59 protein-coding genes, 4 pseudogenes and 1 riboswitch (1 of these 64 running past the window's edge) are annotated in these 55319 nt (G+C 58.7%); of the genes and pseudogenes, 35 read left to right on the top strand and 28 right to left on the bottom strand.

From position 1 onward, the window contains the following. The 3 genes in view from ABJH13_RS09750 to ABJH13_RS09740 are tightly spaced (each overlapping or abutting the next) and all read left to right on the top strand, a layout consistent with a single transcriptional unit that may run on beyond the window. A protein-coding gene (locus ABJH13_RS09750; RefSeq protein ID WP_348406020.1) for a PaaI family thioesterase crosses the window boundary here: on the top strand, window positions 1-324 show its 3' portion. 99 nt of this gene lie to the left of the window's left edge; 324 of the gene's 423 nt are visible here — the last part of the coding sequence; its start codon lies beyond the left edge, outside the window; it ends in the stop codon at window positions 322-324. Further along, window positions 321-836, top strand: a complete 516-nt coding sequence (locus tag ABJH13_RS09745) for a PaaI family thioesterase (RefSeq protein WP_348406019.1) — start codon at window positions 321-323, stop codon at window positions 834-836. The genes ABJH13_RS09750 and ABJH13_RS09745 overlap by 4 nt, the downstream gene beginning before the upstream one ends. Further along, window positions 829-2151: an MATE family efflux transporter gene (locus ABJH13_RS09740; RefSeq protein ID WP_348406018.1), complete on the top strand. Its 1323-nt coding sequence runs from the start codon at window positions 829-831 to the stop codon at window positions 2149-2151. The genes ABJH13_RS09745 and ABJH13_RS09740 overlap by 8 nt, the downstream gene beginning before the upstream one ends. On the opposite strand, the pseudogene ABJH13_RS09735 reads toward ABJH13_RS09740, so the two are convergent. Both ABJH13_RS09735 and ABJH13_RS09730 read right to left on the bottom strand, forming a co-directional pair. Beyond that, window positions 2148-3190: pseudogene (locus tag ABJH13_RS09735) on the bottom strand (quinone-dependent dihydroorotate dehydrogenase). The gene ABJH13_RS09740 and the pseudogene ABJH13_RS09735 sit on opposite strands and share 4 nt — an antisense overlap. Further along, window positions 3187-3537: a DUF952 domain-containing protein gene (locus ABJH13_RS09730; protein ID WP_348406098.1), complete on the bottom strand. Its 351-nt coding sequence runs from the start codon at window positions 3535-3537 to the stop codon at window positions 3187-3189. Before ABJH13_RS09730 ends, ABJH13_RS09735 begins: the two are co-directional and overlap by 4 nt. Window positions 3538-3732: 195 nt before the next feature. Between ABJH13_RS09730 and ABJH13_RS09725 the strand changes: the two genes are divergently transcribed. Then, the gene (locus ABJH13_RS09725; protein ID WP_348406017.1) at window positions 3733-5289 is read left to right on the top strand and encodes a bifunctional metallophosphatase/5'-nucleotidase; all 1557 of its coding nucleotides are present in this window, start codon (window positions 3733-3735) and stop codon (window positions 5287-5289) included. Window positions 5290-5544: 255 nt separating this feature from the next. On the opposite strand, the gene ABJH13_RS09720 is transcribed toward ABJH13_RS09725, so the two are convergent. Further along, entirely contained in the window at window positions 5545-6456 is a 912-nt protein-coding gene (locus tag ABJH13_RS09720) for a LysR substrate-binding domain-containing protein (protein ID WP_348406016.1), read from the bottom strand. Window positions 6457-6567: 111 nt separating this feature from the next. Between ABJH13_RS09720 and ABJH13_RS09715 the strand changes: the two genes are divergently transcribed. From ABJH13_RS09715 to ABJH13_RS09705, 3 genes are all read left to right on the top strand, one after another. Then, window positions 6568-7791 (top strand): acyl-CoA dehydrogenase, encoded by a 1224-nt coding sequence (locus tag ABJH13_RS09715; protein WP_348406015.1) that lies wholly within the window; start codon window positions 6568-6570, stop codon window positions 7789-7791. A gap of 134 nt (window positions 7792-7925) precedes the next feature. Further along, window positions 7926-8687, top strand: a complete 762-nt coding sequence (locus ABJH13_RS09710) for an SDR family oxidoreductase (RefSeq protein WP_348406014.1) — start codon at window positions 7926-7928, stop codon at window positions 8685-8687. A 182-nt stretch (window positions 8688-8869) separates the two neighbouring features. Beyond that, on the top strand, window positions 8870-9880 hold the full coding sequence (locus tag ABJH13_RS09705; protein WP_348406013.1) for a hypothetical protein: 1011 nt from the start codon (window positions 8870-8872) through the stop codon (window positions 9878-9880). A 280-nt stretch (window positions 9881-10160) separates the two neighbouring features. Here the strand turns inward: ABJH13_RS09705 and ABJH13_RS09700 are convergent, their stop codons facing one another. The 5 genes from ABJH13_RS09700 to ABJH13_RS09680 all read right to left on the bottom strand — a co-directional run bounded on the left by ABJH13_RS09700 (window position 10161) and on the right by ABJH13_RS09680 (window position 13661). After that, window positions 10161-10457, bottom strand: a complete 297-nt coding sequence (locus tag ABJH13_RS09700; protein ID WP_348406012.1) for a hypothetical protein — start codon at window positions 10455-10457, stop codon at window positions 10161-10163. 99 nt (window positions 10458-10556) lie between these two features. After that, window positions 10557-11369: a cyclase family protein gene (locus ABJH13_RS09695; RefSeq protein WP_348406011.1), complete on the bottom strand. Its 813-nt coding sequence runs from the start codon at window positions 11367-11369 to the stop codon at window positions 10557-10559. Between the two features lie 20 nt (window positions 11370-11389). Continuing rightward, window positions 11390-11797, bottom strand: a complete 408-nt coding sequence (locus ABJH13_RS09690) for a carboxymuconolactone decarboxylase family protein (RefSeq protein WP_348406010.1) — start codon at window positions 11795-11797, stop codon at window positions 11390-11392. Further along, window positions 11797-12669 carry a branched-chain amino acid aminotransferase gene (locus ABJH13_RS09685; RefSeq protein ID WP_348406009.1) on the bottom strand — a complete coding sequence of 291 codons (873 nt, stop codon included), beginning with the start codon at window positions 12667-12669 and terminating at the stop codon, window positions 11797-11799. Before ABJH13_RS09685 ends, ABJH13_RS09690 begins: the two co-directional genes overlap by 1 nt. Before the next feature lie 17 nt (window positions 12670-12686). Further along, window positions 12687-13661 (bottom strand): quinone oxidoreductase, encoded by a 975-nt coding sequence (locus ABJH13_RS09680; RefSeq protein ID WP_348406008.1) that lies wholly within the window; start codon window positions 13659-13661, stop codon window positions 12687-12689. Between the two features lie 259 nt (window positions 13662-13920). Between ABJH13_RS09680 and ABJH13_RS09675 the strand changes: the two genes are divergently transcribed. Next, the gene (locus ABJH13_RS09675) at window positions 13921-14394 is read left to right on the top strand and encodes a CIA30 family protein (protein ID WP_348406007.1); all 474 of its coding nucleotides are present in this window, start codon (window positions 13921-13923) and stop codon (window positions 14392-14394) included. A 76-nt stretch (window positions 14395-14470) separates the two neighbouring features. On the opposite strand, the pseudogene ABJH13_RS09670 reads toward ABJH13_RS09675, so the two are convergent. The 7 genes and pseudogenes from ABJH13_RS09670 to ABJH13_RS09640 all read right to left on the bottom strand — a co-directional run. Beyond that, a pseudogene (locus tag ABJH13_RS09670) lies at window positions 14471-14707 on the bottom strand (alcohol dehydrogenase catalytic domain-containing protein); the annotation flags it as partial. Window positions 14708-14724: 17 nt separating this feature from the next. Beyond that, on the bottom strand, window positions 14725-15942 hold the full coding sequence (locus ABJH13_RS09665; RefSeq protein ID WP_348406006.1) for a TCR/Tet family MFS transporter: 1218 nt from the start codon (window positions 15940-15942) through the stop codon (window positions 14725-14727). A gap of 3 nt (window positions 15943-15945) precedes the next feature. Further along, window positions 15946-17271: a lyase family protein gene (locus tag ABJH13_RS09660; RefSeq protein ID WP_348406005.1), complete on the bottom strand. Its 1326-nt coding sequence runs from the start codon at window positions 17269-17271 to the stop codon at window positions 15946-15948. Window positions 17272-17284: 13 nt separating this feature from the next. After that, the gene (gene pcaD, locus ABJH13_RS09655) at window positions 17285-18073 is read right to left on the bottom strand and encodes a 3-oxoadipate enol-lactonase (RefSeq protein ID WP_348406004.1); all 789 of its coding nucleotides are present in this window, start codon (window positions 18071-18073) and stop codon (window positions 17285-17287) included. Next, entirely contained in the window at window positions 18070-19053 is a 984-nt protein-coding gene (locus ABJH13_RS09650) for a threonine/serine dehydratase (RefSeq protein ID WP_348406003.1), read from the bottom strand. Before ABJH13_RS09650 ends, pcaD begins: the two co-directional genes overlap by 4 nt. A 6-nt stretch (window positions 19054-19059) precedes the next feature. After that, the gene (locus ABJH13_RS09645) at window positions 19060-19887 is read right to left on the bottom strand and encodes an alpha/beta hydrolase (protein WP_348406002.1); all 828 of its coding nucleotides are present in this window, start codon (window positions 19885-19887) and stop codon (window positions 19060-19062) included. Continuing rightward, window positions 19884-20573 (bottom strand): haloacid dehalogenase type II, encoded by a 690-nt coding sequence (locus ABJH13_RS09640; RefSeq protein ID WP_348406001.1) that lies wholly within the window; start codon window positions 20571-20573, stop codon window positions 19884-19886. The genes ABJH13_RS09645 and ABJH13_RS09640 overlap by 4 nt, the downstream gene beginning before the upstream one ends. Window positions 20574-20756: 183 nt before the next feature. Between ABJH13_RS09640 and ABJH13_RS09635 the strand changes: the two genes are divergently transcribed. Next, the gene (locus ABJH13_RS09635) at window positions 20757-21185 is read left to right on the top strand and encodes a peptidylprolyl isomerase (protein WP_348406000.1); all 429 of its coding nucleotides are present in this window, start codon (window positions 20757-20759) and stop codon (window positions 21183-21185) included. A gap of 2 nt (window positions 21186-21187) precedes the next feature. Here the strand turns inward: ABJH13_RS09635 and ABJH13_RS09630 are convergent, their stop codons facing one another. From ABJH13_RS09630 to fabA, 4 genes are all read right to left on the bottom strand, one after another. Further along, complete coding sequence (locus tag ABJH13_RS09630; protein WP_348405999.1) at window positions 21188-21433, bottom strand: hypothetical protein; 246 nt, start codon at window positions 21431-21433, stop codon at window positions 21188-21190. Window positions 21434-21589: 156 nt separating this feature from the next. After that, on the bottom strand, window positions 21590-22381 hold the full coding sequence (locus ABJH13_RS09625) for an enoyl-ACP reductase (protein ID WP_348405998.1): 792 nt from the start codon (window positions 22379-22381) through the stop codon (window positions 21590-21592). A gap of 8 nt (window positions 22382-22389) precedes the next feature. Next, window positions 22390-23619, bottom strand: coding sequence for a beta-ketoacyl-ACP synthase I (fabB, locus tag ABJH13_RS09620; protein WP_348405997.1), 1230 nt, complete (start codon window positions 23617-23619; stop codon window positions 22390-22392). A gap of 39 nt (window positions 23620-23658) precedes the next feature. Continuing rightward, window positions 23659-24168: a bifunctional 3-hydroxydecanoyl-ACP dehydratase/trans-2-decenoyl-ACP isomerase gene (fabA, locus tag ABJH13_RS09615; protein ID WP_348405996.1), complete on the bottom strand. Its 510-nt coding sequence runs from the start codon at window positions 24166-24168 to the stop codon at window positions 23659-23661. A 206-nt stretch (window positions 24169-24374) separates the two neighbouring features. On the opposite strand from fabA, the gene irr reads away from it, so the two are divergent. After that, window positions 24375-24794: a Fur family transcriptional regulator Irr gene (gene irr, locus ABJH13_RS09610; protein WP_348405995.1), complete on the top strand. Its 420-nt coding sequence runs from the start codon at window positions 24375-24377 to the stop codon at window positions 24792-24794. Window positions 24795-24840: 46 nt separating this feature from the next. Here irr and ABJH13_RS09605 read toward each other — a convergent pair whose 3' ends face one another. Next, the gene (locus tag ABJH13_RS09605; RefSeq protein ID WP_348405994.1) at window positions 24841-25704 is read right to left on the bottom strand and encodes a hypothetical protein; all 864 of its coding nucleotides are present in this window, start codon (window positions 25702-25704) and stop codon (window positions 24841-24843) included. A 111-nt stretch (window positions 25705-25815) separates the two neighbouring features. Here ABJH13_RS09605 and miaB point away from each other — a divergent pair, with 111 nt between their 5' ends. The 9 genes from miaB (at window position 25816) to metK (ending at window position 34347) form a co-directional block, all read left to right on the top strand. Then, window positions 25816-27147 carry a tRNA (N6-isopentenyl adenosine(37)-C2)-methylthiotransferase MiaB gene (gene miaB, locus ABJH13_RS09600; protein ID WP_348405993.1) on the top strand — a complete coding sequence of 444 codons (1332 nt, stop codon included), beginning with the start codon at window positions 25816-25818 and terminating at the stop codon, window positions 27145-27147. 169 nt (window positions 27148-27316) lie between these two features. After that, on the top strand, window positions 27317-27889 hold the full coding sequence (locus tag ABJH13_RS09595; RefSeq protein ID WP_348405992.1) for an OmpA family protein: 573 nt from the start codon (window positions 27317-27319) through the stop codon (window positions 27887-27889). 13 nt (window positions 27890-27902) lie between these two features. Next, complete coding sequence (locus ABJH13_RS09590) at window positions 27903-28211, top strand: hypothetical protein (RefSeq protein ID WP_348405991.1); 309 nt, start codon at window positions 27903-27905, stop codon at window positions 28209-28211. A 62-nt stretch (window positions 28212-28273) separates the two neighbouring features. Beyond that, on the top strand, window positions 28274-28891 hold the full coding sequence (locus tag ABJH13_RS09585; RefSeq protein ID WP_348405990.1) for a LysE family translocator: 618 nt from the start codon (window positions 28274-28276) through the stop codon (window positions 28889-28891). A gap of 213 nt (window positions 28892-29104) precedes the next feature. Further along, window positions 29105-30121: a PhoH family protein gene (locus ABJH13_RS09580; RefSeq protein WP_348406097.1), complete on the top strand. Its 1017-nt coding sequence runs from the start codon at window positions 29105-29107 to the stop codon at window positions 30119-30121. After that, on the top strand, window positions 30121-30615 hold the full coding sequence (ybeY, locus tag ABJH13_RS09575; protein WP_348405989.1) for an rRNA maturation RNase YbeY: 495 nt from the start codon (window positions 30121-30123) through the stop codon (window positions 30613-30615). Before ABJH13_RS09580 ends, ybeY begins: the two co-directional genes overlap by 1 nt. Before the next feature lie 37 nt (window positions 30616-30652). Next, window positions 30653-31549 carry a hemolysin family protein gene (locus tag ABJH13_RS09570; RefSeq protein ID WP_348406096.1) on the top strand — a complete coding sequence of 299 codons (897 nt, stop codon included), beginning with the start codon at window positions 30653-30655 and terminating at the stop codon, window positions 31547-31549. Beyond that, complete coding sequence (lnt, locus tag ABJH13_RS09565; RefSeq protein WP_348405988.1) at window positions 31549-33081, top strand: apolipoprotein N-acyltransferase; 1533 nt, start codon at window positions 31549-31551, stop codon at window positions 33079-33081. Before ABJH13_RS09570 ends, lnt begins: the two co-directional genes overlap by 1 nt. 30 nt (window positions 33082-33111) lie before the next feature. Then, window positions 33112-33161, top strand: a riboswitch (SAM-SAH riboswitch). Window positions 33162-33165: 4 nt separating this feature from the next. Further along, window positions 33166-34347 carry a methionine adenosyltransferase gene (gene metK, locus ABJH13_RS09560; RefSeq protein WP_348405987.1) on the top strand — a complete coding sequence of 394 codons (1182 nt, stop codon included), beginning with the start codon at window positions 33166-33168 and terminating at the stop codon, window positions 34345-34347. A gap of 26 nt (window positions 34348-34373) precedes the next feature. Here the strand turns inward: metK and ABJH13_RS09555 are convergent, their stop codons facing one another. Then, window positions 34374-35243 carry a response regulator gene (locus ABJH13_RS09555; protein WP_348405986.1) on the bottom strand — a complete coding sequence of 290 codons (870 nt, stop codon included), beginning with the start codon at window positions 35241-35243 and terminating at the stop codon, window positions 34374-34376. Between the two features lie 116 nt (window positions 35244-35359). Here ABJH13_RS09555 and trmB point away from each other — a divergent pair, with 116 nt between their 5' ends. The 11 genes from trmB to trpB all read left to right on the top strand — a co-directional run bounded on the left by trmB (window position 35360) and on the right by trpB (window position 45273). Then, window positions 35360-36061 (top strand): tRNA (guanosine(46)-N7)-methyltransferase TrmB, encoded by a 702-nt coding sequence (gene trmB, locus ABJH13_RS09550; protein WP_348405985.1) that lies wholly within the window; start codon window positions 35360-35362, stop codon window positions 36059-36061. Window positions 36062-36137: 76 nt separating this feature from the next. Further along, the gene (gene aroA, locus ABJH13_RS09545) at window positions 36138-37490 is read left to right on the top strand and encodes a 3-phosphoshikimate 1-carboxyvinyltransferase (RefSeq protein WP_348405984.1); all 1353 of its coding nucleotides are present in this window, start codon (window positions 36138-36140) and stop codon (window positions 37488-37490) included. Next, the gene (locus tag ABJH13_RS09540) at window positions 37487-38101 is read left to right on the top strand and encodes a d(CMP) kinase (protein ID WP_348405983.1); all 615 of its coding nucleotides are present in this window, start codon (window positions 37487-37489) and stop codon (window positions 38099-38101) included. Before aroA ends, ABJH13_RS09540 begins: the two co-directional genes overlap by 4 nt. A gap of 111 nt (window positions 38102-38212) precedes the next feature. Beyond that, the gene (locus ABJH13_RS09535) at window positions 38213-38743 is read left to right on the top strand and encodes a hypothetical protein (protein WP_348405982.1); all 531 of its coding nucleotides are present in this window, start codon (window positions 38213-38215) and stop codon (window positions 38741-38743) included. 298 nt (window positions 38744-39041) lie between these two features. Beyond that, entirely contained in the window at window positions 39042-40718 is a 1677-nt protein-coding gene (gene rpsA / locus ABJH13_RS09530) for a 30S ribosomal protein S1 (RefSeq protein ID WP_348405981.1), read from the top strand. Between the two features lie 950 nt (window positions 40719-41668). After that, window positions 41669-41953: an integration host factor subunit beta gene (gene ihfB / locus ABJH13_RS09525; RefSeq protein ID WP_348405980.1), complete on the top strand. Its 285-nt coding sequence runs from the start codon at window positions 41669-41671 to the stop codon at window positions 41951-41953. Then, a complete protein-coding gene (locus ABJH13_RS09520) occupies window positions 41953-42303 on the top strand; it encodes a LapA family protein (RefSeq protein ID WP_348405979.1) in 351 nt (116 codons plus the stop codon). Before ihfB ends, ABJH13_RS09520 begins: the two co-directional genes overlap by 1 nt. Before the next feature lie 30 nt (window positions 42304-42333). Beyond that, window positions 42334-42876 carry an NUDIX hydrolase gene (locus tag ABJH13_RS09515; protein ID WP_348405978.1) on the top strand — a complete coding sequence of 181 codons (543 nt, stop codon included), beginning with the start codon at window positions 42334-42336 and terminating at the stop codon, window positions 42874-42876. Window positions 42877-42935: 59 nt separating this feature from the next. Next, window positions 42936-43580 carry a phosphoribosylanthranilate isomerase gene (locus ABJH13_RS09510; protein ID WP_348405977.1) on the top strand — a complete coding sequence of 215 codons (645 nt, stop codon included), beginning with the start codon at window positions 42936-42938 and terminating at the stop codon, window positions 43578-43580. Next, entirely contained in the window at window positions 43577-44026 is a 450-nt protein-coding gene (locus ABJH13_RS09505) for a GNAT family N-acetyltransferase (RefSeq protein WP_348405976.1), read from the top strand. The genes ABJH13_RS09510 and ABJH13_RS09505 overlap by 4 nt, the downstream gene beginning before the upstream one ends. A gap of 14 nt (window positions 44027-44040) precedes the next feature. Further along, window positions 44041-45273, top strand: coding sequence for a tryptophan synthase subunit beta (gene trpB, locus ABJH13_RS09500; RefSeq protein WP_348405975.1), 1233 nt, complete (start codon window positions 44041-44043; stop codon window positions 45271-45273). Window positions 45274-45355: 82 nt separating this feature from the next. On the opposite strand, the gene ABJH13_RS09495 is transcribed toward trpB, so the two are convergent. The 5 genes from ABJH13_RS09495 to ABJH13_RS09475 all read right to left on the bottom strand — a co-directional run bounded on the left by ABJH13_RS09495 (window position 45356) and on the right by ABJH13_RS09475 (window position 49552). Next, complete coding sequence (locus ABJH13_RS09495) at window positions 45356-45730, bottom strand: DUF2237 domain-containing protein (protein WP_348405974.1); 375 nt, start codon at window positions 45728-45730, stop codon at window positions 45356-45358. Between the two features lie 28 nt (window positions 45731-45758). Further along, window positions 45759-46799 (bottom strand): DUF2332 family protein, encoded by a 1041-nt coding sequence (locus tag ABJH13_RS09490; protein WP_348405973.1) that lies wholly within the window; start codon window positions 46797-46799, stop codon window positions 45759-45761. Further along, entirely contained in the window at window positions 46796-47485 is a 690-nt protein-coding gene (gene pth / locus ABJH13_RS09485; protein WP_348405972.1) for an aminoacyl-tRNA hydrolase, read from the bottom strand. The genes ABJH13_RS09490 and pth overlap by 4 nt, the downstream gene beginning before the upstream one ends. Before the next feature lie 104 nt (window positions 47486-47589). Next, window positions 47590-48225: a 50S ribosomal protein L25/general stress protein Ctc gene (locus ABJH13_RS09480; protein ID WP_348405971.1), complete on the bottom strand. Its 636-nt coding sequence runs from the start codon at window positions 48223-48225 to the stop codon at window positions 47590-47592. A 160-nt stretch (window positions 48226-48385) separates the two neighbouring features. Further along, window positions 48386-49552, bottom strand: coding sequence for an alpha-hydroxy acid oxidase (locus tag ABJH13_RS09475; protein WP_348405970.1), 1167 nt, complete (start codon window positions 49550-49552; stop codon window positions 48386-48388). A 252-nt stretch (window positions 49553-49804) separates the two neighbouring features. Here ABJH13_RS09475 and ABJH13_RS09470 point away from each other — a divergent pair, with 252 nt between their 5' ends. After that, window positions 49805-50140: a hypothetical protein gene (locus ABJH13_RS09470; RefSeq protein ID WP_348405969.1), complete on the top strand. Its 336-nt coding sequence runs from the start codon at window positions 49805-49807 to the stop codon at window positions 50138-50140. 141 nt (window positions 50141-50281) lie between these two features. On the opposite strand, the gene ABJH13_RS09465 is transcribed toward ABJH13_RS09470, so the two are convergent. After that, a complete protein-coding gene (locus tag ABJH13_RS09465; protein WP_348405968.1) occupies window positions 50282-50473 on the bottom strand; it encodes a hypothetical protein in 192 nt (63 codons plus the stop codon). Between the two features lie 80 nt (window positions 50474-50553). Between ABJH13_RS09465 and ABJH13_RS09460 the strand changes: the two genes are divergently transcribed. Next, window positions 50554-50883 carry a response regulator gene (locus tag ABJH13_RS09460; RefSeq protein WP_348405967.1) on the top strand — a complete coding sequence of 110 codons (330 nt, stop codon included), beginning with the start codon at window positions 50554-50556 and terminating at the stop codon, window positions 50881-50883. A 439-nt stretch (window positions 50884-51322) separates the two neighbouring features. Here the strand turns inward: ABJH13_RS09460 and trpA are convergent, their stop codons facing one another. Beyond that, on the bottom strand, window positions 51323-52114 hold the full coding sequence (trpA, locus tag ABJH13_RS09455; RefSeq protein ID WP_348405966.1) for a tryptophan synthase subunit alpha: 792 nt from the start codon (window positions 52112-52114) through the stop codon (window positions 51323-51325). A 230-nt stretch (window positions 52115-52344) separates the two neighbouring features. Between trpA and ychF the strand changes: the two genes are divergently transcribed. The 3 genes and pseudogenes from ychF (at window position 52345) to ABJH13_RS09440 (ending at window position 55267) form a co-directional block, all read left to right on the top strand. Further along, on the top strand, window positions 52345-53442 hold the full coding sequence (gene ychF, locus ABJH13_RS09450; RefSeq protein WP_348405965.1) for a redox-regulated ATPase YchF: 1098 nt from the start codon (window positions 52345-52347) through the stop codon (window positions 53440-53442). 288 nt (window positions 53443-53730) lie between these two features. Beyond that, window positions 53731-53850: pseudogene (locus tag ABJH13_RS09445) on the top strand (IS3 family transposase); the annotation flags it as partial. 213 nt (window positions 53851-54063) lie between these two features. After that, window positions 54064-55267: pseudogene (locus ABJH13_RS09440) on the top strand (IS256 family transposase). The last annotated feature ends 52 nt before the right edge of the window (window positions 55268-55319 follow it).

Genomic DNA, 55319 nt, shown 5'->3' with positions numbered 1-55319 from the left:
GTGATCGAAATGCCCTATGATCAAAAACTCGTAGGCGACCCCGAAACAGGGGTGCTGCACGGGGGCGCGGTGTCGGCGTTGATGGATACATGTTGTGGTGCGGCGGTGATGAGCCACCCGGCCAATGCAGGCGGGACGGCCACCATCGATTTGCGCATCGATTACATGCGCGCGGCGGCACCGGGTCAGGCGATCACCGCGCGCGCCGAATGCTACCACGTCACGCGCACGGTTGCCTTTGTGCGGGCCACGGCCTGTGACGAAGACACGGGCAACCCGGTGGCTGCGGCCACAGGGGCATTCACCGTGGAGGGCACCCGATGAAAGCGCCGCGCCGCCCACCCGAACCGGTTCAGGTCATCAAACAACGCCGCGATGCTACCCTGCGCGCGTTGGTGCAGGGCGTGCCCTATATTCAATATCTTGGTATCCAATTCGAACGCAAAGGCGATGAACTGACCGGCGTTTTGCCGTTTGACCAAAAACTGATCGGCAACCCGATGTTGCCGGCCATTCACGGGGGCGTCACGGCGGCATTTCTTGAGGTCACGGCGATCATCACGCTAAGCTGGACATACCTGTGGGAAGACGTTGAATCAGGGGCCATCGATACCGCGTCTCTGGCCAAAGGTGGTCTGCCGCGCCTTCCTAAAACAATAGATATTTCAACGGATTACCTGCGTTCTGGCTTGCCGCGCGACGCCTATGCACGGGCGCGGATAAATCGGTCGGGGCGGCGCTATGCGTCGGTGCATGTTGAGGCATGGCAAGACAACCGCAGCCGTTTGTTTGCGCAGGCCACCGGACATTTTCTGATGCCACAACCGCGTGACTGATCCGCAGCCCGCGCCCATCAGCCATCGGCGGGTGTTAAAGATCGCGCTGCCCATTGTGTTGTCCAACGCAACGGTGCCGATTTTGGGCGCCGTAGACGTGGGCGTGGTCGGCCAAATGGGCGCGGCGGCCCCAATCGGGGCGGTGGCGCTTGGGGCGGTCATCCTGTCCACGGTCTATTGGATTTTCGGCTTTTTGCGCATGGGCACCGTTGGTCTTGTGGGGCAGGCCGCAGGGGCGGGCGATCATGCCGAAGTGTCGGCGTGGCTGACCCGCGCGTTGCTGGTGGCGGGTGCGGCGGGGGTGGCGCTGATTGTGTTGCAGCCGTTGATCTTTTGGGGTGCGCTATGGTTGGCAAGCGCCAGCCCAGAGGTGACGGATCTGGCTTGGACCTACCTGAGCATCCGCATCTGGACGGCCCCTGCCGCAATCGCGGTTTATGCGCTGACGGGCTGGCTGGTCGCGATGGAACGCACGGCGGGCGTGTTTTGGGTGCAGCTGGTGATGAACGGCGTGAACATCCTGCTTGATCTGCTGTTTGTACTGGTCTTTGACTGGGGCGTGGCGGGCGTGGCTGTGGCCACTGTGATCGCAGAAATAACCGGCGCGGGGCTGGGGCTGTGGTTTTGCCGTGGGGCCTTTGCCTGCCCCGATTGGCGCGATTGGCCGCGTGTGTTTGACCATGCCAAACTGATCCGCATGGCGTTGCTGAACACAGATATCCTGTTGCGTTCGGCGATGTTGATGGTGATCTTTTCGTCATTTGTGTTCATAGGGGCGCGGTTTGGCGATGTGACCCTGGCCGCCAACGAAGTGTTGATCCAATTCATGTACATCACGGCCTATGCGATGGATGGGTTTGCCTTTGCCGCTGAAACCCTGATTGCGCGCGCCTATGGCCGTGGAGATCGCGCCTATGTGCGCCGTGCGGCACTGGTGACATCGATCTGGGGCATGGTGATTTGTCTCACGACGGCGGTGGCCTTTGCACTGGCGGGGGGGATGATCATCGATCTTATGGCCAAGAACGTAGAGGTGCAGCAAGCCGCGCGCGCGTTTTTACCCTATATGGTGGTGGCCCCGCTTGTGGGGTGGGCGGCGTGGATGCTGGACGGTATCTTTATCGGCGCAACCCGCAGCCAAGACATGCGCAACATGATGGCGCTGAGCTTTGTGATTTATTGGGTGGCGATTGCGATTTTGGTGCCCGTTTTGGGCAATCACGGGCTGTGGTTGGCTTTGCTGGTGTCGTTTGTAGCGCGGGGCGTGACGCTGGGCCTGCGGTACCCCGCGTTAGAGGCCGCCGCTTCGCGCTAAAGCCACGCGTCGCGCCCGGTGCCCACGGCCTCGGATACGCTGGCAAACCCGTCACGCGCCAGCAAATCATCAAGGCCGCGTACGATGTCTGTCACCAACGATAGCCCCCCGTATACCAGCGCGGTGTAAAGCTGCACGGCGGATGCCCCTGCGCGGATTTTGGCATAGGCCTGCTCGGCGGAGCCCACCCCCCCACACCAATCAGCGGAATATCCGTTTGCGTGGACAGCTGTGCCAACACCCGCGTCGCGCGTTCAAACAAGGGCTGCCCCGAAAGACCACCCGCCTGGGCTGCATGGGGACTGCGCAGACCCTCACGCGACACCGTTGTGTTGGTCGCGATGATGGCGTCTACGCCCGTGTCACGTGCAACAACCGCGAGATCTGCGATTTCTGATGCAGATAAATCAGGCGCGATTTTAAGAAACACCGGCGTGTTCCCACGCACCTGCATGACCCCGTCCAACAGCGCCGCCAGCGCCGCAGGCCCTTGCAGATCGCGCAGCTTTTCGGTGTTGGGCGACGACACATTGACCGTTGCAAAGCTAACGTCACCGCCAAGGTGGGCCATGACGGTTGCAAAATCCGCGGCGCGGTCGTCGCTGGTTTTATTGGCGCCAAGGTTGATGCCCACGGGGATATTACTGCGCGCGGCACGCAGCCGCGCCCCGATGGCGTGCATGCCGTCGTTGTTGAACCCAAACCGGTTGATCGCGGCGGCGTCTTCGGTCAGACGGAACAGCCGTGGCTTGGGGTTGCCCGGTTGCGGCAGGGGGGTTGCGGCCCCGGCCTCGACAAACCCGATACCGCACTGCGACAAGGCCGCTGTGCTCTCGGCGTTTTTGTCGAACCCGGCGGCGATCCCGATGGGGTTTGGCACGGCCATGCCCGCAATGTCGGTCTTGAGCCGGTCAGATGTCACCGGCCCCGGTGCGACTGCCAGCCCGCTCCGCAGGGCCCGCAGCGCCATGGCGTGCGCGGTTTCGGGGTCAAACCGGCGCAGCGCCGCAAGGCCGATCCGTTCTACCGTGCGGTTCATGCGCTGGCCTCATCCCACCCGGCGGGAAATTCATGGGCCCCGTTGTTGAAGGGCAGGGGCTGCGCCCACACCACGTCTTTTATCGACAGCTCACGGTAAAGATGCGGGAACAAGGCCCCCCCGCGCGACACTTCCCATGTGAGGTCATCGCCCAGCCGGTCCGTATCAACGGCGAGCAACATCAGGTCGGTTTCACCGGCGAAATGCTTGGCGGCGGTTTCTGCGGCTTGGGCGGCGGTGGAAAAATGCACATAGCCGTCTGCGACATCAATCGGCGCGCCTTGCGTGGTGCCTTGGGCGCGCAGGGCGGCCCATTCGTCAGAGCGGAAAATCTTGAATATCATCATGGGCGCGGTGATGCCCGGTTGCGCGTGTCGGGTCAAGTTCAACAGGACGGGCAAGGCCCCGCGCAGCATGACGCCGGATTGGGCCCCCGCGCGCGCTGACGTCAGGGCAGGTACGGTTTGCGCCACGCAACCTTTGACAGCGCCGGGGACGCACGTCACCATATGGCCCATATAACCTAAAATGGGGGACAGACCATGAACCGATTCCTGACAGCGACCGCAGCGCTGGCCCTGACCAGTGGCGTGGCCGCGGCAGACTATAACCTGACCATTCTGCACACCAATGATTTCCACGCGCGATTTGAACCGATCAGCAAATACGACAGCGGCTGTTCTGTTGAGGACGACGTGGCGGGCGAATGTTTCGGCGGGTCGGCACGGTTGGTCACGGCCATCGAAGAGGCACGCGGGCGGGCGGGCAATTCCATTTTGGTGGATGGGGGCGATCAGTTCCAAGGCACGTTATTCTACACCTACTACAAGGGCGCATTGGCCGCCGAGATGATGAACAAGATGGGCTATGACGCCATGACCGTGGGCAACCACGAGTTTGACGACGGCCCCGAGGTGCTGCGCGGTTTCATGGATGCGGTGACGTTTCCTGTGTTGATGTCGAACGCGGATGTATCTGGCGAACCGTTGTTGGCCGACACATTGGCGAAATCCACAGTGATCGAACGCGACGGTGAAAAGCTGGGGCTGATCGGGCTGACGCCACAAAACACCGATGAACTTGCGTCGCCGGGCGACAACATCACGTTTTCTGATCCGGTTGCGGCGGTACAGGGCGAAGTGGACCGTCTGAGCGCCGAAGGTGTGAACAAGATCATCGTCCTGAGCCACTCTGGGTACCGCACAGACCAACGTGTGGCGGCCGAAACGACGGGTGTTGATGTGATTGTGGGCGGGCATTCCAATTCGCTGCTGTCCAACACGTCGGACCGTGCCGAGGGGCCGTACCCTACGATGGTCGGCGACACGGCGATTGTGCAGGCCTACGCCTATGGCAAGTTTCTGGGTGAATTGAACCTGACGTTCGACGACGCCGGCGATATCGTCGAGGCCAAGGGCGAACCCTTGCTGATTGATGCGACCGTGACCGCCGACGCGGCGACTGCCGAACGTATCGCACTGGCGGCCAAACCGCTGGAAGAAATCCGCAGCCGTGTGGTGGCCGAAACGGCGGCTGAAATCGTTGGTGTGCGCGAAGATTGCCGGGCACGCGAATGCGCGATGGGCAACCTGATCGCAGATGCGATGTTGGCGCGGGTCAAGGATCAGGGCGTGCAGATCGCGGTTCAGAACGGCGGCGGCATTCGCGCCAGTATCGACGCGGGGCAGGTCACCATGGGCGAAGTTCTCACGGTGCTGCCGTTCCAGAACACGCTTAGCACCTTTGAGGTGACAGGGGCCACGATGGTTGCGGCGCTTGAAAATGGTGTGAGCCAACACGAAGACGGCGCGGGTCGTTTCTTGCAGGTGGCGGGTATCAGCTTTGCGGTTGATGTCGCGCAACCGGCGGGTAGCCGGATCAGCGATGTGATGGTAGGCGGTGCGCCGATCGACCCTACCAAGCTGTATTCCGTGGTGTCGAACAACTACGTCCGCAATGGCGGTGACGGGTTTGACATGTTCAAAGATGCGAAAAACGCATATGACTTTGGCCCAGATCTGGCGGATGTCACGGCCGAATTTTTGGCGGGGGATGGCCCTTACACACCCTATACTGATGGCCGCATTACGCTGAAGTAATCTGGTTTGTAGAGCTACAGGAAACGCGCGCGGCGATGTCGTGCGCGTTTTGCGTTTCTGGGGCAAAGCCGGGAAGGGCTACCTTGAAAGTGATCAGTCCGGGCGTAACACGACACCATTTAAAAATGAGCAAAGCGATGCTCAGACAAAAACCTCGGACCGATCTCTCTCAACCGGTAGATGGGGTTTATTTAAATTTGAATTAAGGCAGAAACAGGTCACCTTTGCGCCCAAAACGGTGCATTTTGCCGTGTGTCAGACGTGATCATCCCCGGCGTGGGCCGCGGTGCGTTGCAAGGCCAACCAATCGCGAAACGCCTCTAGTGCTGGGGGGCAGGGGCGGTCTGCGGGCCAGACAAGGTAATAGCTGCCGATGCTTTGCGCGCTTTGTGTTGCGGCCAATACCAACTGTCCGTTGGCCAGATAGGGATCGGCAAAAAACGTAGGCAAAAGCGCGATGCCCAACCCATGGATCGCCGCCTGCGCCATGGTGGAAAACTGGTCAAACATCATGCCCGGTGGGGGGTCGCTGTCTTGACCAACCGCGCGCAACCACCGCGCCCACCCTCGGGGGCGGGTGTCCAAATGCAGCAGGTCAAATTGCAAAATCTCCTGCGGATCAGTGAGCGGTGTGGCGATCAGGCTGGGCGCACAAACCGGCACCACAGTTTCTGGCAACAGCGGCAGATACCCCACGCCGGGCCAATCTTCGCGCCCGAAATGAATGGCGGCATCAAACTGGGACCCGCGAAAATCAAACGGGGCGAGGCGGGTCGACAAGTTCACCGTCACTTCGGGGTGGGTCCGCGCAAAATCACGCAGGCGCGGCGCCAACCAATGCATGCCAAAGGCCGGCAAGATGGCCAAGTTTAGCGCGCCTATTTCGGGGCCCGTCTGGGCCGCAACGCCCGCCTGCGCCAACCGTTGCAAGGTGGTGCGCACCGTTCTGACATAGCGTTCACCTTGCGGGGTGACGACCAACCCGCGCCCTTTGCGGGCCAGCAACGCAACGCCCAATTGGTCTTCGAGCAGCTTGAGCTGACGGCTCACGGCGCTTTGCGTCAGTGACAATTCAGCGGCCGCTTGGGTGGCGCTGCCCAACCGGGCGACGGCCTCAAAGGCCAGCAAGGCAGGGATCGAGGGCAGGTACCGACGTGGCAAAGACATATGATTTATTTTCATGAATCCTAGGATAAAGCATCGTTAGTGTTTTGGCGGTGAGTTTGCAATAATAGCTCAACGCCCTACGAGGCCGCGGTTGATATCAAAGGATCACACATGAACGTTGAAGCGCCTGTTTTAAAAGCCAAGGATGCGCCTGATTTGGCAGGGTTCACCTGGGCCGACCCTTTCCGTTTGTCCGATCAGTTGCACGAAGACGAACGCCTGATCCGCGATAGCGCGCAGGCCTTTGCTGCCGAAAAACTACAACCACGGATCATCGACGCCTTCGAGAACGAAACAACCGAGCCCGAGATTTTTCGCGAAATGGGGGATATGGGCCTGTTGGGCATCACGTGCCCCGAAGAATACGGCGGCTTGGGCGGATCTTACGTGTCTTACGGGCTTGTCGCGCGAGAAATCGAACGCGTCGACAGCGGGTACCGGTCGATGATGTCGGTACAGTCGAGCCTCGTGATCTATCCGATTTACGCCTATGGTTCAGAGGCGCAGCGGCAAAAATATCTACCAAAACTGTGCTCTGGCGAATGGATCGGGTGTTTTGGCCTGACGGAACCCGATGCCGGGTCTGACCCTGCGGGCATGAAAACCCGCGCCGAGAAAACCGCGACCGGGTATAAGATCACCGGTTCAAAGATGTGGATATCGAACGCACCCATTGCGGATGTATTCGTAGTTTGGGCCAAGTCCGAAGCGCATGGTGGCAAGATCCGTGGGTTCATTCTGGACAAGGGCATGACCGGCCTGACGGCCCCCAAAGTGGGCAATAAACTTTCGCTGCGGGCGTCGATTACCGGCGAGATTGTCATGGATGGGGTCGAGGTCGGAGAAGAGGCGTTGTTGCCGCATGTTCAGGGGCTTAAGGGGCCATTTGGCTGCCTGAACCGCGCGCGATATGGGATCAGCTGGGGCGTCATGGGGGCCGCGGAATTCTGTTGGCATGCAGCGCTGCAATACGGGCTGGACCGGCACCAATTTGGCAAACCCTTGGCCGGCACGCAGTTGTTTCAGAAAAAGCTGGCCGACATGCAGACCGAAATCGCGCTAGGCCTACAGGCGTCATTGCAGGTGGGGCGCCTGATGGATGCGGCCAGCGCGGCGCCCGAGATGATATCTATCGTCAAGCGCAACAATTGCGGCAAGGCGTTGGACATCGCACGGCATGCGCGTGATATGCATGGCGGCAACGGAATTTCCGGCGAATTTCAGGTGATCCGTCACATGATGAACCTGGAGACCGTGAACACCTACGAGGGCACCCATGATGTGCATGCATTGATCTTGGGGCGTGCACAGACGGGCATTCAGGCGTTTTTCTAGGACGGTGATGCGTCCTGTACCACGACATAACGGCGCGTGGGGCATGACTGAACACAAAGGGTTGAGATGATGTTAAAGCTGCGGCGACTTAGCACTACACGGGCGGATTTTGGCCCCCAAACAGGGGCAATGTTTTGACTGATTTGCCCCGCACCCCGGCGTTTGATCTGACCGGAAAACATGCGTTGGTCACGGGGGCGTCTTCGGGGATAGGGTTGGGCTGTGCAGTGGCGCTGGCCGAGGCGGGGGCCCATGTGACCTGCGCCGCACGGCGCCCCGGCCCGTTGCAGCAGTGCGTCGCATCCATGACATCTGCGGGGTTTGCGGCGCAGGCATTGCCGTTGGATCAGACCGATTTGCACGCCTTAGAAAACACCTTTTCGCAGCCGTTTGATATTGTCGTCAATTCCGCCGGGTCCGCTCGCCATTCGCCCACGGTGGACACCACACCAGATGACTATGATGCGGTGATGAACATCAACCTGCGCAGCGCCTATTTCCTGTCTACTTTTGCGGCTAAGGCGTTGCAAAATAATGGTAAGCCGGGGTCAATTATTCACATTTCCAGCCAGATGGGGCAGGTGGGTGGCGTTGACCGCGCCGTCTATTGTGCGTCGAAACACGGGCTGGAAGGCATGGTCAAAGCGATGGCCATCGAATGGGGCAAATCAGGCATTCGGATCAACACGATTTGCCCGACATTCATCCGGACACCGCTGAGCAAAGTGACCTTTGACAACCCCGAGCGGTTGGCGTGGATAATGGATAAAATCAAATTGCCGCGTGTGGGCGAGGTCGAAGACATCATGGGGGCGGCGTTGTTTTTGGCGTCAGACGCATCGGCGATGGTCACGGGCACATCGATGCTGATTGATGGCGGCTGGACGGCGGGCTGATCAATTTTGATGCGGTGCTTTTCTGGTTCAATCGCGCAAAACATGGGGGACATTCTTAAGAGTCACGCCGGTATAGTCAGGGTCGATGAAATATCGAGCACGAATCTGACATGTTCACCGTGGTATTGGCGCGGTGCCGCATGATGGCAGATTTGCGGCACACACGACCCGGCAGGTGAAACATGGTACGGATAATTGCGGCGCTTTTGGTGATGATCTGGCCGCTGATGGCCTCGGCGCAGCAGGTCTGGATATCTGGCAGCTACGACAACGGCGATTTTTTCTTGGGCACCGCAAGGTTACCTGATGGGTCGGTCGCTTTGTCCTGCGGAGAGCGTTCCCCATTGCGGCCAGATTGGTTGGGGCCGCAAGATGCGCACGCCACGGTCACCGCCCCAGGAACGATCGTGATGCGCTTTTCGAAACAGGTACTTGGCCCCCCACGGGATGAACTGGCCAACGAGACCCGCGAGATCAAGATCGTTGCAAACGGCGTGGAATATCAACTGCCCGCGGTGCGTTTTGATTATTTTGACGATGGCTGGAGCGTTGCACTACCAGCAAATGACCCATTCTTCGCAGGGGTGATCGCGGGGTATGGGTTTCAGGTTGATAGCCTTTTGGGCCACGTCAATGTGCCGACTGTTGGCTTGGCGGGTGCACTGCCGCAGGTGATCGCTTTTTGTGAGGCTAAATTCGGCGACATCGGCTTGCACTGGTCAGATAATCCGTCCGGTGTCGTTGTGTCGCCGCCGCCAACCGGCGCCGCCGTTCAACCGACGCAGCCTGCGCCTCAAAACGACGCGATGGTTGATGTTGCCTATGCCCATGTCGCGCAGGTTTGCGGGCAGACGCCCGCGTCTCTTGGGCCAGATCATCTGATGATCGGCAATATTGACGGTGATGGGCGCACTGACGTGGTGATTTGGTGGGGGGCTATCGATTGTGGTCCGCCGCGACGCAGGCCTGCGTGCGGTGCGGCGCAATGCCGGGTGGATACGTTCCTGACGGCGGCGTGGCGCGGCATGCCGCAGCAGTTTAATGCAGCGTCTGTCAGTGTTGCGCGCGGATCTGATGGGCTTGACCTTGTTCAGACAACGGGCCGTCGCGCAGCGTGCCAAACGCCTTCGGCTCCGGCGGAATGCCGGGTGTTCCACGGCTGGCAAAACAGTCGATTTCAACGATTGAATTGAACGGTGCGGGGGATCCGGATTCTCAGGCGTAGCGCCAGAAAATGGGTGAACGTCGTCTTTGGGCGCGTGGCACGCGGGGCCCGGCCAACTCACCGACATTCCTTTGGCGTTTTGTCGAAGGTGACGATGAAACCTCTAGGGGAAAGTGCACTCGCCTGAGGCAGCGCGAGGTTATTGTGATGGCGCGCAGGGTAAACCATCGTGGGACCCGTTCGGATGTCACGTGTTGCGCCGTTTCAAAGGGTGGGGTGGCCCAAACGGGGGTCGTGCAGGCGTTTGGTCATACACAGGGGAAATTAGGCAGTGTTTTCAACGGGGTTTGTAAAAACGCCTGCCGCCCATCTACATGGTATGCCTGTGCCAGCTTTGGGGTGATTTCGACCAGATAAAACCGATGTGTCTCGCCGGCTCGAAATCCGGTGTAGCGGGTCCAGTAGGTGTCGCCCTCCAGTCCAAACTGGCCATGATCCACCGTCCCATCTGAAAACTCTGCGCGGCATGTGCCATTTGGATGGTAGGCGACCCATGCGACGCGGGCACGTGTGACCGGATCAAACGCGTATAGGTCTTGTCCCACTAAAAACCCCTTGAGGGCGGCTCGATTTAGTCGCGTCATAGCATCCCTGTGGTGGGTTGGGGGCACAAAACCATAGTGTTTCGTGCCCCTTAGTCCGTTTTAGACCAGCGCAAAAATACGCGCGGGCCCGCCTGACCCACCGCGCATTTTGGGGGCGCCGACCACTAAGGTCGCACCTGCGGCGGGCACCTTGTCGAGGTTGGCAAGGCATTCAATGCCGAACCGCCCCTGTGGCAACCACGCGTAATGCGTTGCGAAATCGGGCGAAATCCCATGATCAAGCGATAGCGTATCTGAGGCAATAGACCCCGCACCAGTCTCAAGCAGCATCTGCGTGGCTTCAACGTGGAACCCTGGATAATGCTGCGCTTTGCCGTCGAAATTGCGGAACCCAGCGGTATCCACTTTGGACGACCAACCCGAATGCATCGCAACGCACGCCCCATCTGGGATGTCACCATGTGCGGCGATCCAGGTCTTTAGGTCGTCGGGGGTCAATTGGGCGTCAGCATCGTCTGCGGCGCGCGCGGCGATATCGATCACACACAGCGGCGCGATCAGAGAGGACAGGGGCAATTCATCCACTGATGCACCGTCAGCTGAAAAATGCAAAGGCGCGTCAATATGCGTACCCGTATGTTCATTCACGGTATATTGGGACAGGTTGAACGCATGCTCGGCGTAGTTAAACAGCTGTTCGCGCGAGAACTGGCTTTCGCCGAAATATGTGGGGAAATTTTCGTCTATCGTGTGGGTCATATCTTGAACACCACCGTGCCCCGCAGCCATCGCCGTTGTGCCCGCCGCCGATGACGCGACCGCAGCCGCAGCCCCCAACGCGCCGGTTTTAAAGAAACTGCGCCGCGACAGCATCTTGTCTTTGACGGCGTTCATTACACAGATGTCACACATGTGGTGTCTCCTTGGGTTGTTTATTTGACGTCGAATTCCGGATCAACGGGCACTTGCAACGCTGTCACCAGATGGTTGGTCGAGGCCGCGAGGGCCACGATTTGCATCAATTCGCCGTGCTCTTGGTTGGTCATGCCTTTGGCTTTGGCCGCGGCCGTATGAGAGTGCACGCAATAGCTGCATCCGTTGGCAACAGAGACGGCGATATAGATCATTTCGCGGGTCTTGGGGTCAATTTCGCCGGGCACAGCCATCACTGATTTGACGGTCTCCCATGTGCGTTTCAGCCCCGGCGGGTCGGCGGCCAAGGCGCGCCAGATGTTATTGACAAAATCTGACCCACGGGTGGCGCGGATGTCGTCAAACACCACTTTGACCTGCGGGTTGGCGTCGACTTCTGCGTCCGTCATCAGATGTGTCGTGGCCATCAGGCACCCCCCCGGCCGACATCAGAATGGGCCCAATCCCAATACAATGCACGGGCTTTTTGGGTGATGGGGCCTGCGGGGATCGCGCGGCCTTCGAACGCGATGACGGGCATCACCTTAGAGACATTGCCGCTCGAAAAGATCTCGTCTGCTTGGTGAAAATCCTCAAGCGTGAGCGTCGTTTCATGCACGGTGACGCCTGCCGCGCGCAACAGGGTGATGACCCGCTGGCGGGTGATCCCATTCAAAAACGTACCGTTGGGGACAGGCGTAAACACCTCGCCGCCGCGCACCATGAACACGTTAGAGGTGGCCAATTCGGCGACATTTCCGTTGGCGTCACAGACCAGCGCATTGTGGAACCCACGCGATTGGGCCTCGCGGACCATGCGCGCGTTGTTGGCGTAAAGGCAGGCGGCCTTGGCGTTGACGGGCATCACCTCGAGCGTGGGGCGGCGGAACTTTGTGGTGGTCGCGGTAAACCCCGTGGGTGCGACCATTGGCATTTCTTCGAGGCACAGCGCAAAATCGGTACTGTCGGGGTCGGGCGGTAGGATGCCCGCATCGCAGTCTTCGGCCCAATACATCGGGCGAATGTAGACATCGGTGCCGGGTTCAAATTTGGCCAAACCGTCCATCGTTAGCCCCGCGATATCTTCGCCGGTGAACATTGGTTTCAAATCCAGCGCCTTGGCCGATGCGTTGACCCGCGCTGAGTGCAGATCGAGGTCGGGCGTGACCCCTTCAAACAGGCGCGCCCCATCAAAGACCGCGGACCCCAGCCACGTGGCGTGCGAATGTGCACCCAAAACGCGGGTGTCGCCAAGGTGCCAATCGCCACGCCAATAGGTCCAAATGGTTTTTTCGCGCATGGGCGATGTCTCCTGTGTCATGGAATAAGGACCAACGATCCGCCGCCGGTCATGTTCTCGAGGGTGGCGTGGGCCTGTGCGGCGTCTTTCAGGGCAACAGGGCTGTGCGCGCCGGTATTCAAAACCCCCGATTGGAAATTGTCCATAACCCGTTTGCCGATGGTTTGATATTGGTTGGGGTCGCGCAGGTAGTGAAACAAAATCGGGCGAGAGACGGTTAAAGATTTGGCGGCGAGGGTGCTCATCAAAACCGGGTCAACCGGGCCAGACGATTGGCCGAAATTCACCAGATGCCCGCAAGGGGCCAACGCTTCAAGGGACCCTGCGAAGGTATCGGCGCCCACTGAATCGTAGACCACATCAACACCCGCCCCCTTGGTGATCTCTGCGACAGAGGTTGCGAAATCAACCTCACGATACAGTACCGTATGGTTACACCCGCTGGCCTGCGCGATCTGCGCTTTTTGTGCCGACCCAACCGTGCCAATTACCGTGGCGCCAAGGGTCGCGGCCATTTGGCACAGCATCCGCCCCACGCCACCCGCGGCTGCGTGCACCAAAACCGTCATGCCCGCGCGCAGGGTGCACACCTGCGTTGTCAGCATATCCACCGTCATTGCCCGCAACAGATTTGACGCGGCGGTTTCATCGGTGACATCCACGGGGATCTGGATCGCCAGATGGGCGGGCAGGGTGCGGTGCGACGCATAGGCGCCATACCCGCCGGTAACATAGGCCACGCGGTCGCCCACCGCCAACCCGGTGACATCTGCGCCGATAGCGTCGACCACTCCGGCGGCTTCACACCCCGGAATACCCGGCAATGTCAGCGTTTTATACAGGCCCGACCGCACATAAACGTCGTGATAGTTCACCCCGATCGCCGTCTGGCGGATCTGAATTTCGTCAGCGGCCGGTGGGTCTAACGTGATGGGTTCTAAAACGAGGCGATCTGCCGCGCCGTACTCACGGATAACGATTGCTTTGGCCAAAATAGCGCTTCCTTATGTGTGCCACGGGCTGGGTCGTGTCTTGATGGCGGCGGGGTGTGCGTCATCTTGCCCGGTCTGAGGGGCCGGTTTATGGGCCCGTGGTAAATTCTACACGTGATCTGGTAAGCCGCAAGATGGTGGGGATACAAACACCCCACCGCGAAGATTTACATGGTTGAAATGCGCAGCAGCCCTTGTGTCTTTGGGACGCCTGCTATGTTGCATTTTGGATCGATGACAAACGCGAAGGACACCCAATATGATGACGGACACCTACAAAGAGCTCACCCCCCTGTGGGATTACGTCGCCGATGACGTGATGGGCGGTGTGTCTACGGGGCAGGCCCGTTGCATGCACGTCGCGGGGCGCCGAGCCACCCGGCTGACGGGCGTGGTGTCGACGGACAACAACGGTGGATTTATCCAGATCGCATCGGATCTGCGCGTGGATGCCAGCGGCTGGACGGGGATCGAAATCGACGTGGCAGGCAACGGCGAAACCTATGACTTGCGGGTGCGTACCGATCAGATAACCCGGCCTTGGCAATCGTTTCGGTGTAGTTTCATCGCCGCCGCAGGGTGGCACAGTGTGGCCTTGCCGTTTGCCGGGTTCACCGCCCATAAGACCGACGCGCAGTTTGATCCCGCGCAACTGCGGCGCGTTGGGGTGCTGGCCATCGGGCGGGTGTTTCACGCGGATGTGGCTGTGGGCGGGTTGCGGTTGTATTGCTAGGGGGCATGAGGTTATCGACGTCGATGCCAACACGGGGATTTCGCTGGTCTCGGCTCGTTCCACGGCTTGTCATATGAAGGTTACTGCGGGCGCAATTGCCACATCCACCGCAGGCGCGGATCAGTGTCACGATGACATGATCGCCCACAGCCACCCCAGAAACACCCGCCTTTGTGGCGGTATCAACAGCTGCGGCGTGGTGCCCGTAGACCGCCGGTCGTGATCCGCCCCATGCGCCATCTGCAAATGAAATATCCGAATGCCAGATCGCGACGGCATATAACGCTACGTGGATCTCGCCGGTTTCAGGGGCGCAGCAGGATGTCGCTGTTATGTCTTTTCCGGCGGGACGATGTGTCGGGACGGGGCCATGATGAACACAGCCAACCCCACCGTGATCAAACCTGCGGACACTGCGAAGGGCGCGCCGGGCCAATATGCTTGCGCTGTGTCATCGGTGAAGGCTGCGAATGTGCGGGTCATCACCATGGGCGACAAGATCATAGCCAAGGCCGATACCGAGGTCAGCGCGCCTTGCAATTCGCCCTGCGCTTGGGGGGCGACAGCCTTGGACATAATGGACTGGAGGGCGGGTGTGATCACCGCCGCCAATGCGGCCAAGGGTGTCAAGATCAATGCCAACGTGCCGCTGGTCACAAACGCCAGCGCCAAAAAGGCCGCCACATCAAAGAGATGTCCATAAATGACCGTGCCGCGTTCGCCCAGCACGCGTAGTACCCACCGGATGAGCCCGCCCTGCACGATGACCATCATTGTTCCAAAAAGCGCAAGGCTCAGGCCGATGGTCGATGGGTCCCACCCAAACCGCGCTTTGCCGAAATACGACCAGATGGCGGGGTAGACCATGAAGGCCACTTGATAGAGGAAAAATACGATCAGCAATGGCCCAACGCCCGGCAACCGCCCCAGTTGGCGAAAGCTGCCAAATGGGTTGGCGCGAGCCCATTGAAACGGGCGGCGCAGATCCTCCGTCACGGTTTCTTTCAGGACAAAATACCCAAATACCGCGTTGAGTGCGGCAAGGGCGGCGGCGGCATAAAAGGGCGCGCGGGTGCCATATTCGCCCAGCACCCCACCGAGCAGCGGCCCCAAAACGAAACCTGCGCCAAAGGCGGCGCCAATCAGGCCGAAATTCGCCGCGCGGTCTTTTGGTGCGGAAATATCCGCCATATAGGCGTTTGCGGTTGATTGGGTCGCGGCGGTGATCCCGCCTACGATCCGACCCAGTAGCAGCACACCGATACTGCCCGCGACCGCCATCACCAGATAGTCGAGCGCCATAACCCCTAACGATACCAACAATATAGGCCGCCTGCCGAACCGGTCAGATAACCCGCCGATCACCGGCCCAAAGACGAATTGCATCACCGCGAATGTGGTTGATAAGACGCCGCCCCATAGCGCTGCGGTGCTCAGGTCCGCGCCTTGGATGTGTTGTAGGAGGTCGGGCATGACGGGCACGATCAGGCCAATGCCCATAGCGTCTAACATGACGGTGATCAGGATGAAGACGACCGCCGGGCGCATGGATCAAAGAGCCCTGATGCGGGTGGCAAAAGCGCGTGCATCGGTCGGGGCGTGGCCCAATTGGGCCTGCGGGTCAAACAGATCTGGCGGCAGGTCCGCGTATTGCGTGCGGGCGAGGGTGGCCAGATGTTGATGGGTCTCAAGGGCGGTTTGGCACAGGGTTTTGGTCGCGGCCTGCGCCTCGTGGCGGGGCATCTGTGCGACCAGCGCAAAGCTAAGCGCTTCGGCGTGGGTCAGGCCCAATCCAGCGGTTAGATTGGCTGACATACGGGTGGGTACGGGACGCATGCCTTCGGTCACGTTCCGGGCGTGTTGCAGGGCCGCAGCCCCAGCCAACATGATTTGCGGAAGCACCATCCATTCGGCAAACCACGCGGCGCCGTCACGTTGGTGTTGATGCACCGCTGCACTGTGCAATGTCGCGCCAAGCCCCGTCATCTGGTGCGCCAGCGCGCGCAACACCGACGGGCCCACAGGGTTTTGTTTTTGCGGCATGGTTGAGGACGCGCCCGCCGCGCCTAGCGTGATTTCACCGCAATCGGTCGCAGTCAGCGCCACGAGACTGTCGCCCATAGCGGCCAAGGCCGCCGTCACCTGCGCGATCCAATCTGCGATGCGCAGGATCGGGCTGCGATCTGTGTGCCAACTGCGCTGTGGGTCGTGCAGGCCGACCCCCTGCGCAAGGTTGGCGCGCAGGGCAGGGGCATCGGGGCCCAATGCGGCGCTGGTGCCTGCCGCGCCAGACAGCGACACCCAAAGGCTGCCGGTTCGTAAGGCTGGCAACGCGTCGAGCGCATCTGCCAAGGGCGCGCCCCATGCGGCCACGGCCGCGCCCCAACTTGTGGGGGTCGCGTGTTGGCCATAGGTGCGCGCGGGCATCGGCAGATCGGCGTGGCGGTCGGCGTGATCGGCCAGTTGTGCCACCACGTGACGCAGGTCGGTTTCGGCCAGTATCAACGCCTGACGCAGGCGCAACATCAGGCCGGTGTCGATGATATCTTGTGATGTGGCGCCCCAATGCACGTATTGGGCGTGCTCCGGGGCGTTCATTTCGGCGCGAAAGGCTGCCACCAACCCCGGCACCGACACGCCATTTTCGCCCGTTGATTTGGCCAGCGCGCCGGGGTCGATCTGAATTTCGAGCGTCGCCCGGTGGATCGCGGCTGCGCTGATTTCGGGGATAAGACCCATCTGGCCCTGCGCCTTGGCCAGCGCCCCTTCGACCAGCAGCATCGCGCGCAGGCTGGCACTGTCAGAAAACAACCGCCCCGTCTCTCCGGTTGGGAACAATTGGGCAAAAAGCGGGCTGTCAAAAACGCTGGCGGCCATGGATCAACGCCCCCTATACATGGCCGATATCGGTCAAAAACCGGGTCAGCAGGGCGGCATATTCGTCGGGTTGATCCACGCAAGGCAGGTGCCCGCCCTTGCGGATCACATGGCACTGGCTACCGGGGATCAGATTAACGGTTTCGCGCACCAAATCGGGCGGGGTCGCCCCATCATTGGCGCCTGCGATCCCCATGGTGGGCAGGCGCAGACTGGCGGTGGCGGTATAGAAATCGGTGCCCGAGATCGCCGCAGAGCACCCCATATACCCATCGGGATTTTGTTGGATCAGCATGTTGCGCCACAGATCCACATCTGGGGTGGCGCGGAAATCTTTGGAAAACCAACGTTCCATGACCGCGTCTGCCATGCTTTGAATACCGTTTTGGCGCACCTGGTCTATCCGGTCAGCCCACGCGCTTGCGGTGCCAATTTTGGCGGCTGTATTCGACAAAACCATCGCGCGGACCATGTCCAACCTTTTGACGGCCAAGCCCTGCGCGATCATGCCGCCAATGGACAGGCCAACAAACACGCAATCACGCACCGCAAGGTGATCTAGCAGGCGCTCGGTGTCTTTGACCAGCGCGCCCATCGTGTAGGGCGCGGGCGGGCAGCTGGACAATCCGTGGCCGCGTTTGTCAAACCGGATGACGCGCAGGCCTTTGGGCAATAACGGTAAAATTGAATCCCACAGCCGCAGGTCAGTGCCTAGTGAATTGGCAAAAACCACTGGGAGGCCATCGTCAGGACCATCCACGCGGTAGTGCATGCGGATGTCACCAAGGTCGAGCATTTTCATGCGGCGGTCTCCTGTTGGGCGAGGGCCTGTTGAAACACCGATGCGTCCACATTGCCGCCCGATATAACCACGATCACGTCGTCGCCGGGGATGGTGTCGCCGTGAAACAGGGCGGCGGCCAAGGCCACGGCCCCCCCCGGTTCGGCCACCACCTTGAGACGGTTGAACGCCAGTGCCATCGCGCGCAAGGCTTGGGGTTCGGTTACGGCGAACCCCGGCCCGGCCAGCCGTTTGAGGATGGGAAAGGTGAGGTTGCCGGGTTGCGGCGTAATGATCGCATCGCACAGGCTGCCGGAAATACGCGTGTTGCGTTCTATCTGGCCAGATCGCAGCGACCGGGCGACATCGTCAAAGTCTTTGGGTTCTGCCGTACGCATGCGCATGTTGGGGGCGTCAGCCTCTAACGCCAGTGCGATGCCCGACGACAACCCGCCCCCGCCGCAACACACGATCACATCGGCTTGGGTGGCGCCAACGGCTGCGGCCTGCGCGGCGATTTCCAGACCGGTCGTGCCTTGCCCTGCGATCACCTGTGGATCGTCGAAAGGTTTCACCAAGGTCATCCCACGGTCGGCCACCATTTGGTCGCCAAGCGCGTCGCGATCTTGGCCTGCGGCGCGGTCGTACAAGACCACCTCGGCGCCCAAACGGCGGGTGTTGTCGATTTTCACGGCAGGGGCGTCTTGTGGCATGATGATCACGGCCTTGGTGCCATGGGTGCGCGCGGCCAAGGCCACGCCTTGCGCGTGGTTGCCGCTGGAAAACGCCACAACGCCCTTTGCGCGTTCCGCATCTGACAGGGCCGATATCGCCGACCACGCCCCGCGAAATTTAAAGCTGCCAGTGTGTTGCAGGCATTCGGCCTTGACCCAGACCCGGCGCCCGGCGATTTCGTCAAGGAAAGGCGACGACAGCAGTGGGGTTTGGCGGGCGTGATCTTGCAACCGGGTTGCGGCGGCGCGTATCATTTCAATGTTCATAGTGGTTTACGACCCTAATGCGTTTATCCAAGTTTGCAGCGCGGCGATGGATTCGGGCTCATCCAAAAACGGAATATGCCCGCGCCCATGCACCGTGACGCTGATCATATCGGGGCGGCGGCGTTCCATTTCGCGGAGCGTATCGCGGCTGAGCAGATCAGAATTTTCGCCCCGGATACAGGCCAACGGCAACCCTTCCAAGGCATCAAAGTAGGGCCATAAATCAGGGGCGCCTTGCGCCCCCGCAAATTCAACCGCGCGGCGCAGTTTGGGATCATAGGTGATGCTGAGCCCCTTGGGCGTTTCTTCAAAGTGCTTTTCGGCCTCTTCCATCCAGCGCGAAAATGGCACATCGCGAAACCCATCGTTGGCGCGCTCTAGCCCACGGGCGGCATTCACGATGGTTTTGGCACTTGGGGCGTGGCCCAGATATTCCATGATCGCCGTGAGCCCCTTGGGGTTAAGCGCTGGCCCAATGTCATTTAACGCAACCCCAAGCAGACGATCTTTGGCCGTCATGGCCAGACCCATCGCGTTCAACCCGCCCCGCGAGGTGCCCAAAATCGCGACCTTGTCGAGTTCTAACCGGTCGATCAATTCGATCACATCGCGGCATTCGACAGGCAAAGAATAGTTCTTCCAGTGGTAATCCCAATCCGATTTTCCGCGCCCGCGGTAGTCCATCTTGATCAGCTTCACGTGGGGTAGGTAGGGGGTCACATAGTCGAAATCGCTGGTCGTGCGCGTCAATCCGGGCAAGCATAAGATAGGCACGCCGTCCCCTTCGACGGTATAGTGCAGCTTGAGATTATCGGAGCTCTCAAAGAAGTTCATATCTGATCCGACAATTCGGCTACCCCCTTGAGATCAGGCAGTATATGCGCGGGTTTCCAAGGCAACCTATCCACTGGTTCACCGGCGCGATTGACCCAAGCGGTGGTGAAACCATAGCCTGTGGCACAGGCCGCGTCCCACCCGTTTGAGGACACAAACAACACGTTTTCCTTGGCACAGCCAAACCGTTTGCCAACCAGATCATACACCCGTGCATCGGGTTTAAAAACGCCAACGGTTTCGACCGACAGCGTGTCATCCAGCAAGGCTTCTATGCCCGCGGAGGCCGCAGCGCCCTGTAACATATCGGGGGATCCGTTGGACAAGATCGCCGTCGCCCGGCCTGCGGTTTTAAGGGCGCGCAGCATATCGGGCACCTCTGGGTAGCTTTGCAATTCCCAATACAGCGCCAATAAGCGTTCGCGCAACGCAGCGTCGCCTGCCAGCCCGGTCTTTTCCAGCGCCCAGTCGAGGCCATCTTGGGTCACATCCCAAAAATCGCAATGTGCATCGGTGACTGCGCGCAACCAAGTGTATTGCAACTGCTTTTGGCGCCAGTGTTCGGCCAATGCAGGCCACGTGCCTTGCAATTGCGAAAAATCGGGTTCGGCGGCGGCTTGTCGTGCGGCTGCCGCCACATCAAACAGCGTACCATACGCATCAAAGACACATGTCGTGATTGCCATCAGAGCACCTCGTTGGAAAGCTATGGCGGCAGAGTGTCACGAGGCAAGCCGGGCGGAAAGACCCAATCGCAGTTTTTCGGCTTTACTCGTGGGCGCTGTGCGGGCAGGTTCAGGAAAACACACGAGAACCTGCGCAGATACGCGGCCTCATACATTCTTTTCGGCACATCATTCGGAGCATTTATGACCCAAGCTAAATCGGGCGACACCGTCAGCATTCACTACACCGGGACGCTGCTGGACGGCACCAAGTTTGACAGCTCTGAGGGGCGGGACCCGTTGGAATTTGAAGTGGGGTCAGGCCACATTATTCCCGGTCTGGACACCGCGATACCGGGGATGGCCGTGGGCGACAAAAAGACCGTCACAGTGCCGTGCACCGAGGCCTACGGCCCGATCAACCCGCAGATGCGCCAAGCCGTCCCGCGCGAAGGGATCCCCGATGACATCCCGTTGGATATCGGCACGTCGCTGAACGTGGAAACACCCGAAGGGCAGGCGATGCAGGTCATGATTGTTGCGGTGGACGATGCGACCGTCACGATTGATGCCAACCATGCGCTTGCAGGGCAGGATCTGGTTTTCGACATCGAGATCATGTCTATTAAATAGGGTTAGTTTTCTGCAGCAGGCCGGTTGGTCAGGGACCGCGTGGCGGGCAGCCCGGCCAGCCGCGCGTTGATATCCGAGGCCGTCTGCAAGGTGGCGTCTGTGATGGCGCGTACTTCGTCTTTGGGCAACTCACCGCGCCCGACGGCCGCCAACATCGGTTTCACCCCATCGAGGCGAGATTGCAGTTGGGGCTGTGCCACTGGGTCAGACCATAAAGCCACTGAAAACACCGCGGCCGTCACTGGCATCAATACCCATGCACATCCGCGCGCGCGGGCCGCACGGCGCGCACAGCGGACCTGCCGCAGGGTTGGTGTATCAATATAAGACAACATACTGCGATGGTATGCGCCGAATATGGCCTTAGTTTGGCACGGGCGTGGCGCCGCGTGGGCGGTTGCCAATCAGAGGTTTTCGGCCTGAGGCATGCCCAGAACATGATACCCACCGTCAACGCGCAGCACTTCACCGGTGGTGCAGGCCCCGGCATCCGACGCCAGATATACAGCCGTGCCGCCGACGGCCTCCAGCGTTGCATTGGCACGCAGGGGGGCGTTTTGGTCGGTGAATTTATACGTCTTGCGGGCGCCACCAATGGCCGCCCCAGCCAGCGTTTTCATTGGCCCCGGTGAGATCGCGTTCACCCGAATACCGTCGGGGCCCAGGTCGTTGGCCAAATACCGTGTGGCGCTTTCTAGGGCCGCTTTGGCCACGCCCATGACGTTGTAGTTGGGCACAACCGTGTTGCTGCCTTGATAGGTCAAGGTCATGATCGTGCCGCCGTTGTCGGACATCAAAGGGTAGGCGCGGCGGGCGACTTCGATCAAGGAATAGGCGCTGATATCCATGGTTTTCTTGAAGTTTTCACGCGAGGTGTTCAGAAAACGACCCGTCAATTCGGATTTGTCGGAAAACGCGATGGCATGCACCACGAAATCCACCTGCGGCCAGCGCGCGCCCAGTTGATCAAACGCGGCGTCCAGTGACGCGTCGTCGGTTACATCCACGTCCACCATGAAATCTGACCCAACCGAAGCGGCCAGCGGTTTCAAACGGGTGCCAAAGGCGTCGCCCTGGTAGGTGAACGCCAATTCTGCCCCGGCTGCTGCCATGGCTTTGGCGATGCCCCAAGCGATAGAGCGCTCGTTGGCGACGCCCATGATCAACCCGCGTTTTCCGGCTAGTGCACCCGACATAATATTCCTTACCCTTGATATTTCGACAGGATCATTGATCCGTTGGTGCCGCCGAACCCAAATGAATTGGTCATAACGGAATCCAACCCGGCGTTTTCTACCAGGGTCGTCGCGATTTCTGATGCCTCAAACACCGGGTCCAACGTGTCCACGTTGATCGACGGCGCGATAAAGTCGTGCTTGAGCATCAATAGACAATAAATTGCCTCCTGTGCACCTGCGGCCCCCTGACTGTGCCCGGTCATTGATTTGGTCGAACTGACGGGCGGCTGGGTGCGGCCCTCAAAGGCATGGCGCACGGCTTCGATTTCGGGTTTGTCGCCTGCGGGCGTCGAGGTGCCGTGGGCGTTGATATAGCTGACGTTGCGGCCTTGGGGGAGGGTATCCAGGGCCAGCTGCATCGCCCGCCCGCCGCCTTCGCCCGAGGGGGCGACCATGTCGTGTCCGTCGGATGTGGCCGCGTACCCCGTGACTTCGGCGTAGATGTTGGCACCGCGTGCCAGCGCGTGTTCGAGGTCTTCCAAGACCACGATGCCGCCGCCGCCCGAAATCACAAACCCGTCGCGGTTTTCGTCAAACGCCCGCGAGGCTTTTTCCGGGGTGTCGTTGTATTTGGACGACATTGCGCCCATCGCGTCAAACAGGCACGACAGCGTCCAGTCGAGCTCTTCGCCGCCCCCTGCGAACATCACATCCTGTTTGCCAAGCATGATTTGTTCGGCCGCATTGCCGATGCAGTGCAAAGACGTCGAACAGGCCGAGGTGATCGAATAGTTGATGCCCTTGATCTTGAACGCGGTAGACAGGTTGGCACTGACGGTGGACGACATGCATTTGGGCACCGCAAAGGGGCCAATACGTTTGGTGGCGCCGGTTTTCTTGACCACCTCATGGGCGGTCAACATCGCGCTGGTCGATGGGCCACCAGACCCTGCGACCAACCCGGTGCGTGGGTGCGAAATGATATCGTCGCCCAGGCCTGCGTCTTTGATGGCCTGCTGCATGGCGATATGGGCATAGGCGGCACCGGGCCCCATGAACCGCAAGGTGCGTTTGTCTACATGGTCGGCCACGTTCAGCTTCAGCGTGCCGGCAACGCGGCTGCGAAACCCGTGTTCGGCCATTTCGGGGCAGGCGACAACGCCGCTGGTCCCGGATTTCAGTGAGGCGAGAACCTCTTCGGCGGTGTTCCCGATGGATGAGACGATCCCCAGCCCTGTCACGACGACGCGACGCATGGCGCTCTCCTTTTTGTTCTTTAGATTGATCTTTGTAGATCAGTTTTCTGACAGCGCGACCTTCATATCAGTGACTTGATAGATGGTTTCCCCGTCGGCTTCTACCCGGCCATTGGCGACACCCATTGTCAAGCGGCGGGTTTGGATGGCTTTTGTGAAATCGACGTAATACGTTAGCATCTTGCGCTCGGGCCGCACCATGCCCGTCAGCTTGACCTCGCCCACACCCAGCGCGTAACCGCGCCCTTGCCAGCCGCGCCAGCCCAGATTGAAGCCCGTCAGTTGCCACAGACCATCAAGCCCCAAACACCCGGGCATGATGGGGTTACCAGGGAAATGGCAGTCGAAAAACCAAAGATCAGGCGTGATATCAAATTCGGCGACGACATGACCCTTGCCATTGCTACCGCCATCGCCCGAAATATCGGTGATCCGGTCCATCATCAGCATGGGTGGTTCGGGCAATTGCGCGTTGCCGGGCCCAAAAAGCTCGCCGCGGGCGCATTTCAGCAGGTCGTCTTTGTCAAACTGTGTCGGGTATTGGGCCATGCTGGCGCGTCTCCTGCTCCGTTCGCTTCTTGTCAATCTCCTCTAGCATCGTGATCGCCGCCTTCGCAAGGGCGTGACGTGGCCGGTGAGAAACATCCCGCGTTTGGGCATGCGACAATAACAACGGATCTAATTTATGGGAATACAATTGAAAATCTCACCCGTTGTCCTTTATATAAGTGAGGAACTTGTAATGCAGGCGCACTATGACAACGGCAGAACAAACAATCGGATCGAACTGGCTGGCGACGGCGGGGCTGCGACCCACGCGGCAACGTGTGGCCTTGGCGGCGCTGTTGATTGGGGACGGGCAAGACCGCCATGTCACCGCAGAGAGCCTGTTTGACGCGGCGAAAAACCAAGGCGAGGGTGTCTCGTTGGCGACGGTGTATAACACGTTGCGCGCGTTTTGTGATGCCGGATTGATGCAAGAAGTCACGGTTGACGGGTCCAAAAGCTATTTTGACACTAACGTGCATGACCACCCGCATTTCTTTTGGGAAGACGAAGCCAAGGTGACAGACGCGCCCTCTGATCAACTGGTGATCGCGCAATTGCCGGACGCCCCCGAGGGCGCAGAAATCGCATCTGTCGATGTGATTATCCGCCTGCGCCGCAAGCCATAACTGCCTGCTAGGTTGCGTTAGGGCCAGCCTGTGCCTTTGTGCGGCGTCAAAACCATTGACCAGGTTCCATCAATCCCAGATCCAAAAGCTGCTGGGAATGCCATTCAAACGGGGTTGAGTTGGTCCATTTGAACGTCTGAATGTCCTGACGACTGCCGGGATTGCGCCGCAGCGCCTTGGCCGCGCGAAACGAGCAAACCGCAGCGGTGAGGTTGTTGTGCCACGGGCAGGCGTAGGTGTTGTATTCAGGGTCCGAGAACGTGTCATCGTCGCGCAGCACCAGCCCCGGTTTGCCCCGAAACAGCGCGATGCGGTCGATCTTGCGGCGCGCGGCGGGGACATGGTCTTCGAACCGCCAGCGCAGGCCACCGTAAAAATCAAGCTGGCGTTCTTTGGGTTGCCAATTTGTATCGGCCCGTTTGCGCGCCAACGCGTAGTACCCCGACCGGTCCAGATGCGCCTGATCCAGCGACACCGCGCTGGGATGCGCCTGCAAGTCATCGGCATAAAGATCGATAACATAGGTCAACATCGCGTCGCGCCGTTCTTCGGCGTGAAAGGCCAACAAGTCGCCGACCGTGCGGGTTTCGCAAAACGGAAAAAAGAGATATTCGGCGTTGTAACAATAATATAGCCACGTGCCCGGCATCGCGGTGGCGATGGCATTGACCGCACTGGGGACGGTGTCGTAGGCGGTGTCAAACCGGATCCGCTGCACCGTATGTTCAAGGTCTTCGGGCAGCGCGATCTGGTCGGGCATAAAGGCCAGCACGGTTTTGAACCCGATACGCAGGTGGTGCCGCAGGGTGGTCACGACTTCAACGTCATCCTCGACAAAGATCATGGCAACGGGCCCTGCGCGCCGTTTGTGGTTGGCTTTCAGGTAGTCATCAAGGGTCTGTGCTTGCATTGTGGCTCCGGGTGGGTGTTGCGGTAACCTCAGTGAAATCGCGGTTCATTGCAAGCGGCGGCTGTGACTGTTAAGCAGCGCGCCAACCCTGATTTAATGCGGACACCCACCATGACTGCGCCCAAAAAGCTATTCGTCAAGACCTACGGCTGCCAGATGAACGTCTATGACAGCGAACGCATGGCCGAAGCCCTTGGCGGGCAGGGCTATGAGCAGATCGACACCGCCGAGGGGGCGGATATGATTCTGCTCAACACGTGCCACATCCGCGAAAAAGCGGCAGAAAAGGTGTATTCGGAACTTGGCCGCCTGAAGACGCTAAAAATCGACAATCCTGATCTGAAAATCGGTGTGGCGGGATGTGTTGCGCAGGCCGAGGGCGAAGAGATCATGCGCCGCCAGCCTGCGGTCGATCTGGTTGTGGGGCCGCAATCCTATCACCGCTTGCCCCAGATGGAGGCCAAGGTGCGGCAGGGCGAAAAGGCGCTGGATACGGATTTTCCCGAAGAGGATAAATTTGCGCTGCTCAAGACCCGGCCCAAGGCGCGGCGCGCACCATCGGCGTTTTTGACGGTGCAGGAAGGGTGCGATAAATTTTGCGCCTTTTGCGTGGTGCCCTACACGCGCGGGGCCGAATCTAGCCGCCCCGTGGCGCGCGTGTTGGATGAGGCGCGCAATTTGGTCGAACGGGGCGTGCGCGAGGTCACGCTTTTGGGCCAGAACGTCAACGCCTATCACGGCGCCGGCCCGGACGGCGCGGACACCTCGCTGGCGCAATTGATCTGGGCGCTGAACGATATCGACGGGCTAGAACGGATCCGGTTTACCACCTCGCACCCCAACGACATGACGGATGATCTGATCGAGGCCCACGGCACATGCGACAAGTTGATGCCCTATCTGCATTTGCCGGTGCAGTCGGGGTCTGATGCTATTTTGAAACGGATGAACCGCAGCCACACGGCCGAAAGTTACCTGCGGGTGATTGACCGTATCCGCGCGGCGCGTCCCGATATCGTGATGTCGGGCGACTTTATTGTGGGCTTTCCCGAAGAGACCGAGGCCGACTTTCAAGCCACGCTCGATTTGGTCGAAGAGGTGAAATACGGCTATGCCTATTCGTTCAAATATTCGACCCGGCCGGGCACCCCAGCGGCCGAACGTCCGCAGGTTGACCCTGACGTGGCCGATGAGCGGTTGCAGCGGTTGCAGGCGCTGATCACCCGCCAACAACAAGAGATCCAGGCCGGTATGGTCGGGCGTGTCACCCGCGTGCTTGTGGAAAAAGAGGGCCGCGAGCCGGGGCAGATGGTGGGTAAATCCGACTATCTGCACGCGGTTCACATCGAAAACTCGGATGCGGCCATTGGTGATGTCGTGCCGGTGAGAATCACCCAAGCCAAACGGAATTCGCTGGCCGCTGTGCGTCACGAACAAAGTTAACTATTCACCAATCCGGCCAAATAGGGCTTTTTAGGGCACAGTGGTGCACAGAATGCGACAATACACCTCTAAACTTGCCTCAACCTTTGTTAGAAATTAGATAAAAACCAATCTATGTCGGAGGACGACCGGCACTAGGGGTGTATGTTGAGCAAAGGAAGACAGTGTGATGTTTCATTTTTCCAGCACGGGTAGGCATCTGGCCGGTCTGATCCTCAGCGCGGGTTTGGCGTTGCAGGCCGCCGATGTTGCGGCGCAAACGCAATCGCAAAATGGGCTGGACCGAGGGCAGTATATTCCCAGCATCTGGGTTGACCCCGATGGATGTGAACATTGGGTCATGGATGACGGCGCCGAAGGCTTTATGACCCCCCATGTGACACGTGACGGTCTGCCAGTGTGCCGCGAGGGCACCGTGTGTGCGTTGGTGCAGTCGGATCAGTTCTTCGAGAGCGACAGTGCCACGATCAACGCCGCAGGTCGCGAGAGCCTGCGCCAGTTCTTTGGACAATCAGAGGCGCTGGCGTTTATCATCACGGGCCACACCGACAGCGACGCATCTGACGGGTATAATGTGCGCTTGTCGCAGGCGCGTGCCTCGACCGTGGCCGAGATTGCGCGTGCGCAAGGGGCCGCTGTGACAGAGGTGCGTGGTTTAGGCGAACGCAACCCGGTTGCCTCCAATGCCACCGCAGAAGGCAAGGCGCAAAACCGCCGTGTCGAAATCACCTGTATTGATTAAAGAGGATCGATTTATGACACGAGTGACTTTTGCAGCATTGGCCTGCGCGGCTTTTGCTTTAACAGCCTGTAGTGAACTGACCGCCGACAAGGCGTTTGACCGAGGCCCCGACGCCAAAGATCTGTTTGATCTGAAGGCGGGTATTTGGGTGGATCCAAACGGGTGTGACCACTGGATCATCGATGACGGCATCGAGGGGTATCTTTCGGCGCGTCTGGACCGTGAGACGGGCAAGCCTGTCTGTTCTGGTGTGGCCGCACCGACCCAAACCGTAGGTGATTTCAAACGCGGCGGTACGCAGATCATCGGCGATCCGTTCTAAAATACGACACGGCGCATTCACCAGACGGGCGCGCCACCAAAATGCCCCGGAGGCATTTGACTATGATTGATTGGCTGATTTTCCTTCCCGCGTGCTTTGCGTTGAACTTGGCGTTTGGGCCGAACAACCTGTTGGCCATGACCCATGGGGCGGCATCGGGCGTGGTTTTTGCGCAAAAGGCTGCGTTGGGGCGGTTGGCGGTATTTGTGCCAATGATCGCCATCAGCGCCTTTGGGCTGGGGATTATCCTGACGACATCTGCGTTTGTCTTCAATGCGGTAAAGATTGTTGGGGCGGCGTATCTGATCTGGCTTGGGGTGTCTTTGTGGCGCAGTGCGGCGACCCTGCGCCCAACCGCATCGGGTGCGGCAGATCGCACCCTGCTGGGCGCAACCCGCGCAGAGGCCGCAGTGGCGGTTGGCAATCCCAAGGCCATCTTGATTTTCGCGGCGTTTTTCCCGCAATTCGTCGCTGTGGACGCCTATTGGCAAAGCTATGCCTTACTGGGGGCTGCGTTTCTGTTGATGGAGGCCGTGGCGATTTGTGCCTATGCGACCCTCGGCAAGGTTGCCTCTCGCTATGCGGCGCGCAAGCTTTCCGCGATGCAGCGCGTGTCGGGGGCCATGATGTGCGTGTTTGGGGTTTTGTTGCTGGTGAGCCCCGCTCCGACCCGGTCCTGACACAGCCATTCGGGCGCGTTCTGTACACCGCAAAAACAGATCTTCCATGGGGGCGTGCGGCCTCATCTGTTCGGGTTCGTGCGGCGTGATTGCTCTGGTGCATCCACCTGCGGTATTTTTTCGCCCAATGCGGGGGTAAATCGCGTGGTTGTGCTTGCGTCGGTCGCGTGGAATTGGCACCGTTCAGTGCACCCTAAAGCTGAGGAACAGCGATTGGCCGCCCACGACCCAAGCCCGACAGACACAGCGACCGCCACACCCGGCGGCACCGTGGAATTTCCAGACAACCGCCTGTTGATCGACCTGTGCGGCGCCTATGACGCCAACCTGGCCCAGATCGAGACGGCGCTGACCGTGCAGATCGTACGGCGCGGCAATCAATTGGCCGTCGCGGGTGATTTGGACGCGCAAACCGATGCGATGCGGGTGCTGCATGCGCTTTACGCCCGCCTTGAAGCAGGCCGCGCGGTGGAACCTGCCGACGTGGATCGTGAATTGCGCATGGGCCCGTTTGAAGAGGCCACGGGCGTGCAGGACGGCGACCAGATCGAGATGTCGATCGGGGACCGGATCGAAATTCAGACCCGCAAGAAACGCGTCGAACCACGCACCGATGCGCAAAAAACCTATGTCAGATCGCTGTTTGCCAATGAGCTGGCCTTTGGGATTGGTCCTGCGGGTACCGGCAAAACCTATCTGGCTGTTGCGGTGGGGGTATCGATGTTTCTGTCGGGGCAAGTAGATAAAATTATCCTGTCGCGCCCCGCGGTTGAGGCCGGCGAACGGTTGGGGTTTTTGCCCGGCGACATGAAGGACAAGGTCGATCCGTACATGCAACCGCTGTATGATGCTCTGGGGGATTTTCTGCCGGGCAAACAGTTGGCCAAGTTGTTCGAGGAAAAACAGATCGAAATCGCACCGCTGGCTTTTATGCGCGGGCGTACGTTGAGCAACGCGTTTGTGGTATTGGACGAGGCGCAGAACGCCACGTCGATGCAGATGAAGATGTTCCTGACGCGTCTGGGCGAAGGGTCGCGCATGGTGATCACCGGCGACCGCACCCAGATCGATTTGCCGCGCGGGGTGTCGTCTGGTCTGGCCGACGCAGAGCGGTTGTTGGGGCATATCCCCAAGATCAGCTTTAATTATTTCACCTCCAAGGATGTGGTGCGTCACCCGCTTGTGGCTGCGATCATCGAAGCCTACGAAGCAGACACGCCGCCCGCGTGATGGATGTGTTGCTAGAAGCCTCGGGATGGGCGGATGTGCCGTTGGACCAGCTGGCACAAGAGGCGATGCGCGCAACATTGACGCATTTGGATGTGCCCATGGATGACAGTGCCGCGTCGCTGATGGCCTGTGACGATGCCCGCATTGCGGACCTAAACGAGACATTTCGCGACAAACCAACCCCGACAAATGTTCTTAGCTGGCCCGCCCAAGAGCTTGCGACAGGCACCGCAGGTGCCGTTCCGCGCAAGCCCGAGGTGGATTTTGATGGCACCATAGAGCTGGGCGATATCGCGATTGCCCATGAAACCTGCGTAAAAGAGGCGAAAACGCTGGAAAAACCGCTAAATAATCATGTCACCCACCTGATTGTTCACGGAATCTTGCATCTTTTGGGCTATGATCACATCGAAGACACAGATGCGGCATTGATGCAGCGTCTCGAAGCTGAAATACTTGAAAAACTGGGGCTTGATGACCCATATTGCATTTGATCGGTGCTTTCGCCGAGCCATTCTTGAACAGGACCCAATGGGCGACACCGACGGACAGTCTAACGCAGCGCAGCGCGCGCGGGCAGAGATAGATACACCCCCAGATCCCGATTTTCAGAAAACGGGTGGCTTTCTGAGCCGCGTGATCGGCGCGCTGAGCCCGGTTGATGAAGAACACGACCGTCAAGAAACGGTCGTGCACCCTGCGGGACCGCAAACGCATGGGATGATGAACCTGCGCCGGATGCGGGTGGAGGATGTCTCGGTGCCCAAGGCCGATATCACCGCTGTGCCGGTTACGGCCACGCTGGATGAGGTTCTTGCGGTGTTCAAAGAAAGCGGGTTGACGCGATTGCCAGCCTACGAGGGCACGTTAGATACCCCGATCGGGATGCTGCATCTCAAAGATCTGGCGTTGACGCATGGGTTTAACGGCGATCATCACGAGTTTGATATGTCTGCCATGCTGCGCCCGCTTTTGTTTGTGCCACCTGCAATGACCATCGGTGTTTTGCTGACAAAAATGCAGGCCGAACGGCGGCATATGGCGCTGGTGATCGATGAATACGGCGGCGTTGACGGGTTGGTGACTATCGAGGATTTGATTGAACAGGTCATTGGTGAAATCGAAGACGAACACGATGTCGAAGAAGACCAATTCTGGACTATGGAAAAACCCGGGTGCTATTTGGCATTGGCCAAGACGCCGCTCGAAGATTTCGAGGCCGAGATTGGGCAGTCCCTCACGGACCACGAAGAAGTCGACGAAGAAGATATCGAAACGCTGGGCGGGTTGGTGTTTATGTTGTCGGGCCGCGTGCCTGCGCGCGGGGAAGTCGTGGTGCATCCTGACGGCCCCGAATTTGAAGTCTTGGACGCCGACCCCCGCCGCATCAAACGTTTGCGCGTGCGCACGGGCGCGCCCGGCCTTTGATGCACCCGCCCTCCATCCGCCGGTGGCATGTGGGGGGATGGTACCGGGGGCGGCCCCGGATCATGCAGATGGGTCTGGCTGCCTGCGCGGGTGGTGTGGGCGCAGTTGGACAGGCCCCTTATGATCAGCCGGCGGCGCTATTGCTGGCGCTGTCACTGGCCTTTGCGATGGCGCGGCAACATGGCAATCCGCGCGATGCGGCCTGTATCGGGTGGGCATTTGGTGCGGGTTATTTTGGTCTGTCTTTGATCTGGATTTTGCAGCCATTTCAGGTAGATCCTGACCGTTATGGCTGGATGGCGCCTTTCGCCCTGATGTTTCTGAGCGCAGGTTTGGCGTTGTTTTGGGGGGCTGCGTTCTGGGGCGCGCGGCGGTTGTCGCACAAAACCTGGCCTCTCGCGGTGACCTGGGCCGGGGCAGAGCTTGTGCGTGCCTATATTTTTACAGGGTTCCCTTGGGCCAGCCCGGCGCAAGCGTTGGTGAATGGGGCCGCCGGGCAGGGGTTGGCGTGGGTCGGGCCGCATGGGATGACCCTTTGGTTGATGGTGCTGGCGTGGGGGGCGACGGTGCCCGCCCGCGGCTGGGGGTGGCGCGCGGGGCAGGGCGCGGTTTTGCTGGGTGCGACGATAGGGATGTATTTGCCGCCCGCTGCACCGGGCGCAGCGCTGACAGCGCATGTGGTGCGGTTGGTTCAACCGAATGCTGCGCAACACCTCAAATGGCAGCCCGAATTTGCGCGGATGTTCTTTGACAGACAGCTGGAATTCACCGCTGCCCCCCCGCAAATCGGCACGCGGCGCCCGGACCTGACGGTTTGGCCAGAGACGGCGATTACCTGGCGGTACGACGACGCGGGCCCGGCACTTGATATGATCAGGGCCGCTGCTGCGGGGGGGGCTGTTGCGCTTGGGCTGCTGCGTCAGGACAACGCCGTGCTCTTTAATAGTATGGTCGTTTTGGGCGCTGCGGGGGGGCAGACCCAACTATATGACAAACACCATCTGGTGCCGTTTGGTGAATACATACCGTTGTCCGCTGTGGCAGATCGGCTGGGCCTTATGGGGCTGGCACAGACATCTGGGGTGGGTTTTCAGGCGGGGCCAGGGGCCGCGACCTTGGATTTTGGGCCGTTGGGGCGCGGAATCCCACTGATCTGTTACGAAGCGGTTTTTGCACATGACGTCAACGCAGCACCCGAGCGCGCGGATTTCCTGATACAGATTACCAATGATGCGTGGTTTGGTCACGACGCCGGACCGCACCAGCATTTGGCACAAGCGCGCATGCGGGCGATAGAGCAGGGTTTGCCGATGATGCGGGCTGCGAATACCGGGGTTTCCGCCATGATTGACCCCTACGGGCGCGTCCTTGCGCAATTGCCGATGGGGGTGTCTGGGTTTGTTGATGCGCCTTTGCCCCAACCTTTGCCGCCGACCATCTACAGCACGATGGGGGACAAATACCTGATCTTGGTGTTGCTCGTTTTGGCGGTAGGTGCGTACTGTACTGGATTGTCTTCAAATAAAATTTGACCTGCGGTTGTAAGCCACGTAAGCACATCCAGCGCGCCACAACGGCTTCCTGACGTGGCGTTCGGTGATAAATTGGAGCGATACATGTCCCGGAAAAACTATATCTTTACCTCTGAATCTGTCTCAGAGGGGCACCCTGATAAGGTATGCGACCGCATTTCAGACGCTGTGCTGGATGCATTCATTGCGGTTGAACCCGAGGCGCGGGTTGCGGCCGAAACACTTGCGACAACCAATCGTGTGGTCATTGGTGGCGAAGTCGGGCTGTCTGACCGGGCCGCCCTGAAAGACTACATGGGCCGGATCGAAGACATCGCGCGGGCTTGTATCAAAGATATCGGCTATGAGCAGGACAAATTTCACCACGCCACATGCGAAGTGACCAACCTGTTGCATGAGCAATCCGCGCATATCGCGCAGGGTGTTGATGCCGGCGACAACAAAGACGAAGGCGCGGGGGATCAGGGTATTATGTTCGGGTTTGCCACCGACGAGACGCCCGAATTGATGCCCGCGCCCATCCATTATGCTCATGCGGTGCTGCGACGCCTCGCGGAGGTGCGTAAAAACGGGGCGGAACCGACGCTGCGGCCTGATGCAAAAAGCCAGCTGTCTGTGCGATACGAAGATGGCAAACCTGTTGGTGTGACATCGATCGTGTTGTCGACGCAGCATGCGGATGAAAGCCAAACGTCAGACGATATTCGCGCTATTGTGGAACCTTACATTCGTGAAACACTGCCAGACGGGTGGATCACCGATGCAACAGAATGGTGGGTGAACCCGACAGGCACGTTTGTCATCGGCGGGCCAGATGGTGACGCAGGCCTGACGGGACGCAAGATTATTGTGGACACTTACGGGGGGGCGGCACCTCATGGCGGTGGTGCGTTTTCTGGTAAAGATCCGACGAAAGTCGACCGGTCTGCCGCTTATGTCGCACGTTACTTGGCGAAAAACGTCGTCGCATCGGGTATGGCGTCCAAATGCACGATCCAGCTGAGCTATGCCATTGGCGTGAGTAAACCACTGTCGATTTACTGCGATACGTTTGGCACCGGCGAGGTTGACGATGCCGCGATCGAAACAGCTATCGGCAAGATTATCGATCTGACGCCGCGCGGCATTCGCGAACATTTGCAGTTGAACAAGCCGATTTATGAACGGACTGCGGCCTACGGGCACTTTGGGCGAACGCCTGATGCAGACGGTGGCTTTAGCTGGGAAAAAACGGACCTCGTTGAGGCATTGAAGGCCGCCGTCTAACGGCGCGCCCTATCGGTGAGCCCGCCTTAGGTGGGCTTTCCAAACAAGCTCGGCCGGGGTTTTTTGGCCGGGGGGCGGGCCGCCGCAGAAGGGGGTGTGCGCGGTATAACAGGCGCGGTCGCATTCGGGGACGCGTCGTGTTTATCTAACGCGTTCATGACAATAGCGTTTTGCGCAGGCTTACCCCCCACGAGCGGCGCGAGCGCGATGTCGGTTCCTTCATATTTTTCAAGGTCATCGAGAAAGTCCCACAGGCGCATGCAGGAATTTTCGATTTTACCGAACCGCACCGCAATTTGATCTTCGCTCAGGTTTTGGGCCTCGCGCAGATCGCGCATCTGGCGCATGAGACGGCTGAGGACGGGTTTGATCTCGCTGGCGCATTCAGACGAAAACCGCTCTAGCACGGCCTCGATCTGTTGACGCTTAACGTCTTGCTTTTCAATACCGATCGACAGAGACGACTTTTGCAACGCGTTGATCACAGCGTGCTCAAAGGACACGGCCGACAAATCATCCTTGGTGATATAGTCGCTGCACCCGCGCTTTAGGGCCTCAATCGCGATCTCGGATTGACCATCGCCGGCGATCATAATGGTCGCCGCTTGCCGGTTTTTAGGATCAAGGCGGATCGCGTCAAGCGCCATCAACCCAGTCCCATCGGGCATGTTATAGTCCACCAAGATCAGATCGAATTTATCCTGCTGCAACTTTGTGCCCATGGTTTCCAGGCAATCGGCCTCGGCGACGTGGGTGTCAAATTCTAACCCAGAAATCAGTCGCTTCAACCGTGTACGGTCAAACCTTTGATCATCCACTACCAAAATGCTGGCCATTGTCGGCAGCGGTGTGGCCTCTGGTCTGATCCGGGCGTGAATATTTTCCATATCGGCCATGGGTTTTCTCCGTTTTGCAACTCTTAGCTAATCCACCGATGTTAAATGTTGGTGAAATCGCCCCCGCCTGAAGACACAACATTGCAGCGGCGCGCTGTCCGGGCTAAAGCGCGGCCATGACAGAACACAATCGCCCGCACCGAAATTTCTATGGCCGCCTGAAAGGCAAAAGCCTCAAGCGATCGCAAAAGACCTATCTGGATGAGGATCTGGCACCTTTGTCGCCGGGTCTGGTCAGCTGGGAAGACAACCCAGACCGCGCGCCTCTAGACCTAGACGGCCTGTTTGAAAACAAACCCGTCTGGCTGGAAATCGGCTTTGGTGGCGGGGAACATATGGTGCACCAAGCCGCGCAAAACCCGCAGGTTGGGGTGATTGGCGCAGAACCTTACATCAACGGCGTGGCGATGTTATTGGGTAAAATCCGGCGGGCGAGGGTGACCAATCTGGCGGTGCACCCCGGTGATGTGCGCGATTTGTTTGATGTGCTACCGGAGCAATCTATTTCGCGGGCGTTTTTGTTGTACCCCGATCCGTGGCCCAAATCCCGGCACCACCGTCGCCGGTTCGTCACGCCTGAACACCTAGAACCGCTATCGCGCGTGTTGAAACCCGGTGCGATCTTTCGCGTGGCCACTGACATCGAAGACTACGTGCGCCAAACGCTGGAACAGGTGCCGCGCCACGGGTTTGAATGGCTGGCCGAACGCCCCGGCGATTGGCAGCAACCGTGGGATGACTGGATTTCGACTCGGTACGAACAAAAAGCCCTGCGCGAAGGCCGCACACCGCATTATCTGACCTTCCGCAAACGCTAGGCCGGGGCGCTTTGGGCTGGACCCTCGGGGGTGCACGGGCTAAGCCTCGCGCAGTTTTCACGAACCGAGAAATCACATGTCCAGCCACGGCGCACCTATCCCCATGACCTCCACCCCCTGCGGCCCGCTGACGGGCACGGCGCCTGTGCCGGGGGACAAATCCATTTCGCATCGGTCGCTGATCTTGGGCGCGCTGAGCGTCGGCAAGACCGAAATCACCGGCCTGCTCGAAGGACAGGACGTGTTGGATACGGCCAAAGCGATGCGCGCATTCGGCGCCGAGGTCACGGATCACGGGCAGGGCCATTGGTCGGTGCATGGCGTGGGCGTCGGCGGGTTCGCCGAACCTGACCAGGTGATCGATTGCGGCAATTCGGGCACCGGTGTGCGGCTGATCATGGGCGCAATGGCGACATCGCCGATTTCCGCGACCTTCACGGGCGATGCATCGTTGAACGGGCGGCCAATGGCGCGGGTGACCAACCCCTTGGCGTTGTTTGGCACGCAGGCGGTGGGCCGGGCCGATGGCCGGTTGCCCATGACGATTGTGGGCGCAGTGGACCCGGTGCCTGTGACCTACACGGTGCCGGTTCCGTCGGCGCAGGTGAAATCAGCGGTGCTGTTTGCGGGCCTCAACGCGCCGGGCAAAACCGTGGTGATCGAGGCCGAAGCCACGCGCGACCACACCGAACGCATGTTTGCGGGGTTCGGCGCCGAGATTACCGTCGAGGACACCGATGCAGGCCGGGTGATCACGCTGACCGGGCAACCCGAGTTGAAACCCCAAAAGATCGACGTGCCGCGCGACCCATCATCGGCGGCGTTTCCGGTTTGCGCGGCGTTGATCGTGCCGGGGTCAGACGTGTTGGTGCCGGGCATCGGGCTGAACCCCACGCGCGCCGGTCTATATACCACACTGCGCGAGATGGGCGCGGATCTGACGTATGAAAACGAGCGCATCGAGGGCGGTGAACCTGTGGCCGATTTGCGCGCCCGGTTTTCGCCTGACCTGCACGGCATCGAGGTGCCGCCCGCCCGCGCCGCCAGCATGATCGACGAATACCCAGTGTTGTCCGTGGTCGCGGCCTTTGCCAAAGGTCAAACCGTGATGCGCGGCGTCAAAGAGCTGCGCGTCAAGGAAAGCGACCGGATCGACGCAATGGCCACCGGGTTGCGCGCCAATGGCATCACCGTCGAGGACGGCCCCGATTGGTGGGTTGTGACGGGCTTGGGCCACGGCAACGTGCCGGGCGGCGCGACCTGCGCCAGCCACCTGGATCACCGCATTGCGATGTCATTTCTGATTTTAGGCATGGCCGCGCAAAGCCCCGTGCATGTGGATGACGGCGGGCCGATTGCCACGTCCTTTCCGATATTCGAGCCGTTGATGTCCGGGCTGGGTGCGCAGCTGTCGCGGACCGCTGGATGAGCACGCCCTTTACCATCGCCATTGACGGCCCGGCCGCGGCTGGCAAGGGCACGATATCAAAGGCTGTGGCGGCGCATTACGGATTTGCGCATCTGGATACCGGGCTGCTTTATCGGGCAGTGGGGGCCAAGCTGTTGTTGGGCATGGATGCGATGATCGCGGCGCAAACCTTAACAGCCGACGATCTGCAAGCGGGGGATCTGCGCAGCCCCGAGGTAGCACAAGCGGCCAGCAAGGTCGCCGTGATCCGCGAGGTCCGCGCAGCGTTGTTGGATTTTCAGCGCAGTTTCGCCCGGCGCGCAGGTGGTGCGGTGTTGGATGGGCGCGACATTGGCACCGTGATTTGCCCGCAGGCCGAAGCCAAATTATTTGTCACCGCCAGCGCCGATGTGCGCGCGGCGCGGCGGTTTACCGAACTGACCGCGACGGGCGCCCAGATCAGCCGCGCGCAGGTTCTGGCCGACGTCAAAGAGCGCGATGCCCGCGACCGCGCGCGCGCCGAAGCGCCGTTGATTGCCGCGCGCGATGCGGTGGAAATAGACACCTCGCAGCTGACCATTGAGGCGGCGATTGCGGCGGCGATTGCGGCGATTGACACACGCCGACCCTAACGCCCGTGCAGACGTGCTGAATTGTTGCAAAATGCTCACCAAAGGGTGCTTGGCGTTTGGGACGGTGCGGGGCTAGCCTAAGGCGGTATTCACCGTGAAAGGGCACCCCCAATGGGACGATTTATCTTGACGCTGGCGCTGGTTTTTGGGGCATCTCTCGGTCTGGCGCAACAGGCCGAACCGCCCACCGAACCCGCCATGACAATAGAGCGCATGGCGCAGATTATTCAAAACATCGACGCCGATGCCCAGCAGCGCGGCGCGTCGTTTGAGCTGACGATCCAAGATATACCGGTGATTGTGATAGCGGACCCACGTGCAGACCGGATGCGGGCGATGGTGCCAATTCGGTCAGCCGATGGGCTGGAGCCAGAAGAGCTGATGCGGCTGATGCAAGCCAATTTCGACAGCGCGCTGGATGCGCGGTATGCTGTTGCGCAGGGTCGGTTGTGGGGGGTGTTCATTCACCCGCTGAGCCCGTTAAAGCAGGACCAGTTTTTGTCAGGGCTGGCGCAAACGGTGAACGTCGCGCGGACCTATGGGCAGACCTATTCGGGCGGCGCGCAGGTCTTTGGGGGCGGCGATTCCAACGGGATCTTTCAGGATCTGTTTGAAGAACTGCGCAAAGGCCAAGCGCTCTGATCATCTGATCGCGGACGCCGTCGAAACGATGGGTTGCGACCAAGGGGCACCGGAATTGCCAGATAGCGCTTCTGCGCTTGCGCTTGGGGGGATATTTCGGTTATAGACGCGGCGTCGAAGCAGCGGTGACAGCTGGATGACGGAATTCGTGGGCAGGGTCGGTCTTTTACCGGCCCTTCGTTTTTGTCGTTTGTTGCCAAATATGACCAACACGCTGCACCTAAGGTGCGCATTCATCAAAGACCGGCGGAGACAACCGCACGGCCAGACACAACATTAGTTAGGAAAACGACGCCACATGGCAAACACGATGGAAGAGTTTGAAGCACTCTTAGAAGAAAGCTTCGAAATGGACACACCCCAAGAGGGGTCAGTTGTCAAAGGCAAGGTGATCGCGATCGAAGCGGGCCAGGCTATTATCGACGTCGGCTACAAGATGGAAGGCCGCGTTGAACTTAAAGAATTCGCAGATCCCGGTGAAGCGCCCAAAATCGAAGTGGGTGACGAGGTTGAAGTCTTCTTGCGTCAGGTGGAAAACACCCGCGGAGAAGCTGTCATTTCGCGTGAAATGGCCCGCCGTGAAGAAGCATGGGATCGGCTTGAAAAAGCATATGCAGACGAAGAGCGTGTCGAAGGCGCGATCTTTGGTCGCGTCAAAGGCGGCTTTACGGTTGATCTTGGCGGCGCTGTGGCGTTCTTGCCCGGCTCTCAGGTTGACGTGCGCCCCGTGCGGGATGCGGGCCCATTGATGGGTCTTAAGCAACCGTTCCAGATCCTGAAAATGGACCGTCGTCGTGGCAACATCGTGGTTTCGCGTCGTGCGATCCTCGAGGAATCCCGTGCCGAGCAGCGCGCCGAAGTGATCGGCAACCTGACCGAAGGCCAGACGGTCGACGGTGTGGTCAAGAACATCACCGAATACGGTGCGTTCGTGGACTTGGGCGGCGTAGACGGCCTGCTGCACGTCACCGATATGGCTTGGCGTCGGGTCAACCACCCGTCCGAGATCCTGTCGATTGGCGAGACGATCAAGGTGCAAGTCATCAAGATCAACAAAGAAACGCACCGCATCAGTCTTGGCATGAAGCAGTTGCAAGAAGATCCATGGGATCTGGTGGCCGCGAAGTATCCGCTTGATTCTGTGCACACAGGTCGCGTGACCAACATCACCGATTACGGTGCGTTTGTTGAGCTCGAAGCCGGTGTTGAGGGTCTTGTGCACGTGTCCGAGATGTCCTGGACCAAGAAAAACGTACACCCAGGCAAAATCGTGTCGACGTCCCAAGAGGTCGAAGTCATGGTTCTGGAAATCGACGGTTCCAAGCGTCGCGTTTCCCTTGGCCTGAAACAGACCATGCGCAACCCATGGGAAGTGTTTGCAGAAACACACCCCGAGGGCACAGAAGTCGAAGGCGAAGTCAAAAACATCACCGAATTCGGTTTGTTTGTTGGCCTCGAAGGCGACATCGACGGCATGGTACACTTGTCCGACTTGTCATGGGACCAGCGCGGCGAAGAAGCCATTCAAGACTACCGCAAGGGTGACATGGTTGGTGCCGTGGTATCCGAAGTGGACGTCGAGAAAGAGCGCATTTCCCTGTCGATCAAAGCGGTTGGTGGCGACAAATTCGCCGAAGCCGTTGGCGGCGTGAAGCGTGGTTCTATCGTGACCGTGAACGTCACAGCCATCGAAGAAGGTGGCGTCGAAGTGGAATACGAAGGCATGAAATCCTTCATCCGCCGCTCCGATCTGTCGCGTGACCGTGCCGAACAACGCCCCGAGCGTTTCTCGGTTGGTGACAAGGTTGACGTGCGTATCACCAACGTGGATGCAAAATCCCGTCGTTTGGGTGTGTCGATCAAAGCCCGCGAGATCGCCGAAGAAAAAGAAGCCGTAGAACAGTATGGCTCCTCGGACTCCGGTGCATCGCTGGGCGACATCCTTGGCGCCGCGCTGAACAAAGGTGATGACTGAACCTAGGGTTTAATCTAACATTAAAAAGCCCCGCAAGTTCGCTTGCGGGGCTTTTTTTTGTTTCTGCGATATCAAAATGAAACAGGATGGGGGGGGAGATCGTGCCGGCTTTTTCGCGCAACCAAATGCCCAAATCACCCGCCGATAAAATACATTCGGGGTGATCTGAGGCGATCACGTTGTCGGGCATTCCGGTAAAACCTGCGCCATCGGGCGATTGCGCGATAGTGGTGGTGCCCGCTATGTCGTGGATCACCTGCGTGCCACGCATGCCATTGTTCAATTGACCCGATAACACCACCGCAATAGCGCGGTCCCCGTATTCGGCGGCGAGGGTCGTAAACAACGCATCAATCGAAGGACGAAACCCCGATTTTTCGACAGTTTCTGACAGGCGCAATCCGTTGTTCTGGAAAAATGCGTGTTTCGCGCCGGGCACCGCATAGATCTAATCCTTTTCCAAGACATGCCCGTCTGCCACGCTCTTGATCGTGAGCGAGCTGTGCATCGTCGCCATGATGGGCGCGTTCAGGTCTTGGGCAGTTCGGGGATCAGGTTTCTGATGGCGGTCAAACCGCCTGCAGAGGCACTAATAGTGATGACATAGCCGGGCTTATCTTGCGTCGTCCTCCGTGCGTACATCCGTAATTTTTCGGCCCTTGAACCATGTTAGGGCAATTCATAACATGCGAATGGCCCCATGCCGGGGGCTGACGGCTGGCGGTGTATGTCCGAATCATACGGTGGCGCCGCAGTAGGGCGCCCGTCAAGCAGCGCGCGGTAGGCGCGATCCGGCCAAAGATGATCCAAAAAGTGCCTTAAGACAGGCTGGGTGGCCAAAAAAAGCCCAATGCCGGGCACAGGCTCACTTTTCGTGGGACAGGTTTCTTTCTATAGTTATATTTCAGGGCGCTACCAAAGACGCCGATAATCAACGTAGGGATGCCACCATGATCCGGTCAGAACTGATTCAGAAGATCGCCGATGAAAATCCACATCTGTATCAGCGTGACGTTGAACGCATCGTGAATACCATCTTTGAAGAGGTCACCGGGGCAATGTCGCGCGGTGACCGGGTTGAATTGCGCGGCTTTGGCGCCTTTTCGGTGAAAAAACGCGACTCTCGTGTGGGTCGCAACCCGCGTACGGGCGAAACGGTTCACGTCGAAGAAAAGCACGTTCCCTTTTTCAAGACAGGCAAGCTGCTGCGTGACCGGCTGAACGGTAAGGTCTAATGCGGTACATTCGCTACGCGTGCATCGCCGTTTTTGGGATTGCCCTAATTGCGGTGGCGATTGCCAACCGCGGCATGGTGTCGTTGCAGTTGATCCCGGCTGAGGTTGCGGGGTGGTTTTCGGTCAACCCGCAGATCGAACTGCCGCTGTTCATCGTGATTTTTGGCGGCATTATCGTGGGTCTTTTTGTCGGATTTGTCTGGGAATGGGTGCGCGAACACGGCCAACGGGCTGAAGCCGCCAAACAAGCCCGCGAAAAACGCCGGTTGGAGCGTGAAGTGGCCCGTTTGAAGGGCGAAAAACACGCCGGTAAAGACGAGGTTCTGGCTCTGCTCGACGAGGCCAGCTGATCGTGCGGCGACAGACGATAGGGGGTGGCGATGTCTGCTGTAAAACGTCTAAGCCGGCGCACCGTTTACGAAAACCGCTGGATGAAGGTCCATGAAGACGCGGTGCGTTTCCCTGGTGGGGCTGACGGCATTTACGGCGTCGTAGACAAAGAAGACTTTGCGTTGATCGTGCCGCGCCACGCCGATGGGCGGTTTCAACTGGTGGAACAATACCGTTATCCGGTTGGGGGGCGGTACTGGGAATTTCCGCAAGGGTCATGGGAAACGCAGCCGGGTACGGACCCTGAACAGGTCGCGTTGGGCGAATTGGAAGAGGAAACTGGGTTTCGGGCGCGGGGCCTGCGCAAATTGGGCCATCTTTACGAAGCCTATGGGTTTTCCAATCAGGGGTTTCACGTTTTTCTTGCGGACACGTTAGAGGTTGGCCGCGCCAACCGGGACCTTGAAGAGCAAGACATGAAAACAGCCGCCTTTAGCCGTGCGGCCATCACCACGATGATTTCGGACGGTCAGATCAAGGACGCGCAGACCATAGCCGCACTGGGGCTGCTGGCGATCGCCGAAGGGGCATAGCCCGCCTGCTTGCTCCGGCACATCTTGAAACTGCCTTGCGGACATGATCAAACGCGTACATGCCTGACGATACATCAGTTAAAATTTGCGGTTTACGCACGGCCCAAGAGGTCGCTCTTGTTGCAGCGGCTGGTGCGGCCTACTGCGGGTTCACGTTCTTTGAAAAATCACCGCGCAGCGTAAACCTTGCGCAGGCGCGCGCGTTGGCCATTGACGCCCCGCCGGGGTTGGCGAAGGTCGCATTGACTGTCAACGCGGATGATGCGTTTTTGGATGCGCTGACCGCGCAGGTGCCATTGGACATGTTGCAATTGCACGGCCATGAAACGCCCGAGCGTGTGTTGGCCGTCAAGGCGCGCTACGGTTTGCCGGTGATGAAGGCGGTAGGTGTGGCCGACCGCGATGATCTGGCCGCATTGGATAGCTATAACAAAGTCGCCGATCAGATCTTGGTGGATGCCAAACCGCCTAAGACGGCGGATTTACCGGGCGGTAATGGGCTGACCTTTGACTGGCGGTTGCTGGTGGGGCGGCGTTGGCCTGTGCCGTGGATGTTGGCCGGGGGCCTGACCCCGCACAACGTGGCCGAGGCCATTGCCATGACGGGGGCCAAACAGGTCGATGTGGCGTCAGGCGTCGAATCGGCCCCCGGCGTGAAAGACCCGCAGCGGGTTCAGGGATTTGTGACGGCCGCGCGCGGATGACCGTACAGTTTCGCCCCGCGCAGCGTTCTGAGGTTGCGGATGTGGTGGCATTGCTGACGGACGACAGCTTGGGTGCCGCGCGCGAGAGCGACGATATAGCGCCATATTTGGCAGCCTTCGACCAGATGGCCCAAGAGGGCACACACCAGTTGATTGTGGGCGTGCAAGACAGTCGCGTGGTGGCGACCTATCAGATCACATTTATCTCGGGCCTGAGCCTGCGTGCAGCGCGCCGTGGGCAAATCGAAAGTGTCCGCGTCGCCAGTGCGTTGCGCGGGCAGGGCATCGGGCATCTGATGATCGAAGACGCCATTGCACGCGCCACAGCTGCCGGGTGCGGCCTGGTGCAGCTGACCATGAACAAAAGTCGCAGCGACAGCGCTCGTTTCTACGCAGACCTTGGCTTTACGCCCTCGCACATCGGGTATAAACGCAACTTGATTTGACAGGAGTGCGCGGGATGGCCAACGATCTTTTTAACTCTTTCATGACGGGCCCGGATGAAAACGGCCGGTTCGGTGATTTTGGCGGGCGGTTTGTATCTGAAACCCTCATGCCGCTGATCCTTGAGCTGCAAGAGCAATATGAAATCGCCAAAACAGACGACAGTTTTTGGGCGGAAATGAACGACCTGTGGACCAATTATGTCGGGCGCCCCAGCCCGCTGTATTTGGCGCAACGGCTGACCGACCATCTGGGCGGCGCCAAAGTCTACATGAAACGCGACGAACTCAACCACACCGGCGCGCATAAAATCAACAACGTGTTGGGCCAGATCATTCTGGCGCGCCGCATGGGCAAAACCCGGATTATCGCCGAAACAGGGGCGGGCCAACACGGTGTGGCCACGGCGACGGTCTGTGCGAAATTCGGTTTGAAATGCGTGGTTTACATGGGCGCGCATGACGTTGAGCGTCAGGCGCCTAATGTGTTCCGTATGCGGTTGCTGGGCGCCGAAGTCGTGCCTGTGACCTCGGGCCGTGGCACGTTGAAGGACGCGATGAACGACGCGTTGCGTGACTGGGTGACCAATGTGCGCGACACGTTCTATTGCATCGGCACCGTGGCCGGGCCGCATCCTTACCCCGCGATGGTGCGCGATTTTCAGGCGATCATCGGCAAAGAAGTGCGCGACCAAATGACGGCCGCCGAAGGCCGGTTCCCCGATACGCTGATTGCGGCCATTGGCGGTGGGTCAAACGCGATGGGGCTGTTTTACCCGTTCCTTGACGACAAGGACGTGGGCATTATTGGTGTCGAGGCGGGCGGCAAAGGTGTGAACGCCAAGATGGAACATTGCGCGTCCTTAACGGGCGGCCGTCCCGGTGTGTTGCATGGCAACCGCACGTATCTGTTGCAGGATGACGATGGGCAGATCCTCGAAGGGTTCTCTATTTCGGCGGGGTTGGATTACCCCGGTATTGGCCCAGAGCACGCGTGGCTACATGATATTGGCCGCGCAGAATACGTGGCGATCACCGACAAAGAAGCGCTAGAGGCGTTTCAACTGTGTTGCGAGCTGGAAGGGATTATCCCCGCGCTGGAACCCAGCCACGCCTTGGCCCATGTGATGAAGATCGCCCCTGATTTGCCTAAAGATCACATCATTTGCATGAACATGTGCGGACGTGGTGACAAAGACATCTTTACCGTCGCCAAGGCGCTTGGGTTTGAGATGGGTGAGTTTGCCTGACCCATGGGGAAAAATCTATGAAGCTAAACCCCACATGTATGTGGGGTTACTTCAATAGAAACTTTGCCAATATTGGGTAGCTCTACGTAGCCTGAGCGTGTGATTGCAAAACCGCAAGAGGCACGATGTCCAAGGCGCGTTTGTGGGTGGCGGACAGGTTCACCTGTGGCGCGCAGCCCTCGTCGTGGGCTTGCAGAAACCGGCTGGCGCATAGGCACCACGCATCACCGGGTTTGAGTCCTGCAAACCCATATTCGGGGCGCGGGGTGCTCAGATCGTTGCCCACGTATTTCGAATAGGCCAGAAATTCGGCGGTCATTACCGCGCATACTGTGTGGCTGCCTTGATCGGCTGCGCAGGTGTTGCAATGGCCATCGCGGAAAAACCCGGTGACGGGGTCGGCGCCACAGAGCGCCAGCGCGTCGCCCAAAACATTGATACTGTCGTCTTGTTCCATGCTCGTCTCCGATTGTCGTGGGGGGCCGTTAGGTTGCGCCGGACCAGCGCACCCAGCGTCCGTGAAAATCTGCGCGCCCCAAATGCAACGTTATATCCCCCGGCCACAGGCGCAACACCAATGCGGCGCCGATGTTGCCTGTGGTGTCGCCGTCGCTTTCCATCGACAACCATGCCAGCGGGCGTGCGTGCGTAGCGGCTGCACCGGCGGTTTCGATCAGGGCACGACCACGGGCCTGTGCATCCGCCGGGAAATACTGCCACGCCACCGTGTGTTGGATCAGATGCACATGGCCGTTGGGGGCGGCATCAAGGCGGGTCGCCAGCCAATCAATAGCGTCACCTTGGGCGATGGGCGCATCCATCACCGCAGCCGCCGCGCGGGTCAGGGCCAACCTGTGGGGTTGGTCCGGCCATAGATACGCCGTCAGACGCAACATATCATCTGCGCGCGCAGGGTCGAGCGGGTTCAGGTCGACGCCCGCGCGTTCGGTGATGCGGGGCGTCACAACGGGGGGCAGGGGGCCGTCCCAGTCGGGCTGCAACGTCAAGGCAGGGTCGGGCGGCGCAATTTGCGCGCCGGGCAGCGACAGCGCGTAGTGATCCCACGTCAGGTTTAGCCCGCCACTGGCCCCCAGTTCTGACACCACGAAGGGCAGATCAAACCGCTGTGCCGCAACCGCCGCACCTGCGATCAGGGCGGCAGAACGGCGGACTTCGTTGGTTTGCGGTGGGCTTTCGACCCAGTCCAACAAGAACGCCTCGTGGGTGTGTATCGCGGCCAGAACGGCATCACGCAGGGCGGCATCCGTCACCTGCGCGGGCGGGTACACGGCGGCCAGATCCGGTGCGCGGCGGCTTAGCACCAGGGCATGCAAGCCACCCGCCGTGCGCAGGGGCAACGAATGCCCCGCAGGCCCCACATCGCCGGTGAACACCGCCAACCGCCGCGCCAAACCGCTGTTTTGCGGCCAGTTATCGGCCAATAGGCGCAACAGTTGCCCCATAAAAGGCGAGCCCAACCGCTCGCAACTGACGGCCTGATCGGTGAAGGCCGCGCGCAGGGTCATCGGAATTTGTCCATCAGTTTTTGTAGCGGCGAGGGCGCGTCAGGGGCGGGGGTAACCGCAGGAGGTTGGGGCGTGTCACTGCGTGGTTTGGGGGCTTTCTTTCCTGTGCCCGACCGGGGCGGAGCCACGCGCAATGCCACGGCGTTCATGAATTTGGGCGCATCACCCGCCGCCAAAAACGGCGCGCCATCACTGAGCCCGCGCAGAACATCATCCAACCATGCCTCGTCGGCTTTAGCGAAATCATGCAGCACATAGGACGCCACGCGATCTTTGTGGCCGGGATGGCCCACACCCAACCGCACGCGTGCATAGTCGGGGCCGACATGCGCATGAATGGACCGCAATCCATTGTGGCCCGCGTGACCGCCGCCAACCTTATGTTTGACCTTGCCGGGGGCCAGATCAAGCTCGTCGTGCAGGACGACAACATCAGCGGGGTCCAGTTTGTAAAACCGCATGGCGGCCTGCACCGATTGGCCCGAATTGTTCATGAAGGTTTCAGGCTTTAGCAACACCGCCCGGTCAGACCCAAACCGCCCCTCTGTCAGGCTGCCTTGGTGTTTGGCTTTCCACGGGCCAAACCCATGATCACCGGCAATCCGGTCCAATGCCATGAACCCGATATTGTGCCGATTGTGGACATATTTCGCGCCCGGATTTCCCAAACCGACGAATAGTTTCATGGCGTTGCTCCTTGATGTTGCGGTGCAGCATAACAAAGCCCGCCGACAAACGAAATACGGGGCCGCAAAGGGCCCCGCATCGTGCATTCATCTTGGAACGCGTCTTATTCTGTGGCGTCTGCCGCGTCTGCACTCTCTTCGGCTTCGTCGTCGTCATCTGACGAAGACAGACCGGCGGGGGCTGACAGCTGTGCGATAACGAAATCGCGGTCAATTGTCGGTTTGGAACCCTCTGGCAGGTTGACCGATGAGATCGTGATGTTGTCACCAAGCTCTAGTTCGGACACGTCGATGGTGATGTGGTCGGGGATATCACCCGCGGTCACAACCAATTCGACTTCGGGGCGGATCAACGTCAGAACGCCGCCCTTTTTCAGGCCCGGGGATACGTCTTCGCCGATCACTTCAACCGCAATAAACAGGTTGATTTGGGTGGTCCGACGCAGGCGCATGAAATCGATGTGCGTGGGCAAATCTTTGACCACGTGGCGCTGCACGTCGCGGCAGATCACACGCACGTCGTCGTGGCCTTCGACCTTCATGTTGAACAGGGTCGACTTAAACCGACCTGCGCGCAGCTTTTTGATCAACACGTTGAACGGGATGTTGATCGGCAGCGGGTCAACGTCGCCACCAAATACGATACCAGGAACCATGCCGTCGCGGCGGGCCTGACGAGCGGCGCCCTTGCCTGTCCCCGTGCGTTCCTGAGCTTCAAGATCCGGAATTGCTCCAGCCATCTTTTCTCTCCAATTTGTTTAGGGCGGGGCTCCTCCAAGGCTGTAGCCCCGCGTGAAGTCGCGCGTATAGACCGGTTTGACGCGCGTGAAAAGAGGTTTCTCGCAACGGCGCTTTTGCGGGTGTCGCGGGCGGGCGGATCAGTCTGGGCGTGGCCCGTGGCTAGTCTTGCCAGTCGCCCTCAAACCCCTTGGGGATCAGCAAGTTATGGCGCCCCAAGTCGTTCACTTGGGTTTCACCACACAAGGCCATGGTGGTGTCCAGTTCTTTGTGGATCACCTCTAACGCGCGGGTCACCCCCTGCTGCCCCATGGCCCCTAAGCCATGGATGAACGCGCGCCCGATATAGGTGCCTTTGGCGCCCATAGCGACGGCCTTGAGCACGTCTTGACCAGACCGAATGCCACCGTCCATATGCACCTCGATTTTGTCGCCAACCACATCCAAAATTGCGGGCAGGGCGCGGATCGAACTGATCGCACCATCCAACTGGCGCCCGCCGTGGTTGGACACAATAATCGCATCCGCCCCTACCTTTAGCGCCATTTTGGCGTCTTCGGCATCTAGGATGCCTTTCAGGATCACCTTGCCGCCCCATTGCTGTTTCAACTGGGCGATCTTGTCCCAATCCAACGTCGGATCAAAGCTCTCTGCGGCCCAAGTGCTTAGGGAACTGGGGTCAGAAATGCCCTGTACGTGGCCGACGATATTGCCAAATTCGCGACGCTTTGCCCCCAGCATTTCAATGCCCCAGGCCCATTTCGTTGCCAGATTGGCCATGGTTTTGAGCGTCAATTTGGGGGGCGTAGACAGCCCGTTTTTGATGTCCTTGTGGCGTTGCCCCAATATTTGCAGGTCAAGTGTGATCACCAATGCGGAACATTTCGCGTCCTTTGCGCGCTGGATCAAGCGGCTGATGTAATCGGTGTCTTTCATCATATAGAGCTGAAACCAAAAGGGCTTGGTGGTCGCTTCGGCGACGTCTTCGATGGAATTGATAGACATTGTCGACAGCGTGAAGGGCACACCAAAGGCCTCGGCGGCGCGGGCGGATTTTATCTCGCCATCGGCGTGTTGCATGCCGGTGATGCCAACCGGAGCCAAGGCCACGGGCATCGACACATCTTCGTGGATCATCTGGCTGGCGGTGCTGCGGCCGCTCATATCGACAGCCACCCGTTGGCGCAGACGGATCTGTTCAAAATCGGTGATGTTTTCGCGGAAGGTCTGTTCTGTCCAACTGCCCGATTCTGCATAGTCGTAAAACATTCGGGGGACCCGACGTTCGTGCCGTTCCTTGAGATCTTGGATTGTGGTAATTGTCGGCATGACGCCCTCTCGCATTGGTCAGTTTTGGTTACCAATTTAGACATGGAAGATCAATCTCTGAAAGCGCTAGGCGAGCCGACAACAGATGTTAATCTGTCATGAAGCCATCATTGATGGACGGTGAGGACACCACCGACACGGCCACGCAATCACGCGTCGCCATAGAGGAACTGCAATCCGCGGTTACCCTGTTTGAAAGAAGTCACACGAGGTTAAACCAAGACCCTAAACTTGATCCCATGGTGATTGTGATTGTATTCCCAACCAGATCAATTGGGGCAATCCCTTGATATGCGTGTGCATGAATGCATTCATTATGCGGTGTCTCAAGACCCGAAATCGCCGGCAAACAGTATCGAAATGATATTGAACGAACTTGTGACTGAAGAAGGTGACACGCAGAGCGGCGACGGTCGAGAGTCGGTGGAGCGTGCCATGAGTACGGTGCAAAGAATTGCTGTGCAGGTCGAAGATATCCTCGACTATGCCTTTGCCGCGACGGAAACGGCCGAGATCGAAAACGTAGACATCAACGAATGTGTTGAGGAGGCGCTTGCAAACTTAAAGTCTGAAATAGAGCAAAAGTAAGCGGTTGTGACTGTCGATGCGGCCTCTCATGTGGTTGGGTCCCGGCGTTAGATTACGCTTCTATTTCAGAATTTGATTGGGAATGCGTCGCAATACCAACCCTCTGGGAAATAAGCATGTGTCGACGTCTCAGCGGAAAACTTACCCAATGGCAATGGTGTGCAGATTGTTGTTGCGGACAATGGGATTGGGATTGCCCCGGCAGACCACAAGCGGATCTTCAAGCTGTTTGAACGGCTTCATCTTAGAGATGAATACGCCGGTACGGGGCTGGGGTTGGCGACATGCATCCGCGTCGCCGATTTGTAGTAAGGCAGTTGTTTTAGCGTTCATTTACGGCCAACCATCGAAAGCAGCACAAAGAAAATAAGCGGGGCGAACGCATGAAGCGGGCTAAACCACTGGGGCGGGTGATGTTGATTGACGACGAACCGTTTGATCAAAAGCTCTATCAGCGCATTATTGGGCGCTCTGAAATGGAGGCCGAGATCATTGGGTTTACCAAGTCGGCAGAGGCTGTGGTGTACCTGAATGATGATACGCAGCCGCTGGTTGATTTGATTTTGTTGGATATACGAATGCCACAAATGGACGGTTTTGAGTTCCTTGATACGGCGCAGAGTTTTGGGTCGCGCATACGAGATGCCGGTTTTATGAGGCTAACAACGTCGGTGAGCCCTGACGGTCACGCGCGCAGAAGCGCATATTGCGATCAAGGGATTCATGAACAAACCTCTCAATAGAGATCACTTGGACGAGTTTGTGGAGATCCTGAACCATACCGATGTGGAAATGGGATGCTAACGTAACGTAAACCCAAGCTAGATCGCAATGCGACATGACTCGAAATGTAATTTTTAGCGGTTGAAATAGGCAGTATAATATGCGCCAAGAAAACGTGTGGGGCCTAGGGACGATCTAGTTATGTTTTTGCGCGTGGCAAGCATGTTACGCAGCGGTTGTTTTGCCGGTGTGTGTCAGAGCGCATTTATTGCGAGGAAATAGTAAGCGGCATTCGAACCAGGGAATATCGACGCAGGTAAAAAACGGTGTGGTGGCTTTGGAGCAGGGCCTGCTAAAGCGGGTTTTGCGGAGGCGTAGAGCCAAGAAATACAATGGTTCCGAACTCATATGCCGGGCCTTTTCCCAAAGAGTGCGATTACCTGTTCAGGTGGAAATTGGTCAAATACTATGCGCGCCATCCGACAGAGATTTGACAAAGGCTAAAACGTCTTTTACCGGCTCGCCTGCAGCAATCTTGCTGACGATAGCCGACCCCACAACGACCCCGTCGGCGACGCTGGCGATTGCGCGCGACTTTTCTGGGCTGTTGACGCCAAAACCAACGATCACGGGCAAACCGCTGGCCGATTTGATCCGCGCAACGGCCGGGCTCACGTCCACTGCCTGTGCTTCAGCCGCACCGGTAATCCCTGTGATGGACACGTAATAAACGAACCCGGATGTATTCTGCAAAACGCGCGGAAGACGTTTTTCGTCGGTGGTGGGTGTTGCGAGACGTATGAAATTCAAACCCGCTGCCTGAGCAGGCAAACACAATTCGCTGTCCTCTTCGGGCGGTAAGTCGACAACAATGAGACCATCGATGCCCGCAGCCTTGGCAGCCTCTAAAAAGCGATCCACGCCGTAGCTGTAAATCGGATTGTAATATCCCATCAATACGATGGGGGTAGTGTGGTCCGTTTCGCGAAAACTGCGCGCCAGTTCCAACGTTTTTTGCAAAGTCATGCCGCCGTCTAATGCACGTTGCCCGGCCAGCTGAATGGTCGGCCCATCTGCCATAGGATCTGTAAACGGAAGACCAAGCTCGATGACATCGACACCCGCGGCAGGCAACCCGCGCACAATTTCCAACGACGTGTCAAAATCAGGATCGCCGGCCATGACATACGCAACAAAGGCTTTCTTCCCAGCGGTTGCGAGTTCTGCAAATTTGGCGTCAATGCGGCTCATGGCACGTTCCTCTCACTATCTGTGCCACGCAATGCCTAAAAGCGCGCGGGAAATCAATGCATCAAAGAGGCCTGCAACTTACAGTATGGTGCATTGGCGCGCGGTTTTCGTGACGTTGGGCTCGTACGGCGTTTTTGTGCGGGATCTGCGGAAACATCCCAGGCTGCGCGGGGACTTGTTTTGCCCCTTAAGAGGTCATAGGACAGCGCTAATCAGGAAAGGACGCTGACATGGGTTTCAAAATGGGTATCGTTGGTTTGCCGAATGTGGGAAAATCGACCCTTTTTAACGCGCTGACCCGGACGGCGTCAGCGCAGGCTGCGAATTTTCCATTCTGTACCATTGAGCCCAATGTGGGCGAGGTCGCGGTCCCGGATGCCAGATTAGACAAATTGGCTGATATTGCCAAATCCAAGCAGATTATCCCGACCAGAATGACCTTCGTTGATATTGCCGGGTTGGTCAAAGGAGCGTCAAAAGGCGAGGGGCTGGGCAACCAATTCTTAGCAAACATTCGTGAAGTCGATGCGATTGCACATGTTTTGCGGTGTTTTGAAGACGGGGACGTCACCCATGTAGACGGGCGGGTTGATCCCGTCGCAGACGCCGAGACAATCGAGACTGAGTTGATGTTGGCCGATATAGAGAGCATTGAAAAGCGGCTGCAAAATATTGTTCGCAGAGTGCGTGGAGGCGATAAAGAGGCGGTTCAGCAAGAGCGATTGATGAATGCGGCGCTTTCTGCATTAGAAGCGGGTGAACCGGCCCGGGTTGTGAAGATAGATGAAGATGATGCTAAAGCATGGAAAATGCTTCAGCTTTTGACGACCAAGCCTGTTCTTTACGTATGCAACGTTGGAGAAGCAGAAGCCGCCGAAGGGAATGCCCATGCTGACAAAGTGGCCGAAATGGCCGCTGCTGAAGGTAATTCCCATGTTGTTATTTCGGCTCAAATTGAAGAAGAAATTAGCCAGCTGGAACCCGATGAGGCAGAGATGTTTCTTGAAGAAATGGGGCTCGCAGAGGCGGGGTTGGATCGCCTGATCCAGGCGGGCTACGCTTTGCTACATCTCGAAACCTATTTTACTGTGGGGCCAAAGGAAGCGCGCGCTTGGACAATCCGAAGCGGAACTTCTGCGCCAAAAGCTGCCGGGGTCATCCATGGCGATTTTGAGAAAGGGTTTATTCGCGCCGAGACGATAGCCTATGATGATTATGTCGAGGTGGGCGGGGAGCAGCGCGCAAAAGAGGCCGGTAAAATGCGGGCTGAAGGTAAATCATATATTGTAAACGATGGGGACGTGCTGCATTTCTTGTTTAATAATTGAGGTGCAGGTAGTCATTTGTTGGCCGACTATCTCGCGCTGAAATTATTCATACCGCTACGGAGGTGGTTTTCTGTACTACGTACGTAGTTATCCTTGCCCGATAGGCATTTGCGGGGTAAGTTCGAGAGGCGTGATGGATACGCTGGCTCGGGGCGGCATGCCTTTTGGTGATCTGATACAACCACCTGCTGACAATCGACGAAACAGGCGCGTCGCGTGACGATCAGATGATCGAAGGCCTGTGGCAGTTCCTGAAGTGTGGATGCGTCTACTTGTTTGCCTTTGAGACAGTTTCTGAACGTTATCGACGACTTCAGCTGCAAATGTATGACTGCCGTGGTTGATACATCGTTGTCGGGCGAAGGTGTTGTTCGTAAGTTGGCGCGGATCGCTGAGAGGCGCGGCTATGCTAGTTGGAGATCGACATCACCTATAGCAGAGTATCCGTCCGTTGAACGCGCGTTTTAGCTGGGTTCCTTAGTATTGAGACGATCCAAGTAAGGCTTTTCTATCCGCCACCATGTTAGGCCGCCGCAAAGCGTTGGAGAGTGCCCGATTTTCTGTGTCAGAGTAATTTGACCCATGCTACCAAATTGAAGGAGCATGACGACAATGACGACAATGACGATTTCCAAGGAACTACTGGACGAGCTGCTTAGCGGGGTTGAACGCCCCGAGGATTTGTTGGTGACAAAGGTCTGATGAAGGAACTCAAGGTTCGGCTGATGGAACGGATGCTGGGTGCTGAGTTGACCGAACACCTTGGCTATGAACCGAACGGAGAACCTGCCAGTCAGCAGGCCAACCTCCGCAATGGGGCGATCCGCAAAGTGCTGAAGGGCAATGATGGTGCGGTTCCCATCGACATCCCGCGTGACCGCGACGGCAGTTTCGAGCCGGAACTGATCCAGAAGGGTCAGACCCGGATTGACGGGATGGATGACAAGATTATCGCGCTTTATGCGGCTGGTCTGTCGACCCGCGATATTCGTGCCCATCTTGAAGAGGTTTATGGTCGTGAAGGTTTCAACCGACCTTATCAGCCGCGTCACTGATGCCGTTCTGGAGGAGGTGTCGGATTGGCAAAACCGGGCACTGGAACCGATGTATCCTATCGTTTTCCTTGATGCGCTCAGGGTCAAAATCCGCGATGCGGAAATCCGACAGGTCAAAAGCAAGGCGGCTTACGTGGCCCTGGGCGTCACTCCGGAAGGCGAGCGCGAGGTTCTGGGCCTGTGGATCGCAGCCACCGAAGGTGCCAAATTCTGGCTCTCAATCATGAACAATCTCAAAAACCGGGGAGTGGAGGACATCCTGATCGCCGTAGTGGATGGCCTGAAAGGCTTTCCTGACGCCATCAATGCAGCCTTCCCCGACACTATCGTCCAGACCTGTATCGTGCACCTGGTTCGCCATTCCCTGAACTTCTGCGGATGGAAAGGTCGCAAGGAGCTTGAAGCGGATATATCAGGCCGTTGACGACGAGGAAGCCGCCAAAGCGCTGGATGATTTCGAGGCCGAATGGGGCGGTAAATATCCCTCAATCGGTCCAAGCTGGCGACGCGCATGGCAGGAGGTCATCCCGTTCTTTGCCTTCCCGCCAGCGGTGCGCAAAATCATCTACACCACCAACGCCATAGAAAGTCTGAACCGGGTGATCCGAAAAACCACCAAAACGCGCGGCAGCTTGCCAACCGACGAGGCCGCGACAAAGCTGATCTATCCCGCAATCGGCAGCTTTGAGAAAGCTGGGTGGTGCGTCAGGGAATGGGTTGCCGCTCGCAATCAGTTCGCCATTCTTTATCCAGAACGGTTCAACAGATGACCCGTCTCAATAGCATGGGCCGAACCCCATACAAAGAGTTTCAGACACTTCC

Source organism: Roseobacter sp., from assembly GCF_039970775.1.
Taxonomy (GTDB): Bacteria; Pseudomonadota; Alphaproteobacteria; order Rhodobacterales; family Rhodobacteraceae; genus Roseobacter.
The sequence above is the reverse complement of the archived record's forward strand: the minus strand, read 5'-3'. Positions and strand labels throughout refer to the sequence as shown.

Coding starts and splice junctions, on each gene's coding strand:
- ABJH13_RS09505 (WP_348405976.1), top strand. CDS start 43,577: ATGACCGTACAGTTTCGCCCCGCGCAGCGTTCTGAGGTTGCGGATGTG.
- ABJH13_RS09635 (WP_348406000.1), top strand. CDS start 20,757: ATGACCCAAGCTAAATCGGGCGACACCGTCAGCATTCACTACACCGGG.
- ABJH13_RS09725 (WP_348406017.1), top strand. CDS start 3,733: ATGAACCGATTCCTGACAGCGACCGCAGCGCTGGCCCTGACCAGTGGC.
- ABJH13_RS09665 (WP_348406006.1), bottom strand. CDS start 15,942: ATGCGCCCGGCGGTCGTCTTCATCCTGATCACCGTCATGTTAGACGCT.
- ABJH13_RS09590 (WP_348405991.1), top strand. CDS start 27,903: ATGACACGAGTGACTTTTGCAGCATTGGCCTGCGCGGCTTTTGCTTTA.
- ABJH13_RS09745 (WP_348406019.1), top strand. CDS start 321: ATGAAAGCGCCGCGCCGCCCACCCGAACCGGTTCAGGTCATCAAACAA.
- trpA (WP_348405966.1), bottom strand. CDS start 52,114: ATGAGCCGCATTGACGCCAAATTTGCAGAACTCGCAACCGCTGGGAAG.
- ABJH13_RS09605 (WP_348405994.1), bottom strand. CDS start 25,704: ATGCAAGCACAGACCCTTGATGACTACCTGAAAGCCAACCACAAACGG.
- ABJH13_RS09520 (WP_348405979.1), top strand. CDS start 41,953: ATGCGGTACATTCGCTACGCGTGCATCGCCGTTTTTGGGATTGCCCTA.
- fabB (WP_348405997.1), bottom strand. CDS start 23,619: ATGCGTCGCGTCGTCGTGACAGGGCTGGGGATCGTCTCATCCATCGGG.
- ABJH13_RS09640 (WP_348406001.1), bottom strand. CDS start 20,573: ATGGCAATCACGACATGTGTCTTTGATGCGTATGGTACGCTGTTTGAT.
- ABJH13_RS09540 (WP_348405983.1), top strand. CDS start 37,487: ATGAGCACGCCCTTTACCATCGCCATTGACGGCCCGGCCGCGGCTGGC.
- ABJH13_RS09465 (WP_348405968.1), bottom strand. CDS start 50,473: ATGAACGCTAAAACAACTGCCTTACTACAAATCGGCGACGCGGATGCA.
- trpB (WP_348405975.1), top strand. CDS start 44,041: ATGGCCAACGATCTTTTTAACTCTTTCATGACGGGCCCGGATGAAAAC.
- ABJH13_RS09685 (WP_348406009.1), bottom strand. CDS start 12,669: ATGCGCGAAAAAACCATTTGGACCTATTGGCGTGGCGATTGGCACCTT.
- ABJH13_RS09625 (WP_348405998.1), bottom strand. CDS start 22,381: ATGTCGGGTGCACTAGCCGGAAAACGCGGGTTGATCATGGGCGTCGCC.
- miaB (WP_348405993.1), top strand. CDS start 25,816: ATGACTGCGCCCAAAAAGCTATTCGTCAAGACCTACGGCTGCCAGATG.
- ABJH13_RS09535 (WP_348405982.1), top strand. CDS start 38,213: ATGGGACGATTTATCTTGACGCTGGCGCTGGTTTTTGGGGCATCTCTC.
- ABJH13_RS09660 (WP_348406005.1), bottom strand. CDS start 17,271: ATGGCCGCCAGCGTTTTTGACAGCCCGCTTTTTGCCCAATTGTTCCCA.
- ABJH13_RS09585 (WP_348405990.1), top strand. CDS start 28,274: ATGATTGATTGGCTGATTTTCCTTCCCGCGTGCTTTGCGTTGAACTTG.
- irr (WP_348405995.1), top strand. CDS start 24,375: ATGACAACGGCAGAACAAACAATCGGATCGAACTGGCTGGCGACGGCG.
- ABJH13_RS09480 (WP_348405971.1), bottom strand. CDS start 48,225: ATGGCTGGAGCAATTCCGGATCTTGAAGCTCAGGAACGCACGGGGACA.
- ABJH13_RS09690 (WP_348406010.1), bottom strand. CDS start 11,797: ATGGCCACGACACATCTGATGACGGACGCAGAAGTCGACGCCAACCCG.
- ybeY (WP_348405989.1), top strand. CDS start 30,121: ATGGATGTGTTGCTAGAAGCCTCGGGATGGGCGGATGTGCCGTTGGAC.
- trmB (WP_348405985.1), top strand. CDS start 35,360: ATGACAGAACACAATCGCCCGCACCGAAATTTCTATGGCCGCCTGAAA.
- ABJH13_RS09650 (WP_348406003.1), bottom strand. CDS start 19,053: ATGAACATTGAAATGATACGCGCCGCCGCAACCCGGTTGCAAGATCAC.
- ABJH13_RS09555 (WP_348405986.1), bottom strand. CDS start 35,243: ATGGCCGATATGGAAAATATTCACGCCCGGATCAGACCAGAGGCCACA.
- ABJH13_RS09630 (WP_348405999.1), bottom strand. CDS start 21,433: ATGCCAGTGACGGCCGCGGTGTTTTCAGTGGCTTTATGGTCTGACCCA.
- lnt (WP_348405988.1), top strand. CDS start 31,549: ATGCACCCGCCCTCCATCCGCCGGTGGCATGTGGGGGGATGGTACCGG.
- aroA (WP_348405984.1), top strand. CDS start 36,138: ATGTCCAGCCACGGCGCACCTATCCCCATGACCTCCACCCCCTGCGGC.
- ABJH13_RS09675 (WP_348406007.1), top strand. CDS start 13,921: ATGATGACGGACACCTACAAAGAGCTCACCCCCCTGTGGGATTACGTC.
- ABJH13_RS09695 (WP_348406011.1), bottom strand. CDS start 11,369: ATGTGTGACATCTGTGTAATGAACGCCGTCAAAGACAAGATGCTGTCG.
- ABJH13_RS09495 (WP_348405974.1), bottom strand. CDS start 45,730: ATGGAACAAGACGACAGTATCAATGTTTTGGGCGACGCGCTGGCGCTC.
- ABJH13_RS09460 (WP_348405967.1), top strand. CDS start 50,554: ATGTTGATTGACGACGAACCGTTTGATCAAAAGCTCTATCAGCGCATT.
- ABJH13_RS09490 (WP_348405973.1), bottom strand. CDS start 46,799: ATGACCCTGCGCGCGGCCTTCACCGATCAGGCCGTCAGTTGCGAGCGG.
- ABJH13_RS09715 (WP_348406015.1), top strand. CDS start 6,568: ATGAACGTTGAAGCGCCTGTTTTAAAAGCCAAGGATGCGCCTGATTTG.
- ABJH13_RS09720 (WP_348406016.1), bottom strand. CDS start 6,456: ATGTCTTTGCCACGTCGGTACCTGCCCTCGATCCCTGCCTTGCTGGCC.
- ychF (WP_348405965.1), top strand. CDS start 52,345: ATGGGTTTCAAAATGGGTATCGTTGGTTTGCCGAATGTGGGAAAATCG.
- pth (WP_348405972.1), bottom strand. CDS start 47,485: ATGAAACTATTCGTCGGTTTGGGAAATCCGGGCGCGAAATATGTCCAC.
- ABJH13_RS09705 (WP_348406013.1), top strand. CDS start 8,870: ATGGTACGGATAATTGCGGCGCTTTTGGTGATGATCTGGCCGCTGATG.
- ABJH13_RS09645 (WP_348406002.1), bottom strand. CDS start 19,887: ATGAACTTCTTTGAGAGCTCCGATAATCTCAAGCTGCACTATACCGTC.
- rpsA (WP_348405981.1), top strand. CDS start 39,042: ATGGCAAACACGATGGAAGAGTTTGAAGCACTCTTAGAAGAAAGCTTC.
- ABJH13_RS09515 (WP_348405978.1), top strand. CDS start 42,334: ATGTCTGCTGTAAAACGTCTAAGCCGGCGCACCGTTTACGAAAACCGC.
- ABJH13_RS09475 (WP_348405970.1), bottom strand. CDS start 49,552: ATGCCGACAATTACCACAATCCAAGATCTCAAGGAACGGCACGAACGT.
- ABJH13_RS09570 (WP_348406096.1), top strand. CDS start 30,653: ATGGGCGACACCGACGGACAGTCTAACGCAGCGCAGCGCGCGCGGGCA.
- fabA (WP_348405996.1), bottom strand. CDS start 24,168: ATGGCCCAATACCCGACACAGTTTGACAAAGACGACCTGCTGAAATGC.
- ABJH13_RS09510 (WP_348405977.1), top strand. CDS start 42,936: ATGCCTGACGATACATCAGTTAAAATTTGCGGTTTACGCACGGCCCAA.
- pcaD (WP_348406004.1), bottom strand. CDS start 18,073: ATGAAAATGCTCGACCTTGGTGACATCCGCATGCACTACCGCGTGGAT.
- ihfB (WP_348405980.1), top strand. CDS start 41,669: ATGATCCGGTCAGAACTGATTCAGAAGATCGCCGATGAAAATCCACAT.
- ABJH13_RS09730 (WP_348406098.1), bottom strand. CDS start 3,537: ATGATGATATTCAAGATTTTCCGCTCTGACGAATGGGCCGCCCTGCGC.
- ABJH13_RS09595 (WP_348405992.1), top strand. CDS start 27,317: ATGTTTCATTTTTCCAGCACGGGTAGGCATCTGGCCGGTCTGATCCTC.
- metK (WP_348405987.1), top strand. CDS start 33,166: ATGTCCCGGAAAAACTATATCTTTACCTCTGAATCTGTCTCAGAGGGG.